Origin of the sequence: Halobacillus aidingensis (genome assembly GCF_900104185.1) — a bacterium.
GTDB lineage: Bacteria > Bacillota > Bacilli > Bacillales > Halobacillaceae > Halobacillus > Halobacillus aidingensis.
This window is the reverse complement of the sequence record NZ_FNIZ01000005.1, coordinates 57,337-114,658: the sequence shown is the minus strand read 5'-3', so window position 1 is coordinate 114,658 and position 57,322 is coordinate 57,337. Positions and strand designations below refer to the sequence as shown.

Genomic DNA, 57,322 nt, shown 5'->3' with positions numbered 1-57,322 from the left:
AGTAAGCCATAAGACCCCCTTGCCCTACCAACTTCTTCATCACTTCATTGCGATAATATTGGCCGGAGAAGCATAAGGAAACAAGGTCACCAGCAGGAACGGTACCTGCCCGCTCTGGTGAAAACGGTCCGTCTCCATGTAAACCATTGTTGACGTCAATGACTCGGCCGCCAACGTGGGCACCCACTGTAATTCCACCGCCCATATGAGTGACGATCAAGCGGGCATCCTTATAGGACAGACGGAGATCAGCTGCCGCTCTTCTCGCGACAGCTTTCTGATTCAAGGCATGGAAAATACTTTTTCTTGGTATTTCAGGTACACCAGAAACACGGGCTAATTCATGGAGTTCATCCACCACGACCGGGTCGACGATATAAGCGCCTATGTTCAACCCTTGAGCAATTTCACTCGCAATGATCCCACCAAGATTTGACGCATGTTCTCCATTGTATCCATTTTTCAAATCTTCAAGCATTGCCTCATTAACCTCATATGTCCCACCTTCGATTGGACGCAGCAATCCGCCTCTCCCGCACACGGCACTCAATTTGCTGATGTTGATGCCTTCACGGTCAAGCTCGTCGAGAATGACACGTTTACGGAATTCATATTGATCAATGATTCGCTTGTATGAACTGATTTCCTCCGCCGTATGACGGATGGTTTTTTCAAAAACGACTTCCTGATCATCAAAGACTCCGATCTTCGTAGATGTGGAGCCTGGGTTGATGACCAGAATACGATGTGTTTGCAATTCCGAAACCCCCGTTAACCGTTCTGTCTTCTGCTTAAGATGTGTTGACCATTTTGAAGGAACTGACTGCGGGACCTGCGCATACGTTCAATCCGTTCTTCTGCCATACGGTCTGCAGCTACATATGTTGGAATGTTATCACGGCGTGAAATTTCAAATACTCGTGATACGTTGTCATAAATAGTTTCTACGCGCTTCATCGCACGATCTTTATTATATCCGTGCAGCTCATCTGCTACGTTGATGACGCCTCCCGCATTGATTACATAGTCCGGCGTGTAGACAATGCCTTTTTCATGAAGAATATCGCCATGTTTCGTTTCTTTCAACTGGTTATTCGCCGCACCAGCAACGACTTTCGCTTTTAATTGAGGAATCGTTTCATCATTAATCGTTGCACCAAGAGCACAAGGAGCGTAAATGTCACAATCCACACTGTAGATATCGTCAGGATCAACCGCTTTTGCACCAAATTCTTCTACAGCACGCTGAACCGCTTCTTTGTTGATATCTGTAACAACAAGATGGGCTCCTTCTTCGTGAAGATGACGACAAAGGGTAAAGGCCACATTCCCGACTCCCTGGACTGCTACCGTCTTCCCTTCTAAGGAATCCGTTCCGAATCCTTCTTTCGCCGCAGCTTTCATACCACGGTACACTCCGTAAGCAGTCACTGGTGACGGGTTTCCTGAAGAGCCGAATGCAGGAGAGATTCCTGTCACATAATCCGTTTCCTCATGGATAAGATCCATGTCCTGAACAGTTGTGCCTACATCTTCTGCAGTAATGTAACGACCATTCAGACCTTGGATATAACGACCGAAAGCACGGAACATCTCTTCATTTTTATCTTTTTTAGGGTCACCGATGATAACCGTTTTTCCTCCACCAAGGTTGAGGCCGGCTGCAGCATTTTTGTATGTCATTCCTTTTGCCAGACGCAGGGCATCTTCCACTGCATCGTCTTCAGAAGCGTATGTCCACATACGTGTGCCTCCGAGAGCAGGTCCAAGCGTTGTATCGTGGATGGCGATGATTGCTTTTAGACCTGATTGTTCATCTTGACAGAATAACAATTGCTCGTAATCGTACTCTTGCATATAGCTGAAAATTTTCATTGTGAATCCTCCTATTGTTGACTGGCTTGTAAAGCTAAAGCCAGTGAATAAATTTTGCTCTCGGCATCATCCGCTCTGGACGTCAATACGATCGGAGCTTTAGCGCCGCTGATTACGCCCGCCACTTTTCCATTGGCGAAATATATGAATGACTTGTACAAGGCATTGGCCACTTCAATGGATGGCACAACAAGTATGTCCGCCTGCCCCGCTACTTCTGATACAATTCCTTTTTGTTCTGCTGCTTTTGGATCAACCGCATTGTCAAAGGCAAGGGGACCATCCACGATACAGCCCTTCAGTTGCCCGCGCCTGTTCATTTGCGTGAGCATTGCAGCATCTTGAGTGGCTGTCATGGAAGGGTTCACTACTTCTACTGCTGCCAGCGGAGCTACCTTCGGGTTCTTCCAGCCTGCCCTTGTAGCTACTTCCACGGCATTATTGATGATTTGAGCTTTTTCCTCAAGACTCGGCGCGATATTCATCGCTGCGTCTGTGAGGTAAATCAGTTTATCCCTGCCTGGAATTTCAAACAAAGCCACGTGGGACAGTACCGAACCTTTCCTGAGCCCATACTCTTTATCCAGGACTGCTTTCAATAAAGATTTTGTATCGATATGGCCTTTCATGACAACATGAGCTTCACCGGAGTGGACGGCTTTCACAGCGACTTGTGCACTATCCTTTTCACTTGCATGAATCACTTCAATGCCTGCCTGTGATAAATCCAAACCAACAGCTTTTGACTTGTTTTCAATCTCTGTTTGATCTCCTACAAGAAAGAAATCAGCCAGGTTGGATGCCCGGGCCATTTTAACTGCTTTCAATACTTCATCATCTGCTGCTTGAGCAACAGAGACCGTTTTCGGTGAACGACGGTCAATTTGATCGACTAGTTCATCTAACTTTTTCATGTGTCACCTCTTCCCCTCTTCTATACATGCAATATTCATGCCAACTTCTATAAACACCAGAATAGGTTCACCTGGAGGTTTGCACCTCTGCAAAAGTCTGCACTATGAAAAATTTTGCATGCTGTTTTTGTCTAGTTGATATTTTTCTAATTTATAATATAAATTCCGAATGGAGATACCTAAAGCTTTGGCTGTCTTCGTTTTATTAAAATCATGAGACCGGTAAGCGTCGGCAAGCAAACTCTTTTCATATTCATCTACAGCCTGCTGCAAGGTTTCTCCCAGCCATGGCGCATTTTCAGTAGGTCGGCCTGATTCCGTCGTCGCCTTTTTCAGCCGAGGAAGGTGCTCCACCTTTATCGTATCTTCCATATTCTCCATATAAATCATCGCTCGGCCGATAATGTTTTCTAGCTCTCTTACATTTCCCGGCCAATCATATTCTTTCAACATACGAAAAGCCTCCTCATCGACTGAGGTTACATGCCTTCCATAGTCTTCATTCAGCTTTTGAATCAAATGGTCGGTCAAAAGCTGGACATCTTCGATTCTTTCACGAAGGGGAGGAATGTAAATCGGAAGCCGGTTCAGACGATAATAAAGATCTTCACGGAAATTCTTGTTCATAATCGCTTTTTCCAAATTGACATTGGTGGCAGCAATTACGCGGACATCCACATGGACAGGCTTCGTACCTCCGACCCTGATGATTTCATTCTCTTGTAGCACCCGCAGCAATTTTGCCTGCATCGGCAATGTCAGTTCACCGATTTCATCAAGAAAAATACTTCCGTGGTTTGCTTCTTCAAACAGCCCTTTTTTACCGCCTCGTTTCGCTCCTGAAAAAGCACCATCTTCGTATCCAAACAATTCGCTTTCCAGTAAGGATTCAGCTATGGCCGCACAATTGACACGGATAAACTTATTATGGCGCCGCTTGCTCTCGTTATGAATCGCATGGGCGAAAAGTTCTTTCCCGGTTCCCGATTCCCCTCTCAACAAGACGGAAGCAGGCGTGCGTGCACCGACTTTCGCTTGTTCAAGAGCCAAGGTCATTTCCTGGGAATCTCCGATGATATCATCAAACGTGTACTTCGCTTCCAAACTGCGAATGATTTGCCTCGCTCTTTTGAGTTCACTCGTCAATGCTTGGATTTCCGAAACGTCATGAAGGACCCCGACACTCCCCTTCAACTTTCCATCCACGATAACAGGGGCGACATTAACGAGGACATCTTTTTTCGAAGGCCCTACCTTCATACGAACCCCCCGGACAGGCCTTCTTGTGCGAAGGACTTTCATGTGCATACTTTCTCCTTCAGATATATCGACCGTTGCGGGCTTTCCAACGATTTCTTCTTCAGAGAGTCCGGTAATCCTCGTATATGCAGGATTAATCATTAAACCGCTTCCATTTTCATCGACAACCGAAATCGCCTCATCCGAAGAATGAATGATGGCCTCAAGCATCGTTTTCACTTCTTTAAGATCTGTGATTTCCTCAGCAAGATTGACTACTTCCGTAATATCTTTGAAAACAGCAAAAGCACCGATCACCCTTTGATTTTGCCCGATCATCGGAATTCTTGTAGTCACTACTTTCTTCCCATTTCCTAAGGCAAGCTTCTGATTCACTTCTTCTTCGCGGGAGGCGAGGACTTGAGGAAGCCTCGAATCCGGAATGATTTCATTTATGGGTTCTCCAATCATAGATGACCGCCCCATACCTACGATGCGCTCCGCACTTCGGTTGATAAATGAAACTTTCCCTTCCTCATCTATCACAATCATCCCATCATGAATACTGTTCAAAATCAGGTGCTGATTTTCCGTCTGCTGTTTCAATTTTTGCACAAGCGATTCCTTTTCTTCCAATAATTCTGCGGTCACATAAGCTACCGAGCCTGGAATGACAACCGTCGAGCGTTTTCTGGTTTCACGGATTTCATTAAACACATGTTCTTCCCCTGTAGCTTCGATCACGATATCGATCTCTCTATGTATCCAATCCTGCCAGCGGCGGTCTGTAGAAATCCCGTAACTCTCAGCAAGCGCTATCCCCGGTGCATTTGGGTCGATGTCCGTTACCGCAATCACTAACATACGGTCCATTTTCTTCAACAATTTCAACAGGGCGGTTCCACCTTTCCCTGCTCCGACAATCAACACACGTTTCATTTCACCACACCCTGCAACTTTTTGCGTAACTTTATCGTACCCTAATCTGCATGTTTTAGCAAGTACGTCTATAGTTCCAACTTGCCCTGCCATTTGATATACTTATTCATGGATTGAATTAAAGGAGTTACGAGTATGCGATTAATTGCTTTACTTTTATTAGTCACCCCCGGTGTGATCGCCGTTTATGGAATAAAATTGATTCGAGATGCTCTTTTCGGAGAATTTCACACCATCTTTTTTCACATTGCCATCCAGGGTCTCGTTGGCATTCTATTTGTAGTTGGAGGATTGGCCTTCATTGGTGGCTTTATCCTCCACAGGGACAGAAAGCGCAACTTGACCAAAGGACGGTTTAAACAAAAGGATTAGGCCATAGGTGAAAACAACAACTATGATGAAGGAGTTTTGCTCTGTGACAGAGTTTGAAATGTTTAGAAAGCAATACCCTTTCGATTTGCTTTCTGAGGAAGAGTTTGAAGAAGTATTTGGTAAAGCCATGGTCAGAGAATTTTCAAAAAACGAATTCATCATCCATGAAGACCAAGAAGATGATACGATCGATATCCACTTCATGGTCTCCGGACTTGCTAAAAACATCATGCACCGGTCGAACGGCCGGCAATTATCGGTAAGGTTCTATTACCCCGGAGACCTGGTAGGTGTGATGATCCTCCTCACAAGTGGTGAAATGCGCTTTTCTGTTCAGGCTTTAGAACCAATCAAAACCATTTGTTTTGAACGTGAATCCTTCTTGAAAGTGATGTCAAACAACAATCACTTTTCGAAAGTCGTGATGGATGGCATCAGCCACTTGATGAAAAGCTTATACGATGAAGTAAAATATAAGAGCTCTACGACAGATGAGCAGGATGACCGTGAACTGTACAAAAAACGTGCAGACGCTTATATGGAACCGCCTACGTTCATACACCCTGAAGCCTCGATCGAAAAAGCTGCCCGTATGTTGCAACAGCAAAAGATTGAAGCTCTGATTGTCAGTGATGATCAGCAATCTATGCTCGGAATGATTGGTTATGGGGAAATACTGAGAGCTTACTTTGAGAACGATCACAAAAATCCAGTCAAAGCTTATATGGCTGAAGAGGCCTATGAAATTAATGAACAGGAATTTATCTATGATGCTTTGAGTTACTTGAAGCACCATCCTACAGAAATCATCCCTGTTCTTCATAAGGACAAGGTCGTCGGAATTTTAAGACAGTCCTCGTTTTTCACAATCAAAAATTCCGTTTACTTCGACCTGACTTATAAAATTTCAAATGCTATTACTATAGAAGAAATCAAACCGTTGTCACCGATTCATAATGAACGCTTCCAAAAATTCGTGGCGAGCTTGATAAAAGATCATATGTTCGCTTATGACATCGCGGAATTGATGACGAACTACAACGATCGTATTCACAAACAAGTCGTGCAAATTGCCGAAGACCAAATGATCCGTGAAGGGTATGGAGCTCCACCGATCAATTACTGTTTCCTGGTCATGGGCAGTGAAGGACGGAAAGAACAGGCCTTTTCCACCGACCAGGATAATGCCATCATCCTTGCCGATTATGACAACAGTAAGCATAAAGCGAAAATCGAAAAATATTTTGAAATCTTCACCAATAAAATCAATGATATGTTGAACGAATGTGGTTTTCCTTACTGTACAGGCGGCATTATGGCCAAGGAACCGAAATGGCGTCAGCAGATGAGCGATTGGCATGGGAGTATCGATCAGTGGATCAACAAAATGGATGCAGAAGAAATCCGGGATTTCACCATTTTCATGGACTTCCGTCCGATTACTGGCGATTATTCCCTTGCCTATGATCTAAAGAAATATGTAACAAAACGTGTTCAGAAATCATTGAATCTGCATCAGTTGCTTATGAAAGATACACTTCGGTTCCGAGTCCCTGTCCAGCCATTCGGAAGAATTTCAGGAATCGGAAAAAAACGAACGCTCAACTTGAAAAAGTCAGCGATTATGCAAATCGTCAATGCGATCCGTATTTACAGTATGAAATATGGAATCGAAGAGATTAATACCGTGAACAGGCTTGAAGCACTGGCTGAACAAGAACGTTTCCACCCCCGGGATGTAGAAAATGCGAAAACAGCCTTACACCGTCTCATGTTGTTTAGCCAACCTTCAACAGTTGGATGACGAAGAACCATTAAGCAATGATTTAAAACTTGGACCTATGAAAAAAGAGGAACGTCGATCACTTAGAGAAGCGCTCATTATCGCCAAACGCCTTCAGCAGGTGCTGGAATTGAGCTATAACCGAAATCGGGTGGTCTAATGCTTCCAGTTGACTTACAAATTATTAAGTATTTGCTTTTTGAGAAACCGATGTACTATTTCAAGATTAAACCTTATTTGAAATGGCACACATACCATGAATTAGAAAAGCAGTTGACCATTTTCAATAAGAAGGAAAGTTTTCACCAGAAGCAATTAAAGGACTTGGATTTTACCATCTTTGACCTTGAGACAACCGGATTCTTACCAGAGATCGGGCATGAGATCATATCCATAGGTGCAATAAGGCTCCAAGGTCTGCATGCCTGCCGAATGGAGAAGTTCCATCAGGTGATCCGACCCATTCGCCCTGTCAACAAACAGACGCTGCGTTTAACAGGATTATCCCGGGACCGCCTCAATAATGCCAGCCCTTTCATTGAGGGTTTCCAAAATTTCATGGATTTCAGTGAAGGATCTGTTCTTGTAGCCCACCCCGCAAAATTTGATATGCGGTTCTTAAAGGCCATGTTAAAAAGGTGGAAGCTTCCTGATTATGAACCACACGTGATCGACTCCCAGCTTATGGCGCAGTGGCTCCTGCCGAATGTAAGGCACCAGCTTGACCCTTTGCTAAAGTATGTAGGCATTGATAAAAGGGAACGACACCACGCATTGAATGATGCCATTATGACGGCAGAGCTATTTCGATATTTGCTTTCAAAAACGATTGACTATGACGTTCACACATTAGAACAATTGAATGAAGTGTTATCTCAACAGAAAAAAACGAAGCAGTGATCCTCACTGCTTCGTTTTTCTGTTTTTTTCACATAAGCTCCCTTTTCTGGAAGACTCAGTTTCAAGATAACCGGGAATCGTTTGCTTTTTTTGAGTGTCAGGGATAGCTGGAAAGCTACTCGCTTTCCTGTGGGGGAGTGGCGAGCTACCTCGGACTTCGCCCTGCGGGATCTCGCCCATCTCCTTTCTCCCACGGGAGTCTCGCAGCTTCCCAACCACCCCATTCTAAGTATAGGAGAAACGACCCCCTATACCAGAACTGGATGTCTTCCAGTCATCATGGGCTTTAGATAAAAGTGCTTTATATCAGGCATCAGGGAGATAAATACCTGGGATAGGTGTTTCAATTTCTCCATCCAGTTGGAAATGAGAAGATTCTTGAAGTGTTCCGAGATACTAATACGGCAAAAGGGGCGGAGGGGAATGGCGAGACTCCTGCGGGAAAAGAGTGCTAGGTGAGACCCCGCAAGGCGTCTGCCTGAGGAGGCTCATCGCGCTCCCGCGGAAAGCGAGCTATTCCCCGCAGCCCCCATCCATTCAATAAAAGTCTCGAAATTGAGTCTTCCACAATCCTGCCATATACTTTAATAACTTCCCTCATCATTAACAGTTAGGAAGTCTATTCGAAGAACGTTCGGTACAGAGATTGGACGGCTTTGCCCAAACCTGCGGACTTGACCCCGAACATCATTGAAACTTCAGATGACCCCTGGTTAATCATTTCAATATTGACCTCTGCCTCTCGGAAAGCTGCTGCTGCGCGACTGGCGATACCGATCGTCTGGTTCATTCCTTCCCCTACGATCATAATCATGGCCATTTCCCTTTCGATCAAGACCGTATCCACTTCTAACTCTTCTTTAATCCGCCTCACGACCTTTTCCTCTTTTTCAGGTGGAAGATGATGTTCACGAATGACAACGGACATGTCATCGATTCCAGACGGAGCATGTTCGAAGGATACTTCTTCATCTTCTAAAATTTGAAGCAACCTACGACCGAAGCCGATCTCACGGTTCATTAAGTATTTACTCACATATAAGTTCAAAAATCCGTCATCACTTGCAATACCCACAACGTGACTTTCCCTTTCAGGTAGATCAGCCACAATCATCGTACCAGGTGCCGCTGGATTGTTGGTATTTTTGATGCATACAGGAATCTTTTCTTTAAATGCAGGAATAAGAGCTTCGTCATGAAAGACTGAAAAACCTGCATAGGAAAGCTCTCGCATCTCACGATATGTTAAGGAGGTCAACTGTTTGGGTTGATCTACGAACATGGGATTGACGCAATAGACGGAATCGACATCGGTGAAGTTTTCATACAAATCCGCCTTTAATCCTGCCGCAACAATCGACCCGGTAATATCTGATCCTCCACGGGAGAATGTTACTAATTCACCTTCAGACGTATAGCCAAAAAATCCAGGAATAACAAGGATTTCATTACGATGTCTCAAGCTATACAATTTCTCAAAACTTTCTTCTAAAACCAATGCTCCACCAGGTTGGTCTCGCACGAGAATACCCGCCTCTTTTGGATTTACATAAGATGCATCAGACCCTGCCTTCTGCAAATAAGCACTTAAAATATGAGCAGAGCCATCTTCTCCACAAGCTTTCAAGGCATCAAGAGCATGCTCAGATCCATCTTTCACCAATTCGATCGCTTCATCGATTTTATCTTTTACTTGTTCCGCAACATGAAAGGAGAGATCGAGCTCTTCTGTCATCGATTGAAAGCGATCGATAATTTTTTTATAAACGGACTCATCCATTTGATGCATTTGAATGGATGTCCCTAGAGCAATGAGGAGATCCGTCACTTTTTCATCTTCGCTATGACGTTTTCCTGGAGCGGACACGACAACTACGCGTCGGTCTTCATCTAAATCAATAATATTTTTCACTTTTTTTAATTGTCCGGCATCTGCAAGAGAACTGCCTCCGAATTTTACGACTTTCATTTATACAACACCCCATTAGTGAACGAAAGTAATTAATAATTAAGAATTGTATCACAAAAGAGGTGTACAATTGAACAAAATTTAGAAAAAAAACATACAAACAGAGAAATTTGACGGAAACATGGGAATTTTTACATTTATTCTATAAATTTGTTACATCTTTTGGTATTTTCAGATATGATGGATGATAAGAGGAAGGGTGGTTCTATGGTTTTAAAGAGGGATGGATTTGGTGGATCCAGGTATTATCCCGAAAATAGTGAATTATCCATACTATGTACATACGAGGATCAAGGAAACACCTTTGTAATCATTCAATACCTGGACCTCCCTTTCAGTTACCGGTTGATCAATAGAGACGGATTATTTTTATTAGAGGAAGAGCTCTCTAATTTTTTGTACAACCAAATTGATGAAATTGACGAAGGCATATATGAAGATGTTAACCTTGCCAAAGAAATTACTGAATTGATGACGACATAAAAATAAAAGCACGAAAGATGTTTTCACATCTCTCGTGCTTTTTCTTTTAACTGGCTTTATGTTCTAAACGTAAGCGGTCCGCCACCATGGCGATGAACTCACTGTTTGTCGGTTTTGCTTTCGTGTTGGAGATCGTGTAGCCGAACAGGGAGGAAATGGCATCGATATTTCCTCGATTCCATGCAACTTCAATCGCATGCCTGATGGCCCGTTCCACCCGGGATGCCGTTGTGTTATATTTCGTTGCAATATCAGGATAAAGGACTTTTGTAATCGAGCCTAGAAGTTCAAGATCATGGTACACCATCGTAATGGCTTCCCTTAAGTACTGATAACCTTTAATGTGTGCAGGTACTCCCACTTCATGGATAATGTGAGTAATACTTGTATCAAGATCAGGTTTTCTCGATTTAGTTGATGTGTAACTGTTCCCTAATGCACGATTGATCGGGTCACCCGCATGTTTAATTTGACGTACTTGCTCACCAAGATGGTCGAGGTCGAATGGTTTCATCATAAAGTAAGCTGCTCCAAGTTCAACCGCTTTCTTCGTGACTTCTTCCTGACCGAACGCCGTCAGCATAATGACTTCCGGATGCTTGTCCATGTCTTTCAGTTTGTTCAAGACAGCAAGACCGTCTAAATGCGGCATGATGATATCCAGAATCAACACATCTGGTTTCTTCTCCTCAACCATTTGAAGACAATCTTTTCCATTATAGGACGTACCAACGACATCGATATCTGATGCATCCTCAAAATATTCCTCAAGTAGCTTTACAAGCTCACGGTTATCATCAGCCAAACAGACTCGAATCTTTTCCATTTATTTTTCCTCCTTACAAAATAGTCCTTCTTTTTCCGTAATACACATATTCGACACCCAGGAATTTAACCCTCTTTTATTATAACAAAAAAATTTCAATATTTGAGATTATCTTGAAAATGCTTTAAAATACTCACGCATTCGCATAAATTCGACATTCACTTGTATCATTTGTCGAAATTTGTCGATTAAATAGTAATGGATTACATTAAAAAAAGAAGAGCCCGTAGGAAGGCTCTTCTAACTTGCTTTTTGCTTATTGATATTATCTTCGTATATTTCTATTCCGGCTTCTTGTAGCATCCATTCAATGTGTACACCATACCCGCTTGTCGGGTCATTGACGAACACATGAGTGACTGCACCAATGATTTTTCCATTTTGAATGATCGGGCTTCCACTCATTCCCTGAACAATACCACCTGTTTTATCAAGTAGTTCAGGGTCTGTGATTTTAACAATCATTCCTTTTGTTACCGCCGATTTTTTCGGCATGTTACTGACGATTTCCACATCAAAGGTCTGCATTTCTTCACCATCTAACACAGTCATAATCTGTGCAGGTCCTTCTTCGACTTCTTCTGCAAATCCGACAGGGACCCCTTTAGGATACGTCTCATTCTTCATATCCCCATCCAATTCCCCAAAAATGCCGAATGGTGTGTTTTTGGTAATCGTTCCTAAACGATCATCTCGTAAAGAAAATTTTGCTTTTTTCTCCCCAGGAATTCCCTGGCTTCCTTTTTCAATAGAGGTTACGTGGGAACGAACAATCGTCCCTTCATGAATTTCGATTGGTTTCTTCGTATCCATATCGGAAATCACATGGCCAAGTGCTCCATATTTCTTTGTTTCTGGATCATAAAACGTCATCGTCCCGATACCAGCAGCTGAATCACGGATATAGAGACCAATTTGATATTCCTTCTCCTGGGCGTTAAAGACAGGGGTTAATGAGGTGGAAATTATCTCTTTCCCTCGCTTGATCTTTAGTTCAATGGGTTTCTCCGCTTCGCCGGACTCTTTGACGATGGAGGACAGCTTTTCCATACTATTGAGTTCTTGGCCATTGCCTTCAAGGAGAATGTCACCAACGAGGACATCCGCTTCCTCCCCCGGTGATTTCTTCGTCTCCCTTTCACCATTGACTAAATGGTGTCCGACGACTAGAACTCCTTTTGTATGCAATTCGACCCCCACCGACTGGCCGCCAGGAATCAAACGGATGTCGCGCATTTGAGTGACATCTGTTTTCTTGAGCGGAACTCCGGCGAACTCATAAAAGACTTGGTGATCATCAGTGGATGAAAAAGCAGTCAACGCTTCTGTATCTTCAAAATCAGAAAAGACTTCTGAATCATTGGATGCACTGATTTTTACATCGGTAGGGATGGACAGATAATCATGAACAGGGGCTATCAAAGGTAAAATGAGCATGAACAGCAGGAGAACGGAACCACATATATATTTAAATGTCTGTTGATCTTTCACGGGTTCACACTCCTTATCACTCCAGTACCAACTAAATGGCTTACTTATAATGTGGTCTTCCACAGGGATTTTTAAACGAGCATAATCACAGTAATTATAGTACCCTTTCCCTTGTGTAGAAACATTCTCCAACGTATATGTAAAGATTGGAATATAGAATGGAATTTTGAGGAGACTATAATATAAATAAAAAAAGCGTATGGATGTAACATCCATACGCTTATCCTTTGTTCATTCAACGTTTCTTATGTTTATCAGCCATGAGAAGCAGTTCACGCGCATGTTCAACCGTTGTTTCTGTCAGTTCTGCGCCTGTAATCATTCTGGATATTTCATCTGCTTTCTCATCATATGTCAATTCTTTTGCTGCTGTATGAGTTCGATCATTATCCACTCTTTTTTCAATTCTCACGTGAGTATCGGCCATAGCAGCTACTTGTGGGAGGTGTGAGATACACAAGACTTGCGACCCTTCCGATATCCCGTAGATTTTTTCAGCAATCGCTTGAGCTACTCGACCGCTGACGCCCGTATCTACCTCGTCGAAAATCACACTCGTAACGCCTTGGTGTCGTGAAAAGATGCGCTTCAAAGCGAGCATAATCCGCGACATTTCTCCTCCCGATGCAACTTTATGTAATTCTTTTAGTGGTTCTCCTGGATTTGTGGTAATTAGGAATTTAACGATGTCTATACCATTTGGGAGCAATTGTACGGGATGCCCATCAAGCTCAGGATCGGATTCCCGTCCTTCTTTCAAGTTGATATCGACAGCAAAAGATGCTTTTTCTAAATACAAATCCCTTAATTCTTCATGGATGTATTCTGATAAAGTCGCTGCTGAACTCGTCCTAATGTCATGAAGGGCTTTCGCCTCCAGCACAGCATCCTGACCCAGCTCATGAATTTCACTTTCCATCTTATTCAAGTGAGAATCCTTATTTTTAATCTCATCAATCTCTTCCTCAATCCTCGAGGCGTATTGAAGCATATCATCGACCGTTGCCCCATATTTCTTCTTCAAACGATTCAACTCGTTTAAGCGTGATTCAATTTGATTTAAACGCTCAGGATCAAACTCAAGCGCTGCCATCTGATTGCTTAATTGGAAGGTCAACTCTTCGATGATATAGTAAGAGTTCGACATTTCTTCTGAAAGTTTGGCCAGTTCCTCGTCCACGTCTGCCGTACTCTCTAGTGATGTCATAGCATGACTCAGCCAGTCCAGGCCTTTTTGTTCGCCATATAAGGAATAATAAGCATCATGGATTCCTTGATAAATCTTTTCGTAATTCATCAGCTTTTTACGCTCTTCTGAGAGTTCATCATCTTCTAGTGGCTGCATTTCAGCTTCTTGGAGTTCTCGCAGCTGAAACTCAAGCAAATCCAAGCGCTGCGCCATTTCTTGTTCATTTTCGCTCAGTTCCTTGTAGCGTTTCTTCAAGACACGGTATTTGTCATATACCCGATGGTATTCTTCCAAAGAAGATTTCATATCGTCATCTGAAAAAATATCGAGGAGTTCGATATGACGGTCTGGATCCATCAGTGATTGTGTTTCATGCTGACTATGGATATCGATTAAGGAATGACCGAATTCTTTCATAATTCCAAGTGTGACCAACTTCCCGTTCACTCGGCAAATACTCTTTCCTTGATGGGTAATGGTCCGTTGGAGAACCACCATTCCATCTTCCTCAATATCGACGCCAAACTCTTTTCCCACTTTATGAATGGGATGATCGTTTCCTACGGTGAACAATCCTTCAATTTCGGCTTTTTTTGTTCCATGGCGCACGAACTCGACAGACCCTCGTCCACCAGATAGCAGTTGAATGGCATCGATAATGATCGATTTACCCGCACCTGTTTCTCCTGTGAGTACGGTGAGACCTTCTTTGAACGTAATTGAAATTCGATCAATGATTGCAAAATCACGAATAGACAATTCTGTTAGCATGAAACTTTCACCTCAGTTATAACATATTGAGCAGCTGCTCACTTATTGTTTCTGTTTGTTCTGCACTGCGGCAAATGATCAAACATGTATCATCCCCACAAATCGTACCCATGATTTCATCCCATTCCAAATTGTCGACGAGTGCCCCTACCGCATTCGCGTTTCCTGGCAGAGTTTTTAAAATGATGAAATGACCTGCCCGATCAATGCTGACAAACGCATCCATCATCAAACGTTTTAATTTTTCAAAAGGATTAAAACGCTGATCCGCAGGCAAGCTGTATTTATAACGCCCATCCATCATAGGTACTTTGACAAGGTGCAATTCTTTAATATCCCTTGAAACTGTGGCTTGAGTAACATTATAGCCCATACCCTTTAATCGATCGACTAACTCATCCTGGGTTTCAATGTCGTCATTCGTAATCAATTCCCTGATTTTGATATGACGTTGTCCTTTATTCATGACCATCCTCCGTTTCCAGTCCTTCCATAAGAAAAGGGCTTTTCATAAGCCCTTTTACGTTCATTATGCGTTTTTACGGTGCGCTTCATGCGCTTCTTCAACGACCGCCTCAATATTGATTTCTTCTGAAATCCCGCTTTGTCCATCTCCATTCAAACGTAAATGGACAAGAAATTCGATATTCCCGTCTCCGCCTGTGATTGGCGAAAAAGTGAGTCCATGTACAGAATAGCCGTGTTGAGTTGCAAAATCAAGAATATTTTCAATTACCTGTCTATGTATGGACGGGTCTTTGACAATTCCTTTTTTTCCTACCTGCTCACGTCCAGCTTCAAATTGAGGTTTGATCAAGGCAACGACATCACCTTCTTTATCCAACAGCGTCGCTAGTACTGGAAGAATAATTTTTAACGAAATAAAGGAAACATCAATCGAAGCAAATTGTGGCTGGCCTTCCTTCAAATCTTCTTTTGTCACGTACCTGAAATTTGTTCTCTCCATGACAATGACTTGTTCATGGTTACGAAGGCCCCAATCCAACTGGTTATAACCGACATCGATCGCATAACTAAGCTTCACTCCATTTTGCAAACCGCAATCTGTGAAACCTCCGGTAGACGAGCCGATATCGATCATCACTTTATCCTTTACTGAAAGGTCAAAAAACTTTAAGGCCTTTTCGAGTTTCAACCCGCCCCTGCTTACATAAGGAATGGCTTTACCTTTGACTGTAAGCTCTGTGTCTTCTTCGATTTTTTGACCAGGCTTATCCAGACGGACTTGATTATGAAAAACAAGCCCTGCCATAATGGTTCGCTTCGCCTTTTCGCGAGTTTCCACATAACCTTTTTCTACTAAAAATACATCTAATCTTACTTTTCTTCCCATATACTTAAGCCCTTTGCTGTTTATTCGGTATCATTTGTTTCAGATTTTGTACGATGTGATCGGTCGTTAACCCTATTTCTTCCCAAAGCTTTTGGACACTGCCATGTTCAATGAAACGATCTGGTACACCCATACGTTTGACCCATTGAGAGGAGTATTCATTTTCCTCTGCAAACTCTAAAACGCTTGAACCGAATCCACCTTGAAGGACACCTTCTTCTACAGTGAGGATCGGCATACCCGCTTTCATGATGTCATGAAGCATCGCATCGTCCAATGGTTTGATGAATCGCGCATTCACGACTTTCACTGAACGGCCATCGTTTTTCATTTTTTCACTAGCTTCAAGAGCCATGTCAATAGTCGTACCAAAGGTCAGGATAACGGCATCCGTTCCTTCTTTTAAGACTTCCCAGCTTCCAATTGGAATAATCTCGGGCTGTTCATCTGTTTGTACACCTTTTGCATTCCCTCTTGGATAACGAATTGCAAAAGGACCATCCTCATAGTGGGTAGCAGTATGAACTAGATGCTGCGCCTCATTTTCGTCTTTAGGCATAGAAATCACAAAATTCGGAACAGACCGTAGGAAAGCAATATCGAAAACACCCTGATGGGTCTCTCCATCCGCCCCTACTAATCCAGCTCGGTCGATGCCAAAAATAACGTTTAATTTCTGCCTGGCCACATCGTGGACGACCTGGTCATATCCCCTCTGTAAAAAGGTAGAATAGATAGCCAAAAACGGTTTCATTCCCTGTGTAGCTAGACCGGCTGACATTGTCGTTGCATGCTGTTCAGCTATTCCTACATCAAAAAGACGATCAGGGAACTCTTCACCGAATTTCTCTAATTTAGAACCGAGAATCATCGCTGGTGTTACGGCAACGATACGATCATCCTGCTTTGCTTCCTTACGCAATGCCTCACTGATAACAGAACTCCAAGCAGGAGGAGCACCCACAGGTTTAATTTTTTCACCTGACTCCATTTTGTATGGACCTACACCGTGCCATTTGTCTTTTACATCGGTCTCTGCAGGGTGATAGCCTTTTCCTTTTTGTGTCATTACATGGACGATGACAGGGCCGTCCGTCTTTTTGGCGTAATTCAAATTCTCGATAAGATCATTGAAGTCATGCCCATCTACTGGACCATAATACGTAAACCCAAGTTCTTCGAAGAACATCCCAGGTACTACAAAGTACTTCATGCTATCCTTCAGCCGTTCTGCCGCCTGTGCAATTCTTCCTCCGACAGCAGGGATTTTCTTCAATACCCACTCAAGATCGTCTTTTACTCGGTGGTATTTCCCTGCGCTTCTCATCCTTCCCAGCGCACCGTGAAGAGCCCCCACATTTTTAGCGATCGACATTTCATTGTCATTTAGGATAACGGTTACATTCTTCTTCTCGTGTCCGATGTGGTTCAAGGCCTCTAAAGCCATTCCACCTGTAAGTGCTCCATCACCGATGATCGGTAAAATCGAATGCTTTTCTTCTTTCAAGTCCCTCGCAATGGCCATTCCCATCGCTGCGGATAAAGAAGTGGAGCTGTGTCCTGTCTCCCATACATCATGTTCACTTTCGTCACGTTTCGGAAAGCCGCACAGCCCTTTATATTGGCGGAGCGTATCGAATTGACCTCCACGACCGGTCAAGATTTTATGGATATAAGATTGGTGGCCTACATCCCATAGAAAACGGTCCTCCGGGCTTTTATATACTTTATGAAGAGCGAGGGTAAGCTCAACGACCCCAAGGTTAGCTCCCAGGTGGCCTCCTGTCGTAGCCAGGTTTTCAATGAGGAACTGCCTCGTTTCATCTGCCAATTGCTCTAGTTGGTTGGTATTCATATCCTTCAGAAGTGAAGGGTCTTTAATTTTACACAGATCCATTGAAGGACCCCCTTGTATTTATCTTGATTTTTTAGTGGACGACGGTGCACTTGTTACTATTCTTACTTTCAGCCGCTTTTCTAACCATGAAATGACCTTTGCAGCGAAGAAAATAATATCTGTGGACTTATTGATGGCAAAAAATTTACCAAGGGCTTTTCCACCGACAGTAAGTGCAGCTACAATACTTGTCAGGATCACAGATATGACAATTTGGACCGTTGATCCGTCACTATAGCCGAAGTTGTTGGCCAGTTGGATGACGACAACCGCAGACGCCGTACCACTAACTATACCAGATATATCCCCTATTACGTCATTACAGAAACTTGCGAATCGATCAGCGTTTCTGACAATGGCAATCGCTTCTTTTGCTCCGTTCACCTTTTCAGAAGCCATCGCATGGAAAGGCTGCTCCTGAGCAGCTGTGGCTGCGATACCTAGCATGTCGAAGACGACACCCGTAAAGACGATAATGAATACAAGGACGAGGCCGATGATCCATACGACTCCACTTAAAACGGAAGAAGATATAACTGAAAAAATAGCCGCTAACACGAATGTGATAACGGCGATACTCAAACTGAATTTTAAAGATTTTTTTAATTTGTTATCCATATATACCCTCTATATCACTAAATTGATATGTCTTATGTAAGGAAAGGAATGGTCATGATTCAAGTAAAAATTGCGGCTTAGGTCTAGTAGGTTTTCCCAGTCGAGTACCGAATGTCACCATTCTGGCGGTTCCCCTTTAAACTCGACTCAGCCCCGTCTCCGGCAACTGGACTAGATTGCCACTTAGTCCGCACTATAATTCCTAAATCATGTCCTGGGAACAGTCTAGGGGATTTCCCCGACAGCCTTTAGCCGTTCCTTAGCCTCTTTTGCAGTTCTGATTTCATATAGTTTCTGCATCAGCACCTCAGTGGCCATCTGAAGCTGCGTGATGTTCACTGACTATAATCCCCTCAAGAACCACTCAAGGCAGGCTACGCTGCGCATATAGATGTTACTCCATATGCTGCAGGTTCATACCCCATTTCATAACAGCATCTGGCTCAGATGCCATTACAATAATGGGCCTCCGCGGAAGCAGGGTCAACGCCCACATGCCTTTGTGGATCGCCCTGCGACCTTAACTCCCAGCATCGACCCAAGGCTGGGCGCCTCAAGCCAACACAAGGAACTTCATCGATGTGCCCTTCGGCGGATTTTTAGGCCCGCCTTCAGGAACGGAGGGCCGACTAGAATACTGCACCATTCCTTTTGTAATCATAATATATCACATTTTGTCACGTGGCTCAATCGAAATCATTCTGCTCAATGATCACGTGTGCTCAAATAGTGAATAAGCTCAGAAAGAGTGGTTCCCTCAACACCTGCATTTACCAGAGCCTGTTGAGCCTTTTGAACGTATTTATCCTTTTGCGCTATTGCTCCATCTAATCCAAGAAGCTGTGGGTAAGTACTTTTATGGTTGCCTTCATCACTGCCCGCAGGTTTCCCGATAACCTCAGAGTCTCCTGTGACGTCTAGGATGTCATCTTGAATTTGAAAAACAAGCCCAAGTGCTTCAGCCATCTCGGTCATTTCTCCGAGGACCTTTTCTGAGGCTCCGCCTAAATACGCTCCAGCGAGGATAGAGAACCTCAGCAATTGCCCTGTTTTATTCCTGTGAATATTTTCAAGGGCTTCTAAAGAGATTTTAGTACCTTCACTCAGCATGTCCTGCATCTGCCCTTCAACCATGCCTCTCGCACCGCTGGCTTTCGTCAATTCACGAACTAAATAAACGCGTTCAGCATCATTTAATCCCGCATCCTCCGTAATCACCTGGGAACTTAGCGTCAATAATGCATCTCCTGCAAGAATCGCGGTTGCTTCATCGAAGCGCTTGTGATTCGTTGGTTTTCCTCGTCTTAAATCATCATCGTCCATGGCAGGGAGATCATCATGAATCAGGGAATAAGTGTGAACCATCTCGAGTGCTGAGGCGACTCCCGTCACTCTCTCTTCAGGAACACGAAAAGCTTGAGCTGTCGCCATTAATAGGATTGGGCGCAACCTTTTCCCTCCAGCGTGAATGGAATATAACATAGAGTCCTGAAGACGTCCTGAAACCGTATAGTCACGGACAAGCATTTCCAGTTGCTGATTAATTCGTTGTCTTTTTTCTTTAAGGTAGTCAGCTAAATGCACCGTTCAGTCTTCCTCCTGGACAGAGAACGGTTCCAACTCACCGTGTTCATTCATGATTTGTTGCATTTGAGTCTCAACATTTCCTAGTTTTTCACTACAAAGCTTGGACAGCTTCATTCCCTCCTGATAATACTGGATCGCTTTTTCCAAGGGAACTTCTCCTGTTTCCAACTTCTCTACAATTTCTTCAAGCTGTTTCATCGCTTCCTCAAAACTGATGGTTTCCTGCTTATCTGTCATTTTCATCCTCCTTTACATCCGTTACGTGACAATCAACGATTCCGTCCTGCATTTTCAAGGAGAGGGATTGGCCATTTGTGATCTCCGAAGTACTTTTTATGACATCTCCAGATACGTCAAAGGGAACAGCGAAGCCTCGCTTCATAATGTCTAAAGGGTTCACTAAGGTCAGTTTATCGACATTTGCATAGAACCGTTCCTTTTTCTGCTGAAGAAGGGCTTGAAACCGCTTCTGCAACTGGTTCGTCTGGCGCTCCAGAGACTCTGCGCCTTCTTTGATTTTTAACTCAGGCCCTTGCTGTCGTAACCTCCGAGCCATGTTCCCCCAATGAACATGACTCGTTTGATGAAGGTGCTTCATTTGAATGGCCATACGTTCTATGACCCTATCCAAGTCTTGCTCTTTTTGCTTCATCATCTGTTCAGGGTACTTGAAAGCATATGACTTTTTTAAACGCTCCAATTGTTGCTTCGCTTCTGTTTTTTTCACTTCCATTGCCCTTTGAAGACGGTGATCCATCGCCTTGACCTGATCCCCTAACTCTACAATGGATGGAACAGCAACTTCAGCAGCCCCCGTCGGTGTTGCTGCTCTTACATCTGCCACAAAATCACTGATGGTCGTGTCCGTTTCATGACCCACGGCCGAGATAATAGGGATTTCAGATGCAGCAATCGCTCTTGCAACCACTTCTTCGTTGAATCCCCATAAATCTTCGATAGAGCCTCCGCCCCGACCAACAATCAAAACATCAACATCCATTTTTTCGTTCGCATACTGAATGGCATTGACTACAGAGGAAGCCGCCCGCTCCCCCTGGACGAGCACAGGTAGGACTGTGACTGGCACAATAGGATAGCGCCTTTTTATCGTTGTCATAATATCTCGAACAGCTGCCCCTGTAGGAGAAGTAATGACACCAATGTGTTTTGGGTATGTAGGAAGAGGCTTTTTACGCTCTAGAGAAAACAAGCCCTCTTTTTCCAATCTTTCCTTCAACTGTTCAAAAGCATAGTAAAGAGCTCCGATTCCGTCCGGTTGCATTTCTTTAATATACAGCTGATATTGACCCATAGGTTCGTAAACATTGATTTCCCCTTTGACGAGGACGTTCATTCCATTCTCAGGCACAAACTTAAGGGAACGGTTATTTCCAGCAAACATAACGGACTGGATTCTGGCCTGGTCATCTTTTAAGGAGAGGTACATATGCCCACGGCTGTGGTGTTTGAAATTCGAAATTTCTCCCCTCAACCAAACCGTTTTCAAATGCGGATCCCCTGAAAGTTTACGCTTAATGTACTTCGTTAGTGCCGTAACGCTCAAGTACTGATCCTGCATACCCATCCTCCTTACTGATTATGAATTCGCTTGGCCGCTTTAATCGTATTATGGAGGAGCATGGTGATGGTCATCGGGCCTACACCTTTAGGCACTGGAGTAATATGGGAAGCTACTTCTTTCGCAGACTCAAAATCCACATCACCAGTCAGCTTACCATCCACACGGTTGACTCCTACGTCAATGACAACCGCTCCTTCTTTAATATCTTCGGCTGAAATTAAGGAAGGTTTACCTGCAGCAACGATAAGAATATCTGCCTGCTTCGTATGCGACTGCAAATTTTTTGTACGGGAGTGGCAATGGGTAACTGTTGCGTTTTCGTTGAGCAACAGTTGACCTACTGGTTTCCCAACCAAGTTGCTACGGCCGATGATCACCACATGCTTTCCTTCAAGTGTGATGTCTGCACGTTTAAGCATGACGAGTATTCCATACGGTGTACATGGGAAAAAGGTGTCCTGGCCAGTCATCATTTTGCCGACATTTGCCGGGTGAAATCCATCCACATCCTTTTCTGGATGAATGGCTTCAATGATTTTTTGGTCAGAAATATGGTCAGGCACTGGTAATTGAACAAGAATTCCGTGCACAGTAGGATCCTGATTCAATTTTTCAATCAAGTCCAGCAGTTCCCGTTCAGAAGTTTCCACTGGTAATTCAATGAGATCAGAATCCATACCGATTTTCTCAGAAGCGCGCTGCTTTCCTTTTACATAAGACATCGAAGCAGGATCTTCACCCAATATGACGACGACCAACTTCGGACGAATATCTTTTGTATGCAGTGCACTCACTTCTTCTTTCATTTCTTGACGAAGATCTTCTGCCAGTTGTTTTCCATAAATCACTTCTGCTGACATGTCCCATTTCCCCCTTATTTGTTTAAACCATTTTGGATAATACGCCGTTTACAAACTTACCTGATTCATCTTCCCCGAAAATTTTCGCAAGCTCTATCGCCTCATTAATGGCTACTTGCGAAGGGACGTCTTCTTTGTATTTCATTTCATAGGCAGCCATTCGCAGGACGGTCTTTTCTACTTTGGCTAACCGTGGAAACGTCCAATTGTCGAGATTGTCAGAAATCCATTGATCCAACTCTTCTCGATTCTGCATGACTCCATGTACGAGGTCATATAAAAACTCGTCCACTTCCGGGCCTTCGACTACATGAGCAATGGCCTCATCGGTTTCAATATCACTCGTAATCGTTTGAAAAAGCGCCTGGAAAGCTTTCTCACGTGCTGTGCGTCGTTTCATCTTCATTCTCCTTTAAGGTAATATCCGTTAGAATAATAACATTTTAGCTTGATAAAAGCCATTGTAATCAGGTGATCTCAAGATTTTGCTGATCTTCAAACGAAAGAGCAGGAAGAAAACAAAAAAATCAGAAAGGGAGCGGCCCCCTTTCTGATTACTCTCACAATTCTTCTGCTTCTACTTCTTCCTCTTTACCTGATTCCATTTGTACACCGACAATGTGGACATTGATTTCATTAATATCAAGTGCTGTCATGTTTCTAAGCGCTTGCCTTGTGTTGTCCTGAATCTTTTGTGCTGTGTCAGGTATGGAAATCCCATAGTCCATGACTACATAAGCATCAATTAAAATGCCATTCTCAGTGAGCTCCACCTTCACGCCTTTTCCGTGGTTCTTCTTACCCAAGCGCTCAGCTACGCCAGATGCGAAATTGCCTCTCATTGAAGCAACACCAGCTACTTCAGAAACAGCGATTCCAGCGATCACTTCAATGACTTCAGGAGCAATCTCGATGTTACCTAATGTCGATCCATCTGTCACATTCAACAATTGCTTATCACTCACAATGACCACTCCTTTTTATGATTCATCCTTCATTATAGTATATTTCTCTAAAAACTTTGTGTTAAAGTCTCCGCCAACAAATACTTCATGTTCCATCATGCGTTGGTGGAACGGAATCGTCGTATGAACACCTTCAATGACAAATTCATCAAGGGCTCGCTTCATCCTGCGAATCGCTTCATCTCGATCACGACCATACGTGATCAACTTAGCGACCATAGAATCATAATAAGGCGGAATCATGTAGCCAGGATATGCAGCTGAATCGACTCTTACACCAAGGCCTCCTGGAGGTAGGTACATATCAATTTTTCCAGCCGAAGGCATAAAGTTTTTGTGAGGGTTTTCCGCATTGATCCTGCATTCAATGGACCAACCTTCGAATTCAATATCTTCCTGCTTGAAGGAAAGTTCATTATTATCTGCAATCAACAACATTTCTTTGATCAAGTCTACACCTGTAACCATTTCTGTAACGGGGTGTTCAACTTGGATTCTTGTGTTCATTTCCATAAAGTAGAAAGAATCATCTTCTTTGTCGTAGATAAACTCAACGGTACCCGCACCTGAATAGTTAACGGCAAGAGCAGCTTTTACTGCTGCATCTCCCATTTTCGCACGCATAGCTTCTGAAATAGCTGGAGACGGTGTCTCTTCAATCAGCTTTTGAAGGCGGCGTTGGATGGTACAATCCCTTTCACCAAGGTGAACAGCGTTGCCGTGGTTATCGGCAAGGACCTGAATTTCGACGTGGCGGAAATCTTCAATGAATTTTTCGATATAGACACCAGGATTTCCGAAAGCAGTCTCTGCTTCCTGCTGGGTCATGCGAATTCCTTTTTTCAAGTCTTCCTCATTGCGGGCTACACGGATCCCTTTTCCGCCCCCGCCTGCTGTCGCCTTAATAATGACAGGGTAACCGATCTCTTCAGCAACTTTTAACCCATCTTCTTCGTCTTTGATGATGCCTGCTGAGCCAGGCACAACAGGTACACCTGCTTCTCTCATCGTTTCACGAGCAACGTCCTTCGTCCCCATCTTTTGGATGGCGTAGGAGGAAGGTCCAATGAAAGTGATGTTACACTCTTCACACATCTCTGCGAACTCTGCATTTTCAGAAAGGAACCCGTATCCTGGATGAATCGCATCTGTCTCCGTCAATGTGGCTAGGCTCATAATGTTCGTATAGTTCAAATAACTATCTTTACTAAGCGTCGGACCGACACAATACGCTTCATCAGCCATCTGAACGTGCAATGCTTCTTTGTCAGCTTCAGAATAAACCGCGACCGTTTCAATCCCCACCTCTTTACAAGCGCGGATGATCCGGACTGCGATTTCTCCTCTGTTTGCTATCAGAACTTTTTTAATCAACGTCTTAAACCCCCGTTTACTTGGACTTCACGCGGAACAACGGCTGTCCATATTCCACTAGTTCACCGTCTTTAACGAGAATCTCAACGATCTCCCCAGATACTTCCGCTTCAATCTCATTAAATAATTTCATCGCTTCAACGATACAGACGACGGAATCTTCTTTGACTGTGTCTCCTACTTTCACATACACATCCTCTTCAGGAGAAGGTGATGCGTAGAAAGTTCCGACCATCGGTGATTTCACCTCTGCATCGTAATCGGCGTTCCCTTGAGCTTTAGGAGCTTCTTTCTCAGCTGTGTCTTCTTTAGCCTCTTGTTTAGGCGCTTGCTCAACAGCTTCTTGTTTAGGCTCTGTTTTTGGTGGAGCTTGTACTGGTTGTTGGACTTGCACAGGTTGAGAAACAACCTCTCCCTGTGGCTTTTTCATGTGGACTTTAGTTCCGTTTGCTTCATAAGAAAACTCATCGATATTGGATTGATCAATCAACTTAATGATTTCTCTGATTTCTTGTACCTTTAGCATTTGTGGCACCCCTCTTATGTAAAGTTACTTTTTATAAACTGGTACTAATACCTCTTCATATTCTATTATACATTACCACCTCCCTGCAACTCGCTTCAAGAATAACCCCCAGTAATATTCTGACAACTATTCCACAATAGCTCCCTTTTCTGGAAGACTCAGTTTCGAGATGTTTGTGTGATTCTAGGGGCTCCGGGAAAAGATTCGCTTTCCATGGGGCGGGCGGTGAGCCTCCTCAGGCTACGCCTTCCGGGGTCTCACCGTTTCCCTCCGCCCCTTGACCATATAAGTATCTCGAAACCACATCCAGAATAAGCAGCTTTTATCCAGTGAAAATAGAAGAAAAACGAACTCCCCCGATGGCTATTTTGGTTGCGTCAATCTTGCTATACAGCGTTTTATGCGTATAATTCCAGGATAGTGAAAGGCATTCTCTACTGGTGTAGGGGTTTGTTACTCGCTTTCCTGTGGGGAGTGGCGAGCTCCTTTATCCAGGAGTCTCGCAGCTTCCCACCCCCCCATTCCATGTGGAAGAGAAACGAAATCCTATACCGGAACTGGGTGTCTTCCAGTCATCATGGACTGTAGGTAAAAACGCTCTATATCAGGCGTTTGGGAGATAAATACCTGGCACAGGTGTTCAAACGATGCATATCCATTCAGTTGGAAGTGAGAAGATTGTTGAGGTGGTTTCGAGACACTCACACGGCAAAGGGGCGGAGGGGAATGGCGAGACCCCTGCGGGAAAAAAGTGCAGGGTGAGACCCCACAGGGCGCAGTCCGAGGAGGCTCACCGCGCTCCCGCGGAAAGCGAGCTATTCCCCGCAGCCCCCATCCACTCAAAAAGTCTCGAAACTGAGTCTTCCAAAATCCTGCCAGATAGCTTAATAATAAATGAAGGAAAACGATAAAAAAGCCTCACTCTTTTTTTGAAGGAGTGAGGCTTTTGTTTTATTTTCAGCCTGCTGGCTGGAATTGGACTTGGACTTCTTTTTGCCCGAATTCATCGGAGACCATTTGAATGATGTTGTTCGTTTCTGTCTTCGATAACTCATCCGCTTTTACTGTAACGTGGACGACGTCATCTTCCGCTCTTACTAGTACATCATCATAGGATGCACTTGCACGGATTGTATTTTCGATGATGGATTCTTTGGATTGGTTTGCTTTGATTGTTTCCATTTTTTCTAAGGCTTCATTTTTCTCTTCTGTACTAAAGTCACTGGAGGCAACGATTTCGGATAGCTGTTCTTGCATTTGATCCCGTTGATTTTGCATATCCAAACGGATTGCTGAGAAAAGTTCATCTGTAGAAATTTGCGAAATGACCGTGCCATCACCTGTGGTTTCCACACCCTCTTCTCCTGCTGCGTCTTCTGTAATTTCTGCCCATTCGTCTTCCTGGATGAAGGCCATTTCACCATTGTCCGGGGATGTCATGTAATATACACTTAGAACAATCAAGAGACTCAACATTGTCAACAACCAAACTGTTTGTTTTTTAACCAAAGTAACCCCTCCTTATTGTTTAGGCAAAACAGAAATCCTGTGAGTCGGGACATCCAAAACTCTAGAGACAGCTTCCACCACCCACGCTTTCACCTGCATTTGATCGACCCCCTCGGCTGTTACGAAAACCCCACTTACGTCCGGCTTAGATGTTTGCGTTAGCAGCGGAACTTCTCGATCGCCTTGGCGGACGAGAACTAGCTGCTGTTCTCTCGAATAATCCTCAATTTCACGTTCCCCTCCGTTCTTATCATTTTCCTTAGTGGTTTGTTTTCCGACGATTAAATTTTTATCGTACACTTTTTTATGTGTCGATGACAGATTGATCATAATGTCCACAGCACTCACCCCTTGAATGTTTTCAAGAAGAGGCTTGAGCTGTTTTTCGTATTCTTTTTCCAACTGTGAAATAGAGTCCGTCATTTCAGGAGTTTGTGCAGCCGCTGCGCCCTCTCCTGATTGACTTTGGACATTTCCTTCATCAAGAGCCGGTGAAGGAGGATCGCTCGGCTGAAACCAATTGCTTGTTAAGATAATCAACACTCCAATAATGCCAATGGCAATCAAATACTTCGTTTTATTCAGCTTTCTCCCCTCTTTGTTTGATAGAGGTTCCGTCAGCTTGTTCCACCATTTATTCATCCTCATCCTCCCAGCGGATAATGATTTGTTCTTTGTTCAAGTCAAGATAGTCAGCGACCCACTTTAATAATTCTGGATCTTGCTTTTCTTCTTCTGTATCCCCTTCATCCATGACAGAGATCTCTACATCTTCGACCGACTGGGTCAGTTCATTACGAGTAAGTGTGAGGGTCAGCTTGTCCAACGTTTCCAAACTGTAGGGTTGTTGATGGAAGCTCATTTCCACATCGACGAGAACCAAGTTTTGCTCTTCTTTTAATGGTGTTTCAATTTCAGCTGCAAGAGCCTGGGTAACTTGTTCTAATTTATATGCATCTTGTCCGGCGAGTATTTCATTTTTCTTGGATTCTACATTTTCCTCGAAAACTTCTGCGTCCAATTGTTGCTGCATTGTCTGATCTGCACGTTGGACAAGGCGATCAGGATCAATATTTAAAATTTGTAAAAGCGGCCCCATAAAGATCAGTAGTAGCAAAATAGACATGACCAGCCGGGCGTACTTCTTCATGACGCCAGACGGGAGAAGGGCATCAGCTACCATCGCTAATAAGAGAAACAGAACAATTTTTGTGATCCACTCAATGAGATATTCCATGTTCACCACCCTATCTGACCATCATCGTAATGTTACTTGCCGCCACCATGATGACGATGACAAGAAAGAACATCATGGAAACCATTAGTAGTGCTGCGAATATATAAAAAATGTGCCTGCTGACGACATCCATCGCCTGGATGATCGGCCCGTCTCCCAGCGGCTGAAGAAGAGCTGCTGCAATTTTATAGATCAGCGCTATGGCTAACACTTTAATAGCAGGAAATACTGCGATTCCTAGTAATATGACGACACCCGCAATTCCTAGTGTGTTTTTTAGTACAAGGGAAGCCCCAAGGATTGTATCGGTGGCATCCGTAAACAATCTCCCGACAACGGGTACAAAATTTCCTGTGACAAAGCGAGCCGTTTTCATCGTAATGCCATCTTGGACCGCGGTCACCGTCCCCTGGACAGATATCACTCCAAGAAATATGGTTAAAAAAACACCCATGATCGCCATGCCAGTTTTCCTCAGAAGTTCAGCCAGTTGATCCACTTTATACGTCTCATTCAAACTTCCCACAATCAGCAAGAGAGCGGAGGATGCAAACAATGGGATGAGTAAGTATTTGACTAGCAGGCCACTGGATTGGACGAGTGCAATGATAATAGGGTGAAAAAAGGAAATCGACATCAAGTGACTGAATGAAGCCATGATTCCTAGAAGAAGAGGAATCAATCCGATCATGAAGCTGCTCATCCGTTCAATGGCCCCTAGTGTGTATTCAATGACTTGCCGGAAACTCTCAAGTGCAAGTGTCAATAAAACAAGATAAACCACCATGTAGGCAATCTTACTTACTACAGAATTTTCGAATGCTGACTGCACCGAATGAAGCAAAGTACTGAATAATGTTAAAAACAATAAGGAAGCAAGCAACTTTCCGTTTAAGAGAAGCTCATGGAAAAAGAACTCCAGAATCCCAGAAAACCAATCCGATGATTCAACGGAACTTTCACTTTCAATAAATTCACGAAAATTATTCGTATGAAAGCTGGGTAGATAATCTCCATACTGCTGATTCAATTGATTCCAATTTTCCTCCAACTCTTCTGTGGAGACATGGTCGAGCATAGAAATGTCAGAATCTGCAGGGGAGGGAGACGCAGCAACGACGATTGGAGCGCTCAAGCAAACGATAACAATTAGGCAACACAACAATATCCGTTTCATGGCATCCCTCCCGAGTTTCCTATGCCCCTGGAATAAAATCCAAAATGGTCTCGATGACAGCTGTAACAATCGGTATGGCAAGCATCAATATAAACAATTTTCCTGCTAATTCCACTTTAGAAGCCAAGGAGTTGAGTCCAGCATCCCGGATAAGCTGAGCTCCAAATTCTGCAATATAGGCTATGCCGATAATTTTCAGGATCGTCTTGAAATACACAGGCTCAACCTGAGCCTTTTCTGCCATGTAAGACAACAGTGCAAAGATATGCCTGACCTGATCAAGAATGGTTAAGAACAGGATGATGACTGTAAATAAAAGGAGAAGAAAAGCGACCGAAGATTTGTGTTCCTTTAAGAGTAAAATCAATAGGGCCGCAACTAATCCTAATGAGACAATTTGAATGATATCCATGGGTTACCCCTGATAAAGAAATACAGACTTGATTTCTTGAAACAGATCGGCGAGCCTGTGAAGGACGATGAATAATACAATGATGAAACCTGTCAACGTCACAGCCTGTGCAATCTCTTCTTTTCCCATCTGTTTCAGGATGCTATGGATCATCGCGACAATAATACCTACACCAGCGATTTGGAATAATATCGTTGCATCTTGGAGCACAATGCCTCTTCCCCCTTTTGTAAAATCCATGATTACCTTACGAAACGAGCTAAATGATTAAAATGATGACGAGCAGCCCGCTTAATATCCCCATCCCTTTCGCCATCTTCTGATATTGATCACCGACTTCCAGGGCATCATGAAGTTCGCGGTCCAGGTGATGGATGGTAAGTTGAATCTGTTTTTGCTGCTGCTCCAGGTCGTGCTGTCCAAGCGTCCTCCCAAACTGCATCAGTATTTCAAATTCGTTTTTCGACATTGCGTTCAGCGACCAGTGTTTCTTTAACTCCTTGGACCATAAGGAATAGAAGTCATCCCAGACTCCATTTTCGTTCAGGATCCCTTCAAAGAACTGGTTTATAGGTTTCGGTAAATGTGTAGATAAATTTTCACACACTTCCAAAAGCGAAGACTGTCCATAGACCATCTCTGCTTCTATCATCTGTAATGCATTTTTCCATTGGCGAATATGACCTGGGCGCTTCTTGAAACGGGAAGCCATATCAAACCCTGCCCAGGTCGTAACGGTCAATACGATGACGGCTCCGATCCATTGCATCCGATCCCCTCCCCTTGCCATGACCCAGTACTTCTCCCGTTTGATCAAGTACTGTCCAATTTCTTTCTCTTTGAGATGACATTCGATCCAGGACAACATAACGTTGAAATACTTCCTCCTCCATCAACTGTTTTGCTGATGGACGCTTCTTTACACCCGAAAAACTTTTACCATGAATGCTGCAAATGACCTCTACCCCTGTATAAGTCGCCTCCCGGACAGCTTCCGCATCTTTTTGTCCACCAATTTCATCTACAATTAACACTTCTGGTGACATGGAACGGATCATCATCATCATGCCTTCTGCTTTAGGACAAGCATCCATCACATCTGTGCGGAACCCGACATCCAGCTGAGGAACCCCCCTCATGCTTGCTGCAATTTCGGAACGCTCGTCCACAATGGCGACCTTTGCTGCTCGATACCCCTCTTGATTGGATCCAATGTAACGCCCCAATTCCCGAAGAAGTGTTGTTTTCCCTGAATGCGGGGGCCCGATGACCATCGTACTCATCCATCGCCCGGATTGATAAAGGTACGGAATGAGAGGTTCAATATTTCCGGAAGTAGCTCTTGCCACCCTGATGTTCATAAAGGATATGTGCTTTAACGTTTCTACATGATCTTGATGGGTGTTCGTCTTTCCTGCTAAACCTACCCTGTGACCACCCTCAATCGTAATAAAGCCTTCTTTCAACTCTTCCTTGAAACGATAGAGTGAGAACTGGCTGATCTGGTTCAGGACGAAAGAGAGGTGATCAACAGTCATGACTGCCGTATCAATAGAATCATGACGATTATTTTCAATAATCTCTATCGGACGACCAATCCTTAAACGGATCTCCTGCACACTCTTCCACTGGACCTCACTTTTTAAGAGATGTTGGATAGAGGGCGGGAACAAACGTAAAATCTCCTTCATCCTCTCCTACTCCTTTATTAGGTTTACTTCATATGTATGTGCTTCTTACGGGCTTATGACTGTGAAATGGTATAAAACTAGAAGATTTCGAGAGAGGAACTAGAGGAGTGATAGAGCGATTGATAGAAACTACTTGCCATACCCTTATTAAGCTATATGGCAGGATTGTGGAAGACTTGATTTCGAGATGTTTAGGGGTTCGTTGCTGCGTTGAGCGTCAGGGGTGGCTAGGAAGCCACTCGCTTTCCTGTGGGGGAGTGCCGAGCTTCCTCGGACTACGTCCTGCATGATCTCGCCATCTCCTTCTCCCACAGGAGTCTCGCAGCTTCCCAACCACCCCATTCGATGTATGTGAGAAACGACCCCCTTTACTCTCGTAACTGAGTCTTCAATAAAAGGGAGCTTATATGGAAGAGGAGTTATTCGCTTTGGGGTTTCTGGATATTTAACACAAAAAAAGAACCTGCCCTGTTTGGACAAGTTCTTTTGAAGATTAAGATTATGCACGGGATACATATTTGCCATCTGTTGTACTGATGACCAATACTTCACCTTCATTGATGAAGAATGGCACTTGAACAGTAAGGCCAGTTTCAAGCGTTGCAGGTTTTGTACCTCCGCTTGCTGTATCGCCTTTAATTCCAGGTTCTGTTTCTGTAACTTCAAGCTCAACGTTCTTCGGTAATTCGACACCGATGGTTTCACTTTCATAGGACTGGATTTGAACTTCCATGTTCTCTTTCAAATAGTTTAGCTGCTCCTGGATGGTAGCTGTAGGGATTTCCACTTGCTCATATGTCTCCATATCCATGAATGCATGCATATCGCCATTAGCATATAGGTATTGCATTTTACGGTTTTCAATGTGAGCACGCTCTACTTTTTCACCGCCACGGAACGTTTTTTCCTGGATATTGCCATTGCGAAGGTTGCGGAGTTTCGAACGAACAAAAGCCGCGCCTTTCCCTGGCTTTACGTGTTGGAAATCCATCACTTGCCAGATATCACCTTCTACTTCAATCGTCAGACCTGTACGAAAATCGTTTACTGAAATCATTTGACTTCCTCCTTTTAATTACAACGTGATTAATTCTTTGGTAGACTTGCTCAATCGTTCATTCCCTGTTTTCGTAACGATTGTATCATCTTCAATTCGGCAGCCGCCGACATTCGGAACATAAATGCCCGGTTCTACGGTCACGACCATACCTTCTTCAAGCGTGACATCAGAACGGAAGGAAAGTCCAGGACCTTCATGGACATCCAGACCAATACCATGACCTGTCGAGTGACCGAAATACTCGCCATACCCTTTTTCTTTAATATAATCACGTGTCAGCGCATCCGCTTCCTTGCCGGTGATGCCTTCTTTTATTCCTTCCATACCTTTTAACTGGGCTTGTAAAACGGTATCATAGATTTCCTTTAATTGATCATTGATTTCGCCTACAGCTACAGTTCTTGTAATATCAGAACAATACCCTTTGTAAAGGGCACCAAAATCGAGCGTCACAAGCTCTCCGGATTGGATTTCCTTATCAGAGGCCACCCCGTGAGGCAGAGCTGAACGGTATCCTGATGCAACGATAATATCAAAACTTGAAGAGGTTGCCCCTTGTTTACGCATGAAGAACTCAAGTTCATTCGATACATCAATCTCCTTCACACCAGGCTTTATGTAACCAAGAATATGTTCGAAAGCATCATCAGCAATCTTAACGGCATCCTTTAATATACTAATCTCCTCATCCGTCTTAATCAAGCGTAATTTTTCCACAAGGCCTGAGGTAGGGACAAGTTCTGCTTCTAAAGCTTCGTCATATTGTTCAAAAAGGGTGTAGGTGACATGATCTTTTTCAAACCCTATTCGTTTCAATCCTAATTTTTTAACTTTTTCGGCTACCGTTTTCGGCATAGGCGTTTTATGTTCAAGGATTTCAAACTCTTTCGCTTGCTCTGCCGCTTGTTCTGTATAACGGAAATCTGTAATTAAAACAGCGTCATCCCTCGTCACTAAAAGAGCTCCGGAAGAACCGGTAAAACCTGATATATACCTTCTGTTTTTCGGACTCATAATTAAGAGACCGTCTAATTCATTTGAAGCAATTGCTTTTCTTAAATTTGAAAGTTTACTCACGAATGATTTCTCCCTTCACTTTCTATCTTTTGGATCATCCCCAAAGCTGCTAATCGGTAGCCATCGATTCCAAATCCGACCACTTGTCCTGAGCATACCGGCGCTAACATCGAGTTGTGGCGGAAAGATTCCCGTTCATGGACATTTGAAATATGGATCTCTACCACAGGTTTTGAGATTGCACTGATGGCATCCCGTAAAGCGATGCTCGTGTGTGTATAAGCTGCGGGGTTAATGATGATACCCTCAGCTTCTTCTTCAGCCCGCTGAATCCAGTCTACGAGATCTCCCTCATGATTGGATTGAAAAGATGTGACTTCGTACCCAAAATCGGCGGCCGCTTGCTCCACCAATGTCACAACATCATCAAGAGACTTTTTTCCGTACGTATCCGGCTCCCTCTTGCCTAACATATTCAAATTCGGCCCATTGATTAAAAACAGCCGCTTCTTCCCCATTCACCAATCCCACCATTTCCAAAATTGTCATACACTTTAAGTTTATCATACTCTCCCTTGATTTGAATAAGAATTCACTGTCTCATTGAACTCTCTGTATTCATAGGAAATGGAATACCCGATAAAAACCCCGTATAAAATAAATAAACAGCCTGTTGTAACCCATGTATCACTATTCAATTCCATAAAGGTTGGAATTGCCGGAAAAATCGGGGTCAATAGAAAATAAACGATTGCCCATAGCCCTATTCCATAAAAGGCCCCTGGCCACATGCCATTCCTTTTTTTCAAGAGAAGGTAGTAAATGAGAGCCGTTCCCAACGATAAAATACCGACAATGAGCACAGCTAACACTTCAGCAAGCCATGTTCCGGTCCAATCCGTCTGCCAGAAAGAACGGAAAATGAAGGATGCAGGAGACACCTCTGTGAAATTGAAATAATAAGCGAATGCCCCTAAACCACTCCATAAAATCCCGGCAGTAAAACCTGTGACTAATGCTTTTGCTATGACACTTTGCTGTGGCTCTTGTTGTCTTTGGTCCTTTTGTTTTTCAGCCATCTTCATCACCTCTATTCTCATTTTAACCAACCCCAATTTTTTCATGCTCTTTTCAATTGTTGGGCTAGTGATTCATAAAGATTTGAGGTAAAATAAAAGTCCAACCAATTTTATTATTCTATTGTTTAAAAAGCCCTTTTGAAGGAAAGAGTTTACTAAAACGTACTCTTTCACCATTCAAAAATAATGATGGGCCTGCATATTTTATTCTATAAAGGAAACAATCTTAAATAGCACATAACAGCCTACAATCCACCGCATCTGATGATGAATAGTGTTGAAATAAGGGTATAGTTCAATAACCAGATATTCATAGTCGACCACTACTAGAAGGGAGGAAAATATCATGCGTAATTGGATGACTCCTATCATTTACACATTGATCGGTTTAGCCATCTTCTTTGTTGGCATTCAGCTGTTTACGAACACGACTGGCTTTCTCACTTCGATCGTCATGATGATCGGAATCGCCGCTCTCATTTATGGAGCCATCTACTTCTTCTTCCTCCGCAAACGCGGTTTTGGAGGAGCAGCAGGTGGAAACCGAAATGAAATGAAAAAATACAAGCAAGCGGTGAAGCAATCCAAACAGAAATACAAGCAACCAACTCCTGCAATTAAAAAAAGTCCTGTAGCCAAAGCACAGACCAAGGCCTCTTCGTTAGGTAGAAAAAACCGAAAACGTTCGAATGCGCCACAGCTTCGTGTTATTGAAGGAAATAAGAGCAAAGGAAAAAATCGAGCCACCTTTTAATGGCTCGATTTTTTTATTTCATATTTTCGTATCATCTGCTCCACCTTCGTAAAAATTTGCTTGCATGTTCACGACCTAATTCCATCAAAGTCTCTTTTTCTTCTTTACTCATATCAAAATCCGTCGTTTCCACTCCACTGACCGGAATGAAGATTATATCCTTACTCAAAGCCTTGGAAATGTACCTTGCATCATGAGCTTGCTGCATCGTTTTAAAAAGTGCGTGGAACATTTGAATCGCATTTTTGATCTTCTGTTCAGGTAGTTTATCTGGTTCATCACTTAACTTCATTCCAATTACAGGCCTGGTACGGCATCCGTCCTGCTTTTCCCAAATCCACAGAGGGAAATTGCTCAATACGCCACCATCTACAATAATAGACCTTCCGCGTTTCCCATGGATTTTTACTGGAATGAAAAAGTACGGGAGTCCTGAGCTCATCCTTACTGCTTTTGCTACAGAGAAAGTAGCTGGATCAATGCCGTAAACTTTCTTTAGATCATCAGGGATGACGACAATTCGACCTAGCGTCAAATCAGAACAGATCACCTTTAATGACCCAGGCGGTAAGTCCGCAAAAGTTCGAACACCTTTTTCATTAAGCCACTCCTCCAGCACATTTTCCAACTGATTCCCTTTATACAGCCCCATTCGGTAATACAAAAGAAGCCATTTCATAAATGGAAATAGGCGATCCGTCAATGGAACGTCTACTAAGCTAAGAAACGAAAGATTATTGAGTCTTTCCTTCAGTTCTTTAGCTGTGTAGCCGGCCGCTGTCAAACTCGCTAAAATGGCACCAGCGGATGTTCCAGCCATTCGTTTGAATGTGTAACCTTGCTCTTCTAGTTCTTCAAGAGCACCAATGAAAGCAAGGGCTTTCACACCGCCGCCGGAAAAAACTCCGTCCACTTTCATCCTGCTTCACCCCACTTTACTACATTATAAACCCGGGTTTGGCAAATTAGAACGAAAGCAAACGAATCCAAATGGAAGGATATTTATGCTGTTAAACCCTGTCTTTCTCTGACACTTAGTAGCTCCTTTTCAGTTTCGAGGCTTTCGAGTGGGGAATGGTTGCCGAAAAGCAAGCGATCCCCGCTACACGTACCTCAAGAACCATAAACATTTCGCAATTAATCCTAAAAGATGACTGACCTATCCTATGGGTAAAGAAGTTCATCAGCAAAAAAACGCATGGAATTCCATGCGTTTTTTCTACTCATCATTCTGTTCTTCATTCTTTTTTTGTACTTCTCTTAACGAATCTACACGGTCTGGTTTCTCATCAAAATATTGAACGAGATCACCGATGCGGTCGATGGAATTCCAACTCATGTGGTGTTCAATTCCTTCAACGTCCTCGTAAATGTTCTCCTGGTCGACCCCGATAATCTCTAAAAACTGCTCCAGTAACTCGTGACGGTAAACGAGACGCTTTCCGACTTTTTTTCCTTTTGGTGTTAAAATCAATCCTCGGTATTTTTCATAGTTCAAGTATTGGTCTCGATCAAGTTTTTGAACCATCTTCGTAACGGATGATGGATGCACCTGTAGATTTTCAGCAATATCAGAAACTCGTGCATATCCTTTATCTTCAATCAAAATATATATTTGTTCAATATAATCTTCCATGCTAGGTGTCGGCATGTTGAACCCCCAATACCCTGTCTTATGTACACGCCCTGAACTGTATGAAGGACGGTTTTTATAGCATATGTTTCCACATCAAAATGATACACCAGATTCCTAACGGTGACAAGCAAGGCCTGTGCTCATGTGTTTTTTGTCTCCATTTTCCGAACCCGAACAAACTTATGGATAGAGCAAGAGTTGATGAAGCATATGGAAAAAAATTAACCGGCCGTTAAAAACGGCCGGTTGTTTTCTTTACAACCCACACTTCAGTTGGGCGTTACAATTCGTACAAGTATTACAACCACCAATATCTTCAACCGTTCCCTGGCGACAAACTGGACACGTATCTCCTACTTCAGATCCGATCGTCACATTAGTCTTGTCGAGTTCATGAACAGTATCCATAAGAACAACGTGTGGTTTTTTGTCTTCATCTTCGAACAGTTCCGTCTGTTCTCCCTCGAAGTCATTTTCTTCTGCTTTCAAAGATAATACTTGACTATCTCTACTTCCATCGACATACACCGTACCACCTTTGGCACCTCCACGATATAGTCGTTGGTATACTCTTTCCACTTCTTCGACTGTGTACCCTTTCGGAGCGTTGACAGTCTTAGATATACTGCTATCCACCCAGCGCTGTATGATGCATTGTGTATCCGCATGGGCTTCCGGACTCATTGTCATTGCAGTGATGAACCAATCTGGGAGCTCATTTGGATCTTGTTCCGGATGAGCATCCAAATATTCCTGAAGAATATCTGCTTTCACCTCGATAAATTTACCCAACCGACCGCTTCGGTAATAGGAGAATGAAAAGTAAGGCTCTAGTCCTGTACTTACGCCAACCATTGTGCCTGTACTTCCTGTAGGTGCAACGGTTAAGAGATGGGAGTTTCTAATTCCATACGCAAGCACATCTTGGCGTATATCTTCTGGCATTTCCTTCATATAACCGGTTTGAATAAAACGTTCGCGCAGCTCTTTCGTCTCTGCATCCGTTTTTCCTGTTAAGAACGGAAAGCTTCCTTTTTCTTTCGCAAGTTCAATGGATTCACGATAGGCCGTGGTCGCGATGGCTTCAAAGATTTCATCGACCAGTTGATTTCCTTCTTCTGATCCATAAGTGGTTTCACAATAAATCAACAAGTCATGCAGCCCCATAACACCAAGTCCAATTCTTCGTTCTCCCAAGGCCTGTACTTTATTTTCTTCCAGGAAATAAGGGGTTGCATCAATTACATTATCCTGCATTCGGACACCACGACGAACCGTTTTCTTAAGCTTTTCAAAGTCGACCTGCTTACGCTCTTTATCTGCAACATTTGCCAGGTTGACCGCTGCCAGATTACAAACAGAATAAGGGGCAAGCGGCTGTTCCCCGCAAGGATTCGTAGCGACTACCTTCTGTCCATATGCAGTTGCATTTGTCTTCTCATTGGCATTATCAATAAAGAATATACCCGGCTCAGCCGAATACGTAGCGCAAATATTGATGAGGTTCCATAGTTCGCTCGCTTTTACTTTACGATACGTGCGCACACCGAATCCGCGCGCTTCCCATTCACGAACATCACCACTTTGATGCCATTCTTCATTATAGATTTCCATTTCTTCCGCTGTATAATTTTCAACATCCGGGAAGCGAAGGTCATAATCCGCGTCATTTTCCACTGCTTCCATGAACTCATTGGTGATACAAACAGAGATGTTGGCTCCTGTCAGGAATTCAGAATTATGAACAGTATAATTTCCACCCAAATGAAGCTTCTCTTCAGCTTCTTGAATGCTCTGGTCCGTAAATCCTCCTTGTCCTTGAATGTGCTTATAATTGACCACACTCTGGTACAAGTCTTTCTCTGTTTCCGTGAGAGGCGTAAACTTCAATTTATCTTTAGCCAACTGCTTGATCGACTCATCCTCGGTATTCTCAATGAGGAAACGGAGAATTCTTGTATTTTGCATCTTAGAAATAATAAACTCCAGGATGTCGGGATGCCAGTCAGCTAACATGATCATTTGCGCCCCGCGTCTTGAACCGCCTTGTTCCACAAGGTGTGTAAGCTTCGCAATATCATCGAGCCAGGAAACCGAACCTGAAGATTTACCATTCACTCCTCTAGCCAGCGTGTTCCGAGGACGTAGCGTCGAGCCGTTTGTTCCAACTCCACCTCCACGGGACATGATCTCCATCACTTGCTTACGGTGATCCGATATTCCTTCACGGGAGTCTTGAATGTATGGCATCACATAACAATTAAAATACGTTACGTCGGTTTGTGAACCTGCGCCGTACAAAACACGTCCAGCTGGAATGAAATTCAACCCTGATAATTCTTCATAAAAATCGTTAAAGCTTTGTTGTTTCTTTTCTGGATCTGTTTCTACTTCTGAGAGCCCGGACGCATTACGAAGTGCAATCTGTTCGTAAAAGACTTCCAGAGGTTTATCGATTGTATCAAGATTTCGTTTGATTAATCCTGTCTTTCGTTCTTCTTCATGTTCGAGAACATTTACAAATTCATCTTCCACTCTCACAATCGCCTGGTGGGACTGCCAATCAATGGAATGAATAAACCCAAATCCCCGAGCAGGAAACTTCGGATCGTCCTTAACTGTAAGAACAACGAAATCTCCCTCTGCAAGAGTTAACTTTTCTGTATCTTTAAACGCATACCTATCAAGCATCACTAGTCTTGAAACACCTTTGTGCGTAATCGTCATGGATTCAGTTATCTCATGGACCTGTGGAAATTGCCTGATATCAGCATTAAGGCGCTCCACATCAATTTTCGTGTGTACATCTATGGAGGTGGTCGTCTGCATTTTGCATCTCTCCCTTTAAACTAAAAACTAAGTAATTTTCATTTGATATAAGTAACATACCACATCTACAAAAAGATAATCAATATATTGTGTTGTGGTAATTTTCAGTCACCATATATTGTGCTGTTGAACGAATATGTAGAAACTTGTCAATCAAAAAATCTTGAGATATTAAACGTATGAACCAGAGATTAAAAGAAAAACCAGCTCTCTGTTGTTTCTTTCAGCTTTTTCATCATTTGCATCCACCTATCATCTATAATCCTCGACAAAATAACACTTTCACTCAAGTTTCGTAAAAATTTTTTTGAAATACTCCTCATTCCCTCCTATAATAGATAGAGGAATAGAGAAATGAGGGGGATGGAAAGATGGATTTATGGATCTTAATCGCAGCGATTCTATTGGTTATCGCTTTCGGTTTGTATAGATTCTTCAAAGCAAGAAAAATCATGACCACATTACCAGAAGACAAGTTCCGCGAAGGCTACAGAAAAGCCCAGTTGATTGATGTTCGTGAACCGAAGGAATTTGATGGCGGCCACATCTTGGGAGCAAGAAATATTCCTTTATCTCAAATGAAAAACCGCCTTATTGAAATTCGTAAAGACAAACCTGTTTATCTATACTGCCAAAGCGGTGCCCGTTCTGCACGTGCCGCAATGATGCTCCACAAACAAGGATATGAAGACCTCAATATGCTTGAAGGTGGATTCAAAAAGTGGAATGGTAAAATCAAAGCGAAAAAATAATCACCCTCCCGGTTCCCTAAGAACCGGGATTTTATTTTTTCTTCCCATTCCACTATCGCTTCCGATTGTGGAAGACTCAGTTTCGAGACTCTTGTGTAACCGGTTCGGGGCGTCGGGGGATGACTCGCTTTCCGCGGGAGTGCAAGGAGCACCTTCCGAGTAGCCCTTAAGAAAGCCTTGTCTGGTTGAAATAATGAATGTTGAATCCCTTGACATGGATACGGGGTCAGGGAAACGACGATTTGAGGTGTTTTGAATCAATTTGTACAAAAACACACACGTTCATGTCTCCATTCGCTTTACATGCGGACGTTTCCCAGACCCTGTTCCCTTACCTTATTCGTATAGTATCGATGGTTAAAATGACTACTAAGGAGTAATTGATCAGGACTTATTACCGAACTCGGCAGGTTACTGTTAGAGGGATTTCGAGAACCTCATATGGCAAAGGGCGGAGGGAAACGGTGAGACTCCTGTGGGAAGTGCGTGGTAGATGAGACCCCGCAGAGCGTTAGCTCGAGGAGGATCATCACTCGCCCACGGAAAGCGAACCTTTTCCCGGAGCCCCTAAACTCCCACAAAAGTCTCGAAATCAATTCTTGCACAATCCTGCCATATTGTTTAAGAGATAAAACCCGGAGTCCATATGTAGATGGACTCCGGGTTTTTGTTATTGCTCTTTTTGATATCTTAAAACAGGTTTACGCGCTGCTAACGTTTCATCCATACGACTCACAATCGTTGTATGAGGAGCCTCCTGGACTATTTCAGGGTCATTCTTCGCTTCTTGTGCGATTTGAATCATACGATCAATAAAGTCGTCCAGCGTTTCTTTTGATTCCGTTTCAGTCGGCTCGATCATGAGTGCCTCTTCCACATTGATCGGGAAATAAATGGTCGGCGGATGATAGCCGAAGTCAAGGAGACGCTTCGCCATATCCAACGTGCGGACCCCAAGTTTTTTCTGACGTTTTCCTGACAAAATGAATTCGTGTTTACAATGACGGTCGAATGGAAGATTAAATTCCTCTTGAAGACGTCGCATCATGTAATTCGCATTGATAACGGCGTATTCGCTCACTTTTTTCAAGCCTTCTGGTCCCATCGTCCGGATGTACGTATAGGCACGGACGTTAATTCCGAAGTTCCCATAGTAAGGCTTCACTCTCCCAATGGATTGTGGGCGGTCATAATCAAACACATACAGATCATTTTCCTTCGTCAAAATCGGTGCTGGTAAGTATTCAGCGAATTCTGCGGTTACGCCGACAGGACCGGAACCCGGGCCTCCGCCTCCGTGAGGACCTGTGAATGTCTTATGAAGGTTCAAGTGAACAACATCAAAGCCCATATCTCCTGGTCGTGCATAGCCAAGAATTGCGTTAAGGTTCGCTCCATCATAATAAAGCTTACCACCAGCTTCATGCACAATCGCTGCCATTTCTTCAATATCCTCTTCAAACAAGCCGAGAGTATTCGGGTTGGTGAGCATTAAGGCTGCCGTTTGCTCATCGACCACCCGTTTCAAATCTTGTAGGTCTACAAGACCTCTCTCATCCGATTTGACCGTTACAGCTTCAAAACCTGCGACTGTAGCTGAGGCAGGGTTCGTACCGTGAGCAGAGTCCGGTACAATGACTTTCGTCCGGTTCGTCTCTCCTCTTGCTTCATGATAAGCACGGATCATCATTAATCCCGTCCATTCCCCGTGAGCACCAGCAGCTGGCTGTAAAGTTACGGTATCCATTCCAGTGATGGCTGCCAGAGACTCTTGCAAATCATACATTAAATGTAGAGCCCCTTGGACACTTTCCACCGGCTGGTAAGGATGAATATGACTGAACCCAGTCAGCCTCGCTACATCTTCATTCATTTTCGGATTATATTTCATTGTGCAAGATCCAAGAGGGTAAAAGCCTGAATCCACGCCATGATTCCTTTTGGAAAGGGCGGTGTAGTGGCGCATAATTTGAAGCTCACTTACTTCCGGCAGGTCTGGTTCACTTTTTCTGACATAGGCTTCTCCGATCATGTCATCGACCTCTGTTTCCGGTACATCAAACTCTGGTAAGCTATAGCCCGTACGACTTTCTTGGCTCAATTCAAATATCAATGGAAAGTCCTGATTAGACATGAAGATCCCCCACTTCCTTGACAAACGTATCAATCTCTTCTTTTGTCCGGATTTCTGTTACGGCTACTAACATACAGTTCTTCAGTCTTTCATCGACCTCACCAAGGTCATACCCTCCAATGATCCCATGATCAAGGAGCATGCGGTTGAACTCTTTCACATCTCTGTCTAATTTCACAACAATTTCGTTGAAAAATGCCCCATCAAAAACAACCTCTATGCCACTTTCTTGGAGTTGCTTTTTCATATAGGCTGCTTTTTGGATGTTCATCCATGACATCTTTTTCAGTCCCTGTTTGCCGAGCGAAGACATCGCTACAGATGAAGCGAGAGCATTCAAGGCTTGATTGGAACAAATGTTTGATGTGGCTTTATCACGACGGATATGCTGTTCTCTTGCCTGCAAGGTTAACACGAAGCCGCGGCGGCCTTCTTCATCCACCGTCTGTCCTACAAGTCTCCCCGGTACTTTTCTCATCAATTTTTTCGTTGTCGCAAAATATCCACAGTGCGGACCACCATATTGTGCTGGTATTCCGAACACTTGAGCATCTCCGACAACGATATCGGCTCCAAATTCACCTGGAGGCGTTAAGTATCCTAATGCGAGAGGGTTGCTTGATGTAATCATCATCGCTTTTTTCTGTGTATCCACAATAGCTCTAACCTGCTCCAGTGGTTCGATTTGACCGAAAAAGTTCGGGTACTGGACCACAACACTCGCCGTGTCCTCATCGATTTCTCTTTCTAATTGCTCAAGGTCTGTTCTACCGTCCTTGTGATCAATCTCCACCACTTCGACGCCCGGGCCTTTGACATAGGAATGGATAACAGCTAATGATTCAGGGTGAATCGCTTTCGATACGAGAACTTTCTTTTTCTTCGTTTGTCCCGCAGACAAGTTGACCGCTTCAGCTAAAGCCGTTCCACCATCATACATCGAGGAGTTCGCCACATCCATCCCTGTCAATTCACAAATCATCGTTTGAAATTCAAAGATTGCCTGTAGCTCACCTTGTGAAATTTCAGGCTGATAAGGAGTATAGGCCGTGTAAAATTCCGATCTTGAAATCACATGATCTACAATTGAAGGAATGTAATGATCATAGACACCCGCCCCGAGAAAAGAGGTATGAGATTTCAAATGGACGTTCTTTTCCGCAAGTTCCGTTAATTCTTTCATCAGTTGAAATTCATTTTTAGGTTCTTTGATTTCTAAATCACCGTTAAAACGGATACTTTCCGGTATATCTAAGAAAAGTTCATCGGAGTGCTGAACACCGATCACATCCAGCATTTCTTTTTTATCTGTTTCTGTCATGGGCAAATAACGAAACTCCATGCTTCCATCCCCCTTGATTTATCTTTTATAAAAAGGTGTTTTGACGACTTTCGCTTTCAATTTCCTCTTACGGACTTGAACCGTCACTTCTGTCCCCTCAGCCGTGTATTCTCTATTAATGAGTGCCAGACCAACGTTTTTCCCCAGGGTCGGTGACTGTGTCCCTGTAGTAACAAACCCAATGACCTCTTCTCCGTCCAGGACATCGTAATGGGTACGAGGAATCCCCTTGTCGATCATCTCAATCCCTACGAGTTTTCGACCGGGCCCCTCTTCTTTTTGCCTTTTTAAAACTTCTTTACCAATAAAGTCTGCTTCTTTTTTCACTTTCACGGCGAAATTCAATCCTGCTTCGATTGGTGTGATTTCTTTACTAAGCTCCTGACCATACAGGGCAAGGTTCGCTTCAAATCGCAGCGTGTCACGAGCTCCGAGTCCAACAGGTTTCAAGCCAAACGGTTCACCAGCCTCAAGAATTGCTCGCCACAACTGGGCGCCGGAATCAGCGTGCAGATAAATTTCAAACCCGTCTTCCCCCGTATATCCTGTGCGGGATACAAGGGCCTCTCCATCGACACCCTTCAATACCACACCTTGTTCGAAACGGAAAAACTTGATGGCTGAAAGATCCGTTTCCGTGATGGTCTGAAGCGCATCTTCCGCTTTCGGGCCCTGGACAGCCAGCTGTACGTATTCATCAGAGACATCTTTTACGGTTACGTCGCCTTCCTGATGTTCTTTTAACCATTCATAGTCCTTTTGCCGGTTCGCTGCATTGACAACAAGGAGGTATTTGTCTTGATCAAGATGGTAAACGATCAAATCATCAACCGTTCCTCCGTCTTCATAGCACATAATCGTGTATTGCGCTTTCCCTGGTTCCAGCTTAGACACGTCGTTCGTCAGCATTTTTTGCAGAAAAGGAAGACTATCCGGTCCTTCCACCATCACTTCTGCCATGTGAGAGACATCAAACAACCCTGCGGCTGTTCGTGTGGCCTGGTGCTCCTCTTTGATACTGGAGAACTGCACAGGTAAATCCCATCCGCCAAAATCGATGGTTTTTGCTCCGAGTTTCTTGTATTCAGAGTACAACGGTGTTCGTTTTAAATCTGCCATTGGAACCACTCCTTATCACTGATTTCGCCCATAAAAAAAGAGACTTCACCGCTTGCACGGGAGTCTCTGTCCGTTTCACCAGAAAGTTTCACATCAGGAAACCCTGACGCTTGCTTCTTGGGTGGTTTGCACACAAAATGCAAACACTCTCCAGAGTTGCGTCCTATAGAGGTCTTTTTGCCTGAGAGATTCACAAATGATTGCTTGCTCCTTCGGCGCCACATGCGTGGTCTCTCCCTCTACAGTCATTCGCTTTCGTATTTTTCTAGATTTTACCGGGCATACTATTGTGTAACGTTCACACAATGTTTTGTATATTTTCAGCATCATTATATCACGCGTCTTTCACAAAAGACATGATAATTCTACAATAATTCACAATCTTTTATCATTCCTATTGATGGAGGGCTACAAATATGATCGAAATTCATCCAGACCAGTCATTTATTGGGTTATTGAGTGAGAATCTCGAACACCCTGACAAACTCGCTACATGGGATGGTTTTAAGCTTGCTTATCAGGCGGCTCAATTTAAAACCGTACCAGAATTTGATGGCCTTCTTGCTCTTGAACACCTTCCCCATGTAGATTTTATGGAACACCAGATTGAAGCAGCAGAAACAGCGGTCCATCAGATGAATGGACGTGCCATCCTAGCTGATGAGGTAGGGCTCGGAAAGACTTTAGAGGCAGGACTGATTCTAAAAGAGTACATGATCAGGGGAAGAGCTAAAAAGATCCTCATTCTGACACCTGCTTCCCTCGTAAACCAATGGATTCAGGAATTAAATGAAAAATTCTATATCCAGGCAGCTTCCCCAAGGAAGAAACAGGCCTCTTGGAAAGAATGGGATGTGACGGTTACTTCCATAGATATGGCTAAACGTGAAAACCACAGGGAAGTCATTTTGGATATTGACTACGATCTTATCATTATTGACGAAGCTCATAAGCTCAAGAACCATCAAACGAAAAATTACCAGTTCGTACAGTCCTTGAAAAAGACGTATTGCCTTTTATTAACAGCCACACCTATTCAAAACAAATTGAGTGATTTGTTTAATTTAGTATCCATTCTTAAACCCGGTTACCTCGGAAATTTGACCGATTTTAAAAAGAAGTATAAAGAAAATGCTGCCGATAAGGATAATATCCAACACATCCATTCCCTTGTCGGACATTTAATGATCCGGAACCGTAGAAAAGACACCGGCCTTGACTCTTCCAAGCGGAAAGTTGTCAATGAACGACTTTCGTTTTCAGATGAAGAAATGGAAATGTACAAAAAACTAGAACAATTAAAAGCAAATCACCCATCCTTTACTTGGCTGACGCTTGCTAAAGAATTATGTTCATCGAGAGAAGCTTGTTATATGTCCTTGAACCAATTGAAGAAAAATGCACCGGAAGAAAAAGCAGACGTTTATGATGAGTACATTGAAGCAATCGGACAGGTTCCTCATCATGTAAAAGCAAAACGGATGACGGAACTCATTGAAAAAACAGGCGAAAAATTCATTGTATTTACAGAATACCGTGCCACCCAATTTTATTTGCAGTGGTATCTTCAACAGAACGGAATCACGTCCGTTCCATTCAGCGGAAAATTCAATAAGAGTAAACGGGACTGGATGAAACAATTGTTTAAGAACAAAGCCCAAGTGATGATCGCTACAGAAGCCGGTGGCGAAGGAATCAACCTCCAATTCTGCCATCACATGATCAACTACGATCTTCCATGGAACCCGATGCGGCTTGAACAAAGAATCGGGCGCATTCACCGCTTCGGACAGGAGCACGATGTTAAAATCTTTAATTTTGCGATCAAAGATACAATCGAAGATCACATCATGAAGATGCTGTATGAGAAAATCGAAATGTTCAAAAATGCGGTCGGTGACCTGGATCATATTCTTGAGCAGATTCCAGGTGGATCGTTCGAGCATCAAATCCAGTCCATTATCAAACAGTCGGAGAGTCAAGGAGAAGTAGACATTAAACTCAACAATTTGGTCAGTTATGTCGAACATACGGTGAATGAAAGGAGAGAGTCGAGTTGAATGCTCCGAATCCATACAAAACGTTCGTCAAACAGTTCTTTTTATCCCATGGTTGTTCGATCGTAAACGATGCTCCTTCCCATTTCACTGTACAGCTCACAAATGAGATGGATGAGGAAATCATGAATCGACCTTTTTACTGGCATTACATGAAGAAAATGAATCGAGAAGGCGTCCCTATGAAGCTGACGTTCAGCGATACAGATCAGAAGCAGGCGGGTGGTATTTACCTTCATGCAGGAACACCTAAACTTCACCGCTTATACAATACGGCGATTTCGAAAGCACGGACAGCTAGACTTTATGAAGTGGTACATCAGACAACAGGACAAAACCGGGCTATGAGCCCCTGGCTTGTCGTTAATGGGCTTCTGCACTTTCGAGGAAAATATACGAGGGACGAACCCGTTTCCATAGGAATCAACTTAATTCACGGCACGATGATGCTTGGAATGATGGACAAGATTATTAACATGAATTTTGAAACAACCGTTTCGGACTACACGTTTCCTATGAGGCCTGTGATCTCTTTATCCCATGCTTATAAACGCATGGAACGCCATATTGAAACATATGTTGGATCTCTCGATCACCAATGGGCGAAGGATTCTCTGCATCATCTTGAAAAAGAAACCCACTTGCTTGAATCCTTTTATGAGTCTGAAGACATCGGTTTGGACTCTTTCACAAAAGAACGTGAGCAGCTCGACAATCGGTACAAGCCTTACATTGAAATGGAAGTCATCAACGGGGGATTATTTTATATTTCACAGGAAACCAGTAAGACTTGGATGCAGAACGAAGGAGCAGGCACTGTAAGAGAATAGAATCCATAAGCAAAAAAGCTTGCGGAAGGTAAACTCCAAATGATTCCACAACACAGGCTCACTTATGAAAAAACGAAAAAAGCCGCTGACTTGCTCAGCGGCTTTTCTTATTCTTTCAATGATTGTTGATTCGTTTCCTTTTGAACATTTTCAAAGCGAAAGGAAGCAATCCGAACCAGTAAAAGGAAGATTTTTTGGAGGGTTTGGATTCTTTTCGTTGCTGCTTCTCATCCTTAGACATGTGCATATACTTGACAACTTCTTCTGTCAAAAACTTTACATAATCATTCTGATTCATGAAAACCCCTCTTTTTCCATTGTTGCCTTTAGTATGCACCAAACCTTGCTATTTTAGACGTCCCATCACTTCTTCGGCGATTTCTTCAGGGGTTTTCTGGTCCACATCAATGACTACATCTGCTGCTTGTTCATATAAACTCAAACGTTCATCAAAACGCTTTTTCTTCTCCGAGTCCTCACCTTTCCACAATGGCCGGTCTGTGTCACCGGTCAACCTTTCCACAATGGTTTCCCATTCTGCTTTTAAATAAACAACGGTCCCCTCTTGCAAAAGAACTCGATTTTCCTCCCGGAGGATGACTCCTCCTCCTGTAGATAGGACAACTTCATCCTTTAAGTGCCTCAAAAATTCTGTTTCCTTATCCCGGAAGTACTGCTCTCCTTTTGAAGCAAACATATCCCGGATCTTCATTCCTTCCGCTTCTTCTATGGCCTGATCCATTTCTATGTATGGGTATTTTGTTTTTTCACTTACCATTTTTGCTATTGTCGACTTGCCACTTCCCATGAATCCTATTAAAAAAATCACGATAATTTTCCCCCTTATAAAAATCATTGCAGGAATTAGGCCCTTTATGTCGAATATTATAAAAGGCCAAATAATACGAAAGAGGTGGTAAATGATTGAAATCCATCGCTCAATATGCCCATGAACTTATCGTTTCTGCTATCCAGCAAACTGCTACGGACATCCACTTTTCCCCCTATGAAGAAACAGCTTCCATCCATTTCCGCATCCATGGAAACCGTATTTTCCACTCGACGACTCCGCTACCCACGTATAAGAAGCTTCTTTCCTACTTCAAATTCACTTCTGGAATGGATATCGGAGAACACAAACGACCTCAGAACGGAACAATCCAGCATCGCTCCAACCAGAACACATTTGACTTACGCTTATCTACTCTCCCCATAACCGGCACCGAAAGTTTAGCCATTCGACTTCTAAGACCAATGGACCATACCCCGCTTGAACAGCTTTTCCTTTTTCCTTACCAATTAAAAAAAATCCAGCGCTGGTTAAGACACCGTAGTGGCATGATCCTTTTTACCGGACCAACGGGAAGTGGAAAAACCACCACCTTATATGCCTTGCTCCAATCCCTTACCTCAACAAGTTCTTTTCAAGCCATTACTCTTGAAGACCCGATTGAAAAGAATTTAAACAACATCATTCAAGTTCAAGTGAATGAGCGTGCAGGTGTGACTTATGATACGGGATTAAAAGCAGCCTTAAGACATGATCCGGATCTATTAATGGTCGGAGAAATTCGAGACAAATCAACCGCACAGTTCGCATTTCGTGCTGCGTTAAGCGGACACCTCGTCATCAGCACCATCCACGCCCGTGATGCACACGGAACCATTCACCGTCTTAAAGAAATGAGTATCAAACAAACCGATATCGAACAAACCATGATTGCCATCGCCTCTCAACAGCTCATTTCTCTTGAAGGTGCCAAACAACTACCAAAAAGAGCGGCGATTCTGGAACTATTAGAAGGGGTCCAATTAAAAAGAGCGATTGATAGTCAGACCAAACACCAGCAGAATTTCCAGTCGTTCAGACACTTGAGGAGGAAAGCCTATGCACTTGGCTTCGTTGCAAAAAACGAAGTGGACCCGTTTTCGTGACCCGCCTTTACCTGTGGGTCAGCAAATTTTGTTTTTCAAAAGGTGCAGTCATATTTTGGACAAAGGCTATCCACTTCTCGATGCTCTACAAATGACTGGCTGGGATACAAAATTGAAATCCACATGTGACATCTTGACACAGCACCTTAGCGCTGGTCACCCCATTCATGAAGCTTTTATAAAAGCCCGCTTCTCCCTTTCTGTTACAAACTTCCTCTACTTCAGTCAGGTTCATCATAACTTGTCCAGAAGCTTTCAACAGTGTAAAGACATGTTGCAATTAAAGAAAGATTACAAAGAGAAATTTGTAAAGGTTATCCGGTACCCCGTTTTCTTATTTGTTTTCCTCATCATTGCTTGCACAATCTTACAAAGGACAGTTATTCCCAATTTTTTAAATCTATTTGAAGGTGAGAAAGACGGAACATTCCGCCTGATGGTCATCATCATGCACGTCATGAATGGGTTAGGCCTCCTCGTCCTTCTGACTGCCCTTCTGCTTATAGCTGTTATGATTATCTTACCGCGGATGACATTAAAAAAAAAGCTGTCATTATATGAAAGAGTCTCTCTCTTAAAGCTGTACCATTCCTACTCCGTCTCCTTTCTATTCACAACCCACCTCTACTCATTACTCCAGGCAGGCCTTCCACTAAAGGAGGCGATTGAAATGATCCATGGTCATAAGAAATATGAACTGCTCTCTCATTACTGCAAGCAACTATTACATGAACTGTCCAACGGCAAAACTGTTGCTCAGGCGATCTACAGCTGTCCGTTGTTCAGACCTGAACTCACTAATATTTTTCATCATACCAACGACATCGACGCTTTGAAAGATGAACTCGAACTTCTTGCCGAATTCTTTATGGAGTATCTCAGCCAAAAGATCTCCACATGGCTCCATTTCATTCAGCCTGCTTTTTTCATCATCATCGCCACCGTCATCATCTTGATCTACGCATCCATCATGCTGCCTCTATACCAATGGATGAACCAAATTTGAACGAGGAGGAACCCTCATGTTAAAAAACGAAAAAGGATTCACATTAATTGAGATGCTCATTGTTTTGCTTGTCATCTCCGTACTTCTGATCATAACAATTCCTAACATGTCTAAGAACAGTGATTCCGTAAAAGCAAAAGGGTGTGAAGCCCTTCAAAAAACCGTAGAGGCTCAAGTCCAGGCGTACTTCATTGAAACAGGAGCGTTCCCAGCTTCTATTCAAACGTTGGTGGATGAAGAGTATATATCGCAGGATACATGTCCAGATGGTACGCAATTGATCATAAGCTCAGAAGGAGATGTAAGTGAACAAGCCCCAACAGAAGGAACATAATGGTTACACTTTTACAGAAATGGTCATCGTTTTATTATGCTGGTCCATTCTTCTCTCTTGTTTCATTCCTTTGCAGTATCGCACCTATCAAAACCTTGAAGCAACCCTTACTCTTCAACAACTAAAGGAAGACCTTCTCCTCACCCAACACCTTTCCATGAACGAACATGTTTACTATACGGTGAATTTCGAGCAAGAATCAGGAGGCTATTTTTTATATGACACAAAAGAAAGAAAAACAATCTTCCATAGAAAATTGCCCGAGAAATGGGTGATGCGTTTGACTACCCTACAGCCAACGGTGCGATTCAATCAGAAGGGAATCATTCAAAAAGCAGGAACGATGTACCTGTATGCACCACATAAAACATATAAAGTCGTTTTCCCTTTCGGATCAAGTAGGTTACGCATTGAAGAGATCTGAGGGCTTCACGCTGCTTGAGACGTTATGTGCTTTTACACTTTTGACGATCATCACACTATTTACGCTACCTTTACTTACAGAAATAAGGACTGCCCAAAAGGATCTTCAAACAGAAAGAGAAGCCATCTCACTGCTTCATAACGAATTCTTTGAACACAGGATGAGGGATGGTCCTCTTCCTTATATAGCAAAACATCAATTACCTCATGAAATCACTCTAGTCTTTCAATCAGAAGAAGAGTGGATCGCAGGCTGTGTATTATGGAAAAACCAGAGAAATGAAAACAAGGAGTTCTGTTTGCATGAAAAAAGGGAATAGGACAAGTGAAAGAGCGTTTACATTGTCGGAAGTATTGATCAGCCTAATGGCGACCATGATTCTATTAACGATCTCCGTCCCCTTATTTTCTTTACTAAAAGGATATGACTATTACTCTGAATTATCGGTTGATCAGTTGAGCGCAGTGATCCAATGGGAAATCAACCAGTGCCGTTCCTACAATGTTTCAGATCATTCCATCTCATTGATTGATAAGCAAAACCGCCATATTGTCATGGAGAAGTATGGAAAAATTTTCAGGCGAACCGTGGACGGTTCTGGACACGAAACCCTCGTTCAAAATGTAGGAGCTATTTCTTTTGTACATGAATTTCCTTCAATTCTTATGGAGGTAGAAATTCATGACCAACCCTACACGAGAAAAATCCATCTTCCATAATGCGCATGGCATCGTCTTCCCATGGGTGCTCATTTTTTGCTTTTTACTTCTCATTGTCACATTAACAACCATCAACCAGTATAAAAACCACCTGATCCTTATCAAAAGTCATCAAGCTTCGGTTGTAAAACAACATATCCTCGACACTTCACGAATGAAATTGGATGAAGAATTAGAAACAATCCCTTTAGAACAAATGCAATACTCTTCTGCCTTTCTTACACCGGATGGTGAAAGTGTTGCGGAATGCACACGTGAAGAAAGTCAATGGGTATGCCTATGGAATATAGTAGTAAACGGTAATCAATCTCAGGTAAGAACTTTCCAAAGGCCATAAAAAAATCGCCCCTCATCGAGGGACGATGCTTTTATGAAATGTTTTGTTTATATTCCATCCGTTTATCAGTGATCCCACGTAGTCCATCCAAATCATAACCGATGACTAATTTATCTCCATTCGTCAAAATCGGCCGCCTTAACAACTTAGGCTTCTCAATGACCAGCTCTAGAAATTCATTCAATGTTAGGTCCTCTACATCTAGGTCAAGCGTTTTAAATTCTTTGCTTCTTTTCGCTAAAATTTCATCAATCCCATGGGTGGTAAGTGATAGGATTCTCCTCAATTCCTCAGCGGTAGGAGTCTCACGAAACAGGTGCTGTTCGTTAAAATCCACCCCTTGACTCTTTAACCATGATTTCGTGCGTCGACAGGATGTACAACTTGGGTATGTGTAGAATTTTAACTTTTCCATGTTTAACGCTCCTCGCTTTTTTGTATAACTTTATTGTATATTGATTGTATAACCTTTGTACAATATTTTAAACTCCTTTTTTCTATTAGACAAATAATTTTCACAACTTGGAGGGTTAAGGAATAAGGACAAGCGGGAATACAAATACTGAGAAATGAAAGATGAATACGTTTTATTTACAATTGTATCCGGGTCGTTTATAATATGAATGATAGTTTAACGATAGAAAAGGAGGGGGAAAAAAGCATGGATCGTATGTTTCGAGTAATGGCCTTTTGGACAGGTATCTTCGCTGTCATGTTCTATACAGGCGATATGATGGAAGCTTCCTTATTATCTCTAGTTCAAACGGCTTTTTTCCTTACTATTGGTTACCTTAAGCTGTCAGAACGTATGTATGTGTACATATTTTTCTCATACTTGACAGTCTTCATGATCGGATTTACGTATTATTGTTCCTTTATCTTAGTACCAGGATTTGGTGGCCACTAAACAAAAGAACCTGTCATCCTTATAAAAGGGTGTCAGGTTCTTTTTCTATCTCTTCTCATGGCACGGATTAGGTTAGAAACGGGTTTTCTTCCCGCTCTTCTCCTATTGTTGTCGGCTGGCCGTGGCCTGGAAAGATGCGCATGTCATTACGTAAAGGAAGAAGCTGTTCTTTAATGCTTCTCTCAAGAACTTCCCTGCTTCCTCCGGGTAAATCTGTACGTCCGATGCCCCTTTGGAACAAGGTGTCTCCAGCAATCGTAAGACGCTGGTTCCTAAAGACAAAGGAAACACTTCCTGGCGAATGTCCCGGGGTATGACGGACTTCAAATGGGAAGTCACCTATTTGCATTTGACCTATTTCAAAGTAGTGATCCGCTGGTCGAGCAGTAATTTCCCCTAAGCCGAATAAGGCAGAACCGTTCTTTTCTGGATCCCCCAGCCATCCTACTTCTTTTTCATGTATGTACACCGGAGCCCCATAAGCATCCCTTACGGCGTCAACGGCTCCAATATGATCGAAGTGTGCATGTGTTAGTAGAACCGCAATGACATCAAGTTCTCTTTCCTGTAAGTAGTTCTGTAACTTCTCAAAATCTCCACCTGGATCAATGACCAGCGCTTTATGATTTTCATGGATGATATAAGCATTCGTCGCTATCGGCCCAAGCGGTAACCTGGTTATTTTCTTCATTCTTTACACCTCATTTATTCGTTTCTTTTTAAATTTATTGGCTTTATCGTACAATGTGTAAAAAAGATGTAGATAACTCGACATTTTTTTGTTTATACTATAAAATAGATAAGTACCAATAATAACTACATATAGTATAACATCTATCCTTTGTGGATGATAATAATGAAAAGAGACTTAGGGGGTGCTGAATTTGGTAACAGCTATTCTTCTTTTACTCGTAACAATCTTGTGTGTTTGGGCAATTTTCCGTGAACTTAAAACAAAAAACTTCTTTGCTGTTCTTTTTGCAGGTGCATCAGCATTGATTTTCGGATGGTTCTCAGTCATGACCATCTGGTACAACTTATTCGGTTAAACAGTGAAAGCAAGCAGACCTATTAGGTCTGCTTGCTTTTTTATAGGGATTATATCAGGAACGAGAACTTCTAATTTCTTCATCCGTTTGCAACAACTGTTTGTTTTTGTTGAAAAAGTACCTGTACATACATAAAGTAATGAACATGGCACTCAATGAAACGGAAGAAAAAATACTGAGAGAGATGACTAACTGGTACTTGATGGCCATAACAGGTGATACACCCCCCAGAATCAAACCAGTCATCATTCCCGGAAGCTGAACAAGACCTATGGTTTTTAGCCGGTCAACGTTAGGTATTAAAGAAGCATGCAACGTATTTTGAACAATCAGATGAGAGGCCTGCTTCGGTTCTGCTCCTAAGGATAAGGAAGCGAGCAGCCGGCCGTTGTTTTCTTTAAACTCATTCTTCATTCGTTCAAGAGCAAGCCCCATAGCAGTCATACTGTTGCCAATGACCATTCCACTCATCGGAATGACCTCTGAAGGTTTAAACTGGATCATGTCAAATAGGAGCCACAAACTCAGCACTCCGACCTCAATGGCCAAAAGGCCTCCAAAAAGAATAAACCCGACATAAGGCAAGCCCTTCCCTTTTTGCCTGGCATGAAAGGTTGCAATGATGATCATGACTGTCAACATGAAAGGGATGCCGTAACGAGCGGGTAGATCAAAAAGGAATGTTAATATGTAACCGATGGCAAACAGTTGGACCGTTCCTCTAACCGTAGACCAAATGACATTTTTGCTCACACCCAGTTGGTAATAATAAGACAATGCTAAAGGAACGATGACGAATATGATTAAAAAAAATAGTGACTGATTCGATATTTCTGGTTCCAAATCTTCTTCCTCCCTACTGCTCTAAAAACTTCCCAAGTTCTTCTGTCTTCGGATGATCAAGCATATCCGGTATTTTTCCGTCTTCTACGATCTGTCCATCACTAATAAATAATCCCCGGTTCCCAAGCCTCCGTGCTTGATTTAAGTTATGAGTAACCATGAGCATCGTGAGTTTATGTTCTTCCATCAAGCACTCCAGAACCTCTTCAATTTCTTCTGCCGTGCGATAATCCAGGGCGCTGGTCGGCTCATCGAGTAGTAAAACTTCGGGTGAATTGGCCAAAGTCCTTGCCAGGGATACCCGTTGTTTCTCCCCGCCCGAAAGCTGATCCACATCTCTTTCCAAATAATCGGATGGGAGTTGAACGTAATCCAATAATTTTTTCCCTTGCTGTTCTTCCCAATCACCAAACAATGATGGTCCGTATTTAATGTTATCCAATACGGTTCCCGGAAATAAATTAGGTGCCTGCAAGACGAGACCCACTTGTTTTCTTAAGGCAGTGATGGAATGTTCTTCAATCGGTTTCCCGTTAAAGTAAATATCCCCCTGATCTGGGTCATTCAGACGGTTCAATAAGAATAATAATGTACTCTTCCCCGCGCCTGAAGGGCCGAAGAGGATGACTTTGTCCTGCTTTTCAATTGTAAAATTAATATCTTGAAGAACCCCTTGGTACACATGCTCAAAACGAAACATACCATTCCCTCTCTCTCCATAAAACGTTGTTTGTAAATATCATTACCCTTAGATGTATGAATTTATGTGAATAGCGAAGTAAAAGCTGCTTTAGTGTTTCTATCAACGCTCCCTGTTCCTCCGTAAGCCTCGATTACTAAATTTTCACTTTAGAGGATGGGATTTAATGAGACTTTCCATCAAAATTCAAATAAACGTTCCTCCTCCTTTATAAAGCTTATCAGGTTTTTATTAAGATATCTAAATTTTAGGGCCGCTTATGACTGGATATTCGCTTCAGATGCCTTTTGGGCCTAACCGTTTTCATATCGAAAGTTTCTCAATTCTTACACAAACAAAAATAAAGCCGCTAAGACAATGTCCCAGCGGCTTTTCCTTATTTTTCTGATTGATCAAAATCGTAAAACCTGAACAAGTCACCATAAATGATATTATCCGAGTAATTCATTTCTTTGCTCACTTTTTCTTTAATGGGTTGGCAGGCCTGTGCGTTCTCTTCAGGAAGAGGTTCTCCTGAGGAGCGATCATAACACGTTTCATTTGAGTACAAATAATCTTCTGTAATGAAGCTGCCGTCTCTTAAAGCAACGAAGTCTTTATTTTTTTCGGCGAACATATTATCACCGAAAGTTAAATCTCCATTCTCTTCAATACCAAGGAGATGGAGTAATGTCGGTTTAACATCAATTTGACCGACAACCTTATCTTGTACTCCCCCACCTTCATATCCTGGAATGTGGATCATAAATGGAACTCGCTGTAGTTGTGTTTGCACATAAGGGTCTACTTCTTTTCCTAGGAATTGACCCATGGCTTTATTGTGAAAATCACTAATCCCATAATGGTCACCCATAAGAACAATAATAGAATCTTCATAAATACCGGCATCCTTCAACTGCTGGAAAAATTGTTCCAATGC

Annotated in this window: 63 protein-coding genes and 2 riboswitches (2 of these 65 running past the window's edge); of the genes, 18 read left to right on the top strand and 45 right to left on the bottom strand. The window is 43.0% G+C overall.

The features are described 5' to 3' along the window. From buk to BLS23_RS06760, 4 genes are all read right to left on the bottom strand, one after another. Positions 1-757, bottom strand: the 5' portion of a protein-coding gene (buk, locus tag BLS23_RS06775; RefSeq protein ID WP_089651786.1) for a butyrate kinase. It extends 329 nt beyond the left edge of the window; 757 of the gene's 1,086 nt are visible here — the first part of the coding sequence; its start codon is at positions 755-757; the stop codon falls past the left edge of the window. A gap of 14 nt (positions 758-771) precedes the next feature. After that, on the bottom strand, positions 772-1,875 hold the full coding sequence (bcd, locus tag BLS23_RS06770) for a branched-chain amino acid dehydrogenase (RefSeq protein WP_089651785.1): 1,104 nt from the start codon (positions 1,873-1,875) through the stop codon (positions 772-774). 11 nt (positions 1,876-1,886) lie between these two features. Then, the gene (gene yqiS / locus BLS23_RS06765) at positions 1,887-2,789 is read right to left on the bottom strand and encodes a phosphate butyryltransferase (protein WP_089651784.1); all 903 of its coding nucleotides are present in this window, start codon (positions 2,787-2,789) and stop codon (positions 1,887-1,889) included. A gap of 102 nt (positions 2,790-2,891) precedes the next feature. Beyond that, positions 2,892-4,967: a sigma 54-interacting transcriptional regulator gene (locus BLS23_RS06760; protein WP_089651783.1), complete on the bottom strand. Its 2,076-nt coding sequence runs from the start codon at positions 4,965-4,967 to the stop codon at positions 2,892-2,894. Between the two features lie 135 nt (positions 4,968-5,102). Between BLS23_RS06760 and BLS23_RS06755 the strand changes: the two genes are divergently transcribed. The 4 genes from BLS23_RS06755 to BLS23_RS06745 are packed head-to-tail and all read left to right on the top strand — an operon-like array spanning position 5,103 to position 8,022. Beyond that, complete coding sequence (locus BLS23_RS06755) at positions 5,103-5,339, top strand: DUF2627 domain-containing protein (protein WP_089651782.1); 237 nt, start codon at positions 5,103-5,105, stop codon at positions 5,337-5,339. A gap of 43 nt (positions 5,340-5,382) precedes the next feature. Continuing rightward, positions 5,383-7,143, top strand: a complete 1,761-nt coding sequence (locus BLS23_RS06750) for a DUF294 nucleotidyltransferase-like domain-containing protein (RefSeq protein ID WP_279615118.1) — start codon at positions 5,383-5,385, stop codon at positions 7,141-7,143. After that, the gene (locus BLS23_RS22115; protein ID WP_279615117.1) at positions 7,085-7,282 is read left to right on the top strand and encodes a putative nucleotidyltransferase substrate binding domain-containing protein; all 198 of its coding nucleotides are present in this window, start codon (positions 7,085-7,087) and stop codon (positions 7,280-7,282) included. The genes BLS23_RS06750 and BLS23_RS22115 overlap by 59 nt, the downstream gene beginning before the upstream one ends. Then, a complete protein-coding gene (locus tag BLS23_RS06745) occupies positions 7,282-8,022 on the top strand; it encodes a 3'-5' exonuclease (protein ID WP_089651781.1) in 741 nt (246 codons plus the stop codon). The genes BLS23_RS22115 and BLS23_RS06745 overlap by 1 nt, the downstream gene beginning before the upstream one ends. Positions 8,023-8,641: 619 nt before the next feature. Here the strand turns inward: BLS23_RS06745 and BLS23_RS06740 are convergent. Continuing rightward, positions 8,642-9,991 carry an aspartate kinase gene (locus tag BLS23_RS06740; RefSeq protein WP_089651780.1) on the bottom strand — a complete coding sequence of 450 codons (1,350 nt, stop codon included), beginning with the start codon at positions 9,989-9,991 and terminating at the stop codon, positions 8,642-8,644. A 207-nt stretch (positions 9,992-10,198) separates the two neighbouring features. On the opposite strand from BLS23_RS06740, the gene BLS23_RS06735 reads away from it, so the two are divergent. Further along, positions 10,199-10,474: a hypothetical protein gene (locus BLS23_RS06735; RefSeq protein WP_089651779.1), complete on the top strand. Its 276-nt coding sequence runs from the start codon at positions 10,199-10,201 to the stop codon at positions 10,472-10,474. Between the two features lie 46 nt (positions 10,475-10,520). On the opposite strand, the gene spo0A is transcribed toward BLS23_RS06735, so the two are convergent. The 27 genes from spo0A to BLS23_RS06590 all read right to left on the bottom strand — a co-directional run bounded on the left by spo0A (position 10,521) and on the right by BLS23_RS06590 (position 34,696). Continuing rightward, positions 10,521-11,300 carry a sporulation transcription factor Spo0A gene (spo0A, locus tag BLS23_RS06730; protein ID WP_089651778.1) on the bottom strand — a complete coding sequence of 260 codons (780 nt, stop codon included), beginning with the start codon at positions 11,298-11,300 and terminating at the stop codon, positions 10,521-10,523. Positions 11,301-11,540: 240 nt separating this feature from the next. Beyond that, positions 11,541-12,791, bottom strand: coding sequence for a SpoIVB peptidase (gene spoIVB / locus BLS23_RS06725; RefSeq protein WP_089651886.1), 1,251 nt, complete (start codon positions 12,789-12,791; stop codon positions 11,541-11,543). A 235-nt stretch (positions 12,792-13,026) separates the two neighbouring features. After that, positions 13,027-14,751 (bottom strand): DNA repair protein RecN, encoded by a 1,725-nt coding sequence (gene recN / locus BLS23_RS06720; protein WP_089651777.1) that lies wholly within the window; start codon positions 14,749-14,751, stop codon positions 13,027-13,029. A gap of 16 nt (positions 14,752-14,767) precedes the next feature. Next, the gene (gene ahrC / locus BLS23_RS06715; RefSeq protein WP_089651776.1) at positions 14,768-15,217 is read right to left on the bottom strand and encodes a transcriptional regulator AhrC/ArgR; all 450 of its coding nucleotides are present in this window, start codon (positions 15,215-15,217) and stop codon (positions 14,768-14,770) included. Between the two features lie 63 nt (positions 15,218-15,280). After that, entirely contained in the window at positions 15,281-16,105 is an 825-nt protein-coding gene (locus BLS23_RS06710; protein WP_089651775.1) for a TlyA family RNA methyltransferase, read from the bottom strand. Between the two features lie 4 nt (positions 16,106-16,109). Next, complete coding sequence (gene dxs / locus BLS23_RS06705; RefSeq protein ID WP_089651774.1) at positions 16,110-18,002, bottom strand: 1-deoxy-D-xylulose-5-phosphate synthase; 1,893 nt, start codon at positions 18,000-18,002, stop codon at positions 16,110-16,112. An 18-nt stretch (positions 18,003-18,020) separates the two neighbouring features. Next, complete coding sequence (locus BLS23_RS06700) at positions 18,021-18,620, bottom strand: hypothetical protein (RefSeq protein ID WP_089651773.1); 600 nt, start codon at positions 18,618-18,620, stop codon at positions 18,021-18,023. 705 nt (positions 18,621-19,325) lie between these two features. Then, positions 19,326-20,204: a polyprenyl synthetase family protein gene (locus tag BLS23_RS06695; RefSeq protein ID WP_341845037.1), complete on the bottom strand. Its 879-nt coding sequence runs from the start codon at positions 20,202-20,204 to the stop codon at positions 19,326-19,328. Positions 20,205-20,207: 3 nt separating this feature from the next. After that, complete coding sequence (locus tag BLS23_RS06690) at positions 20,208-20,444, bottom strand: exodeoxyribonuclease VII small subunit (RefSeq protein WP_089651772.1); 237 nt, start codon at positions 20,442-20,444, stop codon at positions 20,208-20,210. After that, positions 20,434-21,786: an exodeoxyribonuclease VII large subunit gene (gene xseA, locus BLS23_RS06685; RefSeq protein ID WP_089651771.1), complete on the bottom strand. Its 1,353-nt coding sequence runs from the start codon at positions 21,784-21,786 to the stop codon at positions 20,434-20,436. The genes BLS23_RS06690 and xseA overlap by 11 nt, the downstream gene beginning before the upstream one ends. 11 nt (positions 21,787-21,797) lie before the next feature. After that, positions 21,798-22,649, bottom strand: coding sequence for a bifunctional methylenetetrahydrofolate dehydrogenase/methenyltetrahydrofolate cyclohydrolase FolD (folD, locus tag BLS23_RS06680; protein ID WP_089651770.1), 852 nt, complete (start codon positions 22,647-22,649; stop codon positions 21,798-21,800). Between the two features lie 22 nt (positions 22,650-22,671). Further along, entirely contained in the window at positions 22,672-23,049 is a 378-nt protein-coding gene (gene nusB, locus BLS23_RS06675; RefSeq protein ID WP_089651769.1) for a transcription antitermination factor NusB, read from the bottom strand. A gap of 160 nt (positions 23,050-23,209) precedes the next feature. Then, a complete protein-coding gene (locus tag BLS23_RS06670) occupies positions 23,210-23,614 on the bottom strand; it encodes an Asp23/Gls24 family envelope stress response protein (RefSeq protein WP_089651768.1) in 405 nt (134 codons plus the stop codon). Positions 23,615-23,629: 15 nt separating this feature from the next. After that, a complete protein-coding gene (gene accC, locus BLS23_RS06665; protein ID WP_089651767.1) occupies positions 23,630-24,988 on the bottom strand; it encodes an acetyl-CoA carboxylase biotin carboxylase subunit in 1,359 nt (452 codons plus the stop codon). A gap of 16 nt (positions 24,989-25,004) precedes the next feature. Further along, on the bottom strand, positions 25,005-25,514 hold the full coding sequence (gene accB, locus BLS23_RS06660) for an acetyl-CoA carboxylase biotin carboxyl carrier protein (protein ID WP_089651766.1): 510 nt from the start codon (positions 25,512-25,514) through the stop codon (positions 25,005-25,007). Between the two features lie 957 nt (positions 25,515-26,471). Next, positions 26,472-27,023, bottom strand: coding sequence for a SpoIIIAH-like family protein (locus BLS23_RS06650; RefSeq protein ID WP_089651764.1), 552 nt, complete (start codon positions 27,021-27,023; stop codon positions 26,472-26,474). Positions 27,024-27,035: 12 nt separating this feature from the next. Further along, entirely contained in the window at positions 27,036-27,665 is a 630-nt protein-coding gene (spoIIIAG, locus tag BLS23_RS06645) for a stage III sporulation protein AG (protein ID WP_089651763.1), read from the bottom strand. Further along, positions 27,658-28,260: a stage III sporulation protein AF gene (gene spoIIIAF / locus BLS23_RS06640; RefSeq protein WP_089651762.1), complete on the bottom strand. Its 603-nt coding sequence runs from the start codon at positions 28,258-28,260 to the stop codon at positions 27,658-27,660. Before spoIIIAF ends, spoIIIAG begins: the two co-directional genes overlap by 8 nt. 10 nt (positions 28,261-28,270) lie before the next feature. Continuing rightward, positions 28,271-29,437 carry a stage III sporulation protein AE gene (gene spoIIIAE, locus BLS23_RS06635; protein ID WP_089651761.1) on the bottom strand — a complete coding sequence of 389 codons (1,167 nt, stop codon included), beginning with the start codon at positions 29,435-29,437 and terminating at the stop codon, positions 28,271-28,273. A 19-nt stretch (positions 29,438-29,456) separates the two neighbouring features. Further along, entirely contained in the window at positions 29,457-29,849 is a 393-nt protein-coding gene (gene spoIIIAD / locus BLS23_RS06630) for a stage III sporulation protein AD (protein WP_089651760.1), read from the bottom strand. Between the two features lie 3 nt (positions 29,850-29,852). After that, positions 29,853-30,059 carry a stage III sporulation protein AC gene (gene spoIIIAC, locus BLS23_RS06625; RefSeq protein WP_089651759.1) on the bottom strand — a complete coding sequence of 69 codons (207 nt, stop codon included), beginning with the start codon at positions 30,057-30,059 and terminating at the stop codon, positions 29,853-29,855. Between the two features lie 49 nt (positions 30,060-30,108). Further along, positions 30,109-30,618, bottom strand: coding sequence for a stage III sporulation protein SpoIIIAB (gene spoIIIAB / locus BLS23_RS06620; RefSeq protein WP_089651758.1), 510 nt, complete (start codon positions 30,616-30,618; stop codon positions 30,109-30,111). Then, positions 30,563-31,540: a stage III sporulation protein AA gene (gene spoIIIAA, locus BLS23_RS06615; RefSeq protein WP_089651757.1), complete on the bottom strand. Its 978-nt coding sequence runs from the start codon at positions 31,538-31,540 to the stop codon at positions 30,563-30,565. Before spoIIIAA ends, spoIIIAB begins: the two co-directional genes overlap by 56 nt. Positions 31,541-32,039: 499 nt before the next feature. Then, entirely contained in the window at positions 32,040-32,597 is a 558-nt protein-coding gene (gene efp / locus BLS23_RS06605; RefSeq protein WP_089651755.1) for an elongation factor P, read from the bottom strand. Positions 32,598-32,615: 18 nt separating this feature from the next. Next, positions 32,616-33,677: a M24 family metallopeptidase gene (locus BLS23_RS06600; RefSeq protein ID WP_089651754.1), complete on the bottom strand. Its 1,062-nt coding sequence runs from the start codon at positions 33,675-33,677 to the stop codon at positions 32,616-32,618. Further along, the gene (gene aroQ, locus BLS23_RS06595; protein ID WP_089651753.1) at positions 33,674-34,135 is read right to left on the bottom strand and encodes a type II 3-dehydroquinate dehydratase; all 462 of its coding nucleotides are present in this window, start codon (positions 34,133-34,135) and stop codon (positions 33,674-33,676) included. Before aroQ ends, BLS23_RS06600 begins: the two co-directional genes overlap by 4 nt. A gap of 45 nt (positions 34,136-34,180) precedes the next feature. After that, positions 34,181-34,696, bottom strand: a complete 516-nt coding sequence (locus tag BLS23_RS06590) for a YqhR family membrane protein (RefSeq protein ID WP_089651752.1) — start codon at positions 34,694-34,696, stop codon at positions 34,181-34,183. Positions 34,697-35,042: 346 nt separating this feature from the next. Between BLS23_RS06590 and BLS23_RS06585 the strand changes: the two genes are divergently transcribed. Next, positions 35,043-35,450, top strand: a complete 408-nt coding sequence (locus BLS23_RS06585; RefSeq protein WP_089651751.1) for an SA1362 family protein — start codon at positions 35,043-35,045, stop codon at positions 35,448-35,450. A gap of 31 nt (positions 35,451-35,481) precedes the next feature. Here BLS23_RS06585 and BLS23_RS06580 read toward each other — a convergent pair whose 3' ends face one another. The 3 genes from BLS23_RS06580 to BLS23_RS06570 all read right to left on the bottom strand — a co-directional run bounded on the left by BLS23_RS06580 (position 35,482) and on the right by BLS23_RS06570 (position 39,915). After that, a complete protein-coding gene (locus BLS23_RS06580; RefSeq protein ID WP_089651750.1) occupies positions 35,482-36,369 on the bottom strand; it encodes a patatin-like phospholipase family protein in 888 nt (295 codons plus the stop codon). 300 nt (positions 36,370-36,669) lie between these two features. After that, the gene (mntR, locus tag BLS23_RS06575) at positions 36,670-37,101 is read right to left on the bottom strand and encodes a transcriptional regulator MntR (RefSeq protein WP_089651749.1); all 432 of its coding nucleotides are present in this window, start codon (positions 37,099-37,101) and stop codon (positions 36,670-36,672) included. A 240-nt stretch (positions 37,102-37,341) separates the two neighbouring features. Further along, positions 37,342-39,915, bottom strand: coding sequence for a vitamin B12-dependent ribonucleotide reductase (locus BLS23_RS06570; RefSeq protein WP_089651748.1), 2,574 nt, complete (start codon positions 39,913-39,915; stop codon positions 37,342-37,344). A 371-nt stretch (positions 39,916-40,286) separates the two neighbouring features. On the opposite strand from BLS23_RS06570, the gene BLS23_RS06565 reads away from it, so the two are divergent. Further along, the gene (locus BLS23_RS06565; RefSeq protein ID WP_089651747.1) at positions 40,287-40,667 is read left to right on the top strand and encodes a rhodanese-like domain-containing protein; all 381 of its coding nucleotides are present in this window, start codon (positions 40,287-40,289) and stop codon (positions 40,665-40,667) included. 670 nt (positions 40,668-41,337) lie between these two features. Here BLS23_RS06565 and gcvPB read toward each other — a convergent pair. The 3 genes from gcvPB to gcvT are packed head-to-tail and all read right to left on the bottom strand — an operon-like array spanning position 41,338 to position 45,262. Continuing rightward, positions 41,338-42,801 (bottom strand): aminomethyl-transferring glycine dehydrogenase subunit GcvPB, encoded by a 1,464-nt coding sequence (gene gcvPB / locus BLS23_RS06560; protein WP_089651746.1) that lies wholly within the window; start codon positions 42,799-42,801, stop codon positions 41,338-41,340. Further along, positions 42,794-44,143: an aminomethyl-transferring glycine dehydrogenase subunit GcvPA gene (gcvPA, locus tag BLS23_RS06555; protein WP_089651745.1), complete on the bottom strand. Its 1,350-nt coding sequence runs from the start codon at positions 44,141-44,143 to the stop codon at positions 42,794-42,796. Before gcvPA ends, gcvPB begins: the two co-directional genes overlap by 8 nt. 18 nt (positions 44,144-44,161) lie before the next feature. Next, on the bottom strand, positions 44,162-45,262 hold the full coding sequence (gene gcvT / locus BLS23_RS06550; RefSeq protein ID WP_089651744.1) for a glycine cleavage system aminomethyltransferase GcvT: 1,101 nt from the start codon (positions 45,260-45,262) through the stop codon (positions 44,162-44,164). 64 nt (positions 45,263-45,326) lie between these two features. Further along, positions 45,327-45,418, bottom strand: a riboswitch (glycine riboswitch). Positions 45,419-45,421: 3 nt separating this feature from the next. Beyond that, positions 45,422-45,511, bottom strand: a riboswitch (glycine riboswitch). A 167-nt stretch (positions 45,512-45,678) separates the two neighbouring features. Between gcvT and BLS23_RS06545 the strand changes: the two genes are divergently transcribed. Both BLS23_RS06545 and BLS23_RS06540 read left to right on the top strand, forming a co-directional pair. After that, positions 45,679-47,322 (top strand): DEAD/DEAH box helicase, encoded by a 1,644-nt coding sequence (locus tag BLS23_RS06545; protein WP_089651743.1) that lies wholly within the window; start codon positions 45,679-45,681, stop codon positions 47,320-47,322. Further along, on the top strand, positions 47,319-48,149 hold the full coding sequence (locus BLS23_RS06540) for a YqhG family protein (RefSeq protein WP_089651742.1): 831 nt from the start codon (positions 47,319-47,321) through the stop codon (positions 48,147-48,149). The genes BLS23_RS06545 and BLS23_RS06540 overlap by 4 nt, the downstream gene beginning before the upstream one ends. A gap of 115 nt (positions 48,150-48,264) precedes the next feature. Here BLS23_RS06540 and BLS23_RS06535 read toward each other — a convergent pair whose 3' ends face one another. Continuing rightward, positions 48,265-48,447, bottom strand: a complete 183-nt coding sequence (locus BLS23_RS06535; RefSeq protein WP_089651741.1) for a YqzE family protein — start codon at positions 48,445-48,447, stop codon at positions 48,265-48,267. 48 nt (positions 48,448-48,495) lie between these two features. Next, positions 48,496-48,978 (bottom strand): shikimate kinase, encoded by a 483-nt coding sequence (locus BLS23_RS06530; RefSeq protein WP_089651740.1) that lies wholly within the window; start codon positions 48,976-48,978, stop codon positions 48,496-48,498. A gap of 95 nt (positions 48,979-49,073) precedes the next feature. Here BLS23_RS06530 and comGA point away from each other — a divergent pair, with 95 nt between their 5' ends. Genes comGA through BLS23_RS06495 form a run of 7 tightly spaced genes read left to right on the top strand, consistent with a single transcriptional unit; the run spans position 49,074 to position 52,904 of the window. Continuing rightward, positions 49,074-50,084 (top strand): competence type IV pilus ATPase ComGA, encoded by a 1,011-nt coding sequence (gene comGA, locus BLS23_RS06525; protein ID WP_089651739.1) that lies wholly within the window; start codon positions 49,074-49,076, stop codon positions 50,082-50,084. Next, positions 50,038-51,090 (top strand): type II secretion system F family protein, encoded by a 1,053-nt coding sequence (locus BLS23_RS06520; RefSeq protein ID WP_089651738.1) that lies wholly within the window; start codon positions 50,038-50,040, stop codon positions 51,088-51,090. Before comGA ends, BLS23_RS06520 begins: the two co-directional genes overlap by 47 nt. A gap of 16 nt (positions 51,091-51,106) precedes the next feature. Beyond that, positions 51,107-51,424, top strand: a complete 318-nt coding sequence (comGC, locus tag BLS23_RS06515) for a competence type IV pilus major pilin ComGC (protein WP_089651737.1) — start codon at positions 51,107-51,109, stop codon at positions 51,422-51,424. Beyond that, positions 51,396-51,848, top strand: a complete 453-nt coding sequence (comGD, locus tag BLS23_RS06510) for a competence type IV pilus minor pilin ComGD (RefSeq protein WP_244157109.1) — start codon at positions 51,396-51,398, stop codon at positions 51,846-51,848. The genes comGC and comGD overlap by 29 nt, the downstream gene beginning before the upstream one ends. Then, the gene (locus BLS23_RS06505; RefSeq protein ID WP_089651736.1) at positions 51,835-52,167 is read left to right on the top strand and encodes a type II secretion system protein; all 333 of its coding nucleotides are present in this window, start codon (positions 51,835-51,837) and stop codon (positions 52,165-52,167) included. The genes comGD and BLS23_RS06505 overlap by 14 nt, the downstream gene beginning before the upstream one ends. After that, a complete protein-coding gene (locus BLS23_RS06500; protein WP_167356023.1) occupies positions 52,151-52,567 on the top strand; it encodes a competence type IV pilus minor pilin ComGF in 417 nt (138 codons plus the stop codon). The genes BLS23_RS06505 and BLS23_RS06500 overlap by 17 nt, the downstream gene beginning before the upstream one ends. Then, positions 52,530-52,904: a hypothetical protein gene (locus tag BLS23_RS06495; RefSeq protein WP_089651734.1), complete on the top strand. Its 375-nt coding sequence runs from the start codon at positions 52,530-52,532 to the stop codon at positions 52,902-52,904. Before BLS23_RS06500 ends, BLS23_RS06495 begins: the two co-directional genes overlap by 38 nt. 31 nt (positions 52,905-52,935) lie before the next feature. Here BLS23_RS06495 and BLS23_RS06490 read toward each other — a convergent pair whose 3' ends face one another. Next, entirely contained in the window at positions 52,936-53,319 is a 384-nt protein-coding gene (locus BLS23_RS06490; RefSeq protein ID WP_089651733.1) for a Spx/MgsR family RNA polymerase-binding regulatory protein, read from the bottom strand. A 246-nt stretch (positions 53,320-53,565) separates the two neighbouring features. On the opposite strand from BLS23_RS06490, the gene BLS23_RS06485 reads away from it, so the two are divergent. Further along, on the top strand, positions 53,566-53,811 hold the full coding sequence (locus tag BLS23_RS06485; RefSeq protein WP_089651732.1) for a DUF2626 domain-containing protein: 246 nt from the start codon (positions 53,566-53,568) through the stop codon (positions 53,809-53,811). Between the two features lie 67 nt (positions 53,812-53,878). Here BLS23_RS06485 and BLS23_RS06480 read toward each other — a convergent pair whose 3' ends face one another. Continuing rightward, the gene (locus tag BLS23_RS06480) at positions 53,879-54,502 is read right to left on the bottom strand and encodes an MBL fold metallo-hydrolase (RefSeq protein ID WP_089651731.1); all 624 of its coding nucleotides are present in this window, start codon (positions 54,500-54,502) and stop codon (positions 53,879-53,881) included. 193 nt (positions 54,503-54,695) lie between these two features. Between BLS23_RS06480 and BLS23_RS06475 the strand changes: the two genes are divergently transcribed. Next, the gene (locus tag BLS23_RS06475) at positions 54,696-54,860 is read left to right on the top strand and encodes a DUF2759 domain-containing protein (RefSeq protein ID WP_089651730.1); all 165 of its coding nucleotides are present in this window, start codon (positions 54,696-54,698) and stop codon (positions 54,858-54,860) included. A gap of 54 nt (positions 54,861-54,914) precedes the next feature. Here the strand turns inward: BLS23_RS06475 and BLS23_RS06470 are convergent, their stop codons facing one another. From BLS23_RS06470 to BLS23_RS06460, 3 genes are all read right to left on the bottom strand, one after another. Continuing rightward, the gene (locus BLS23_RS06470) at positions 54,915-55,703 is read right to left on the bottom strand and encodes an ABC transporter permease (RefSeq protein WP_089651729.1); all 789 of its coding nucleotides are present in this window, start codon (positions 55,701-55,703) and stop codon (positions 54,915-54,917) included. 13 nt (positions 55,704-55,716) lie between these two features. Beyond that, positions 55,717-56,403, bottom strand: a complete 687-nt coding sequence (locus BLS23_RS06465) for an ABC transporter ATP-binding protein (RefSeq protein WP_089651728.1) — start codon at positions 56,401-56,403, stop codon at positions 55,717-55,719. A gap of 376 nt (positions 56,404-56,779) precedes the next feature. Continuing rightward, positions 56,780-57,322, bottom strand: the end of a protein-coding gene (locus BLS23_RS06460; RefSeq protein WP_089651727.1) for an LTA synthase family protein. Its footprint extends 1,338 nt past the window's final position; 543 of the gene's 1,881 nt are visible here — the last part of the coding sequence; the start codon falls outside the window, past its right edge; the stop codon is at positions 56,780-56,782.

What these genes read in the sequence shown, in the direction of transcription:
- bcd (WP_089651785.1), bottom strand. Translation starts at nt 1,875, where the DNA reads ATGAAAATTTTCAGCTATATGCAAGAGTACGATTACGAGCAATTGTTA.
- yqiS (WP_089651784.1), bottom strand. Translation starts at nt 2,789, where the DNA reads ATGAAAAAGTTAGATGAACTAGTCGATCAAATTGACCGTCGTTCACCG.
- BLS23_RS06760 (WP_089651783.1), bottom strand. Translation starts at nt 4,967, where the DNA reads ATGAAACGTGTGTTGATTGTCGGAGCAGGGAAAGGTGGAACCGCCCTG.
- BLS23_RS06755 (WP_089651782.1), top strand. Translation starts at nt 5,103, where the DNA reads ATGCGATTAATTGCTTTACTTTTATTAGTCACCCCCGGTGTGATCGCC.
- BLS23_RS22115 (WP_279615117.1), top strand. Translation starts at nt 7,085, where the DNA reads ATGCGAAAACAGCCTTACACCGTCTCATGTTGTTTAGCCAACCTTCAA.
- BLS23_RS06745 (WP_089651781.1), top strand. Translation starts at nt 7,282, where the DNA reads ATGCTTCCAGTTGACTTACAAATTATTAAGTATTTGCTTTTTGAGAAA.
- BLS23_RS06740 (WP_089651780.1), bottom strand. Translation starts at nt 9,991, where the DNA reads ATGAAAGTCGTAAAATTCGGAGGCAGTTCTCTTGCAGATGCCGGACAA.
- BLS23_RS06735 (WP_089651779.1), top strand. Translation starts at nt 10,199, where the DNA reads ATGGTTTTAAAGAGGGATGGATTTGGTGGATCCAGGTATTATCCCGAA.
- spo0A (WP_089651778.1), bottom strand. Translation starts at nt 11,300, where the DNA reads ATGGAAAAGATTCGAGTCTGTTTGGCTGATGATAACCGTGAGCTTGTA.
- recN (WP_089651777.1), bottom strand. Translation starts at nt 14,751, where the DNA reads ATGCTAACAGAATTGTCTATTCGTGATTTTGCAATCATTGATCGAATT.
- ahrC (WP_089651776.1), bottom strand. Translation starts at nt 15,217, where the DNA reads ATGAATAAAGGACAACGTCATATCAAAATCAGGGAATTGATTACGAAT.
- BLS23_RS06710 (WP_089651775.1), bottom strand. Translation starts at nt 16,105, where the DNA reads ATGGGAAGAAAAGTAAGATTAGATGTATTTTTAGTAGAAAAAGGTTAT.
- dxs (WP_089651774.1), bottom strand. Translation starts at nt 18,002, where the DNA reads ATGGATCTGTGTAAAATTAAAGACCCTTCACTTCTGAAGGATATGAAT.
- BLS23_RS06700 (WP_089651773.1), bottom strand. Translation starts at nt 18,620, where the DNA reads ATGGATAACAAATTAAAAAAATCTTTAAAATTCAGTTTGAGTATCGCC.
- BLS23_RS06690 (WP_089651772.1), bottom strand. Translation starts at nt 20,444, where the DNA reads ATGACAGATAAGCAGGAAACCATCAGTTTTGAGGAAGCGATGAAACAG.
- xseA (WP_089651771.1), bottom strand. Translation starts at nt 21,786, where the DNA reads ATGCAGGATCAGTACTTGAGCGTTACGGCACTAACGAAGTACATTAAG.
- folD (WP_089651770.1), bottom strand. Translation starts at nt 22,649, where the DNA reads ATGTCAGCAGAAGTGATTTATGGAAAACAACTGGCAGAAGATCTTCGT.
- nusB (WP_089651769.1), bottom strand. Translation starts at nt 23,049, where the DNA reads ATGAAACGACGCACAGCACGTGAGAAAGCTTTCCAGGCGCTTTTTCAA.
- accB (WP_089651766.1), bottom strand. Translation starts at nt 25,514, where the DNA reads ATGCTAAAGGTACAAGAAATCAGAGAAATCATTAAGTTGATTGATCAA.
- spoIIIAG (WP_089651763.1), bottom strand. Translation starts at nt 27,665, where the DNA reads ATGAATAAATGGTGGAACAAGCTGACGGAACCTCTATCAAACAAAGAG.
- spoIIIAF (WP_089651762.1), bottom strand. Translation starts at nt 28,260, where the DNA reads ATGGAATATCTCATTGAGTGGATCACAAAAATTGTTCTGTTTCTCTTA.
- spoIIIAE (WP_089651761.1), bottom strand. Translation starts at nt 29,437, where the DNA reads ATGAAACGGATATTGTTGTGTTGCCTAATTGTTATCGTTTGCTTGAGC.
- spoIIIAD (WP_089651760.1), bottom strand. Translation starts at nt 29,849, where the DNA reads ATGGATATCATTCAAATTGTCTCATTAGGATTAGTTGCGGCCCTATTG.
- spoIIIAB (WP_089651758.1), bottom strand. Translation starts at nt 30,618, where the DNA reads ATGCAATGGATCGGAGCCGTCATCGTATTGACCGTTACGACCTGGGCA.
- spoIIIAA (WP_089651757.1), bottom strand. Translation starts at nt 31,540, where the DNA reads ATGAAGGAGATTTTACGTTTGTTCCCGCCCTCTATCCAACATCTCTTA.
- efp (WP_089651755.1), bottom strand. Translation starts at nt 32,597, where the DNA reads ATGATTTCAGTAAACGATTTTCGTACAGGTCTGACGATTGAAGTAGAA.
- aroQ (WP_089651753.1), bottom strand. Translation starts at nt 34,135, where the DNA reads ATGGGGAAGAAGCGGCTGTTTTTAATCAATGGGCCGAATTTGAATATG.
- BLS23_RS06590 (WP_089651752.1), bottom strand. Translation starts at nt 34,696, where the DNA reads ATGGCTGAAAAACAAAAGGACCAAAGACAACAAGAGCCACAGCAAAGT.
- BLS23_RS06585 (WP_089651751.1), top strand. Translation starts at nt 35,043, where the DNA reads ATGCGTAATTGGATGACTCCTATCATTTACACATTGATCGGTTTAGCC.
- BLS23_RS06580 (WP_089651750.1), bottom strand. Translation starts at nt 36,369, where the DNA reads ATGAAAGTGGACGGAGTTTTTTCCGGCGGCGGTGTGAAAGCCCTTGCT.
- mntR (WP_089651749.1), bottom strand. Translation starts at nt 37,101, where the DNA reads ATGCCGACACCTAGCATGGAAGATTATATTGAACAAATATATATTTTG.
- BLS23_RS06570 (WP_089651748.1), bottom strand. Translation starts at nt 39,915, where the DNA reads ATGCAGACGACCACCTCCATAGATGTACACACGAAAATTGATGTGGAG.
- BLS23_RS06565 (WP_089651747.1), top strand. Translation starts at nt 40,287, where the DNA reads ATGGATTTATGGATCTTAATCGCAGCGATTCTATTGGTTATCGCTTTC.
- gcvPB (WP_089651746.1), bottom strand. Translation starts at nt 42,801, where the DNA reads ATGTCTAATCAGGACTTTCCATTGATATTTGAATTGAGCCAAGAAAGT.
- gcvPA (WP_089651745.1), bottom strand. Translation starts at nt 44,143, where the DNA reads ATGGAGTTTCGTTATTTGCCCATGACAGAAACAGATAAAAAAGAAATG.
- gcvT (WP_089651744.1), bottom strand. Translation starts at nt 45,262, where the DNA reads ATGGCAGATTTAAAACGAACACCGTTGTACTCTGAATACAAGAAACTC.
- BLS23_RS06545 (WP_089651743.1), top strand. Translation starts at nt 45,679, where the DNA reads ATGATCGAAATTCATCCAGACCAGTCATTTATTGGGTTATTGAGTGAG.
- BLS23_RS06535 (WP_089651741.1), bottom strand. Translation starts at nt 48,447, where the DNA reads ATGAATCAGAATGATTATGTAAAGTTTTTGACAGAAGAAGTTGTCAAG.
- BLS23_RS06520 (WP_089651738.1), top strand. Translation starts at nt 50,038, where the DNA reads ATGCACTTGGCTTCGTTGCAAAAAACGAAGTGGACCCGTTTTCGTGAC.
- comGC (WP_089651737.1), top strand. Translation starts at nt 51,107, where the DNA reads ATGTTAAAAAACGAAAAAGGATTCACATTAATTGAGATGCTCATTGTT.
- BLS23_RS06500 (WP_167356023.1), top strand. Translation starts at nt 52,151, where the DNA reads ATGAAAAAAGGGAATAGGACAAGTGAAAGAGCGTTTACATTGTCGGAA.
- BLS23_RS06495 (WP_089651734.1), top strand. Translation starts at nt 52,530, where the DNA reads ATGACCAACCCTACACGAGAAAAATCCATCTTCCATAATGCGCATGGC.
- BLS23_RS06490 (WP_089651733.1), bottom strand. Translation starts at nt 53,319, where the DNA reads ATGGAAAAGTTAAAATTCTACACATACCCAAGTTGTACATCCTGTCGA.
- BLS23_RS06485 (WP_089651732.1), top strand. Translation starts at nt 53,566, where the DNA reads ATGGATCGTATGTTTCGAGTAATGGCCTTTTGGACAGGTATCTTCGCT.
- BLS23_RS06480 (WP_089651731.1), bottom strand. Translation starts at nt 54,502, where the DNA reads ATGAAGAAAATAACCAGGTTACCGCTTGGGCCGATAGCGACGAATGCT.
- BLS23_RS06465 (WP_089651728.1), bottom strand. Translation starts at nt 56,403, where the DNA reads ATGTTTCGTTTTGAGCATGTGTACCAAGGGGTTCTTCAAGATATTAAT.